Annotated in this window: 50 protein-coding genes and 1 pseudogene (1 of these 51 only partly in view); 28 read left to right on the plus strand and 23 right to left on the minus strand. The window is 74.2% G+C overall.

Annotated features, from left to right (window positions below; translation table 11 throughout):
- The first annotated feature begins 74 nt into the window (after positions 1 to 74).
- The gene (locus OP86_RS00005) at positions 75 to 1,088 is read left to right on the plus strand and encodes a TIGR03842 family LLM class F420-dependent oxidoreductase (protein WP_030254523.1); all 1,014 of its coding nucleotides are present in this window, start codon (positions 75 to 77) and stop codon (positions 1,086 to 1,088) included.
- Between the two features lie 98 nt (positions 1,089 to 1,186).
- Positions 1,187 to 2,746, plus strand: a complete 1,560-nt coding sequence (locus OP86_RS00010) for an NCS1 family nucleobase:cation symporter-1 (RefSeq protein WP_234434729.1) — start codon at positions 1,187 to 1,189, stop codon at positions 2,744 to 2,746.
- 156 nt (positions 2,747 to 2,902) lie between these two features.
- On the opposite strand, the gene OP86_RS00015 is transcribed toward OP86_RS00010, so the two are convergent.
- Positions 2,903 to 4,147: a glycosyltransferase gene (locus OP86_RS00015; RefSeq protein ID WP_030254520.1), complete on the minus strand. Its 1,245-nt coding sequence runs from the start codon at positions 4,145 to 4,147 to the stop codon at positions 2,903 to 2,905.
- Between the two features lie 259 nt (positions 4,148 to 4,406).
- Here OP86_RS00015 and OP86_RS00020 point away from each other — a divergent pair, with 259 nt between their 5' ends.
- On the plus strand, positions 4,407 to 4,673 hold the full coding sequence (locus OP86_RS00020) for a GlsB/YeaQ/YmgE family stress response membrane protein (RefSeq protein ID WP_030056300.1): 267 nt from the start codon (positions 4,407 to 4,409) through the stop codon (positions 4,671 to 4,673).
- Positions 4,674 to 4,829: 156 nt separating this feature from the next.
- The gene (locus OP86_RS00025; protein ID WP_030056301.1) at positions 4,830 to 5,096 is read left to right on the plus strand and encodes a GlsB/YeaQ/YmgE family stress response membrane protein; all 267 of its coding nucleotides are present in this window, start codon (positions 4,830 to 4,832) and stop codon (positions 5,094 to 5,096) included.
- Between the two features lie 43 nt (positions 5,097 to 5,139).
- Here the strand turns inward: OP86_RS00025 and OP86_RS00030 are convergent, their stop codons facing one another.
- From OP86_RS00030 to OP86_RS00050, 5 genes are all read right to left on the minus strand, one after another.
- Complete coding sequence (locus tag OP86_RS00030) at positions 5,140 to 6,060, minus strand: ADP-ribosylglycohydrolase family protein (protein ID WP_030056302.1); 921 nt, start codon at positions 6,058 to 6,060, stop codon at positions 5,140 to 5,142.
- A gap of 177 nt (positions 6,061 to 6,237) precedes the next feature.
- Positions 6,238 to 6,825: a TetR/AcrR family transcriptional regulator gene (locus OP86_RS00035; RefSeq protein ID WP_030056303.1), complete on the minus strand. Its 588-nt coding sequence runs from the start codon at positions 6,823 to 6,825 to the stop codon at positions 6,238 to 6,240.
- A gap of 118 nt (positions 6,826 to 6,943) precedes the next feature.
- Positions 6,944 to 7,957 (minus strand): aldo/keto reductase, encoded by a 1,014-nt coding sequence (locus OP86_RS00040; protein ID WP_030254518.1) that lies wholly within the window; start codon positions 7,955 to 7,957, stop codon positions 6,944 to 6,946.
- A gap of 247 nt (positions 7,958 to 8,204) precedes the next feature.
- Positions 8,205 to 8,507 (minus strand): GNAT family N-acetyltransferase, encoded by a 303-nt coding sequence (locus tag OP86_RS00045; protein WP_030056304.1) that lies wholly within the window; start codon positions 8,505 to 8,507, stop codon positions 8,205 to 8,207.
- 114 nt (positions 8,508 to 8,621) lie between these two features.
- On the minus strand, positions 8,622 to 9,422 hold the full coding sequence (locus OP86_RS00050) for a class I SAM-dependent methyltransferase (RefSeq protein ID WP_078588329.1): 801 nt from the start codon (positions 9,420 to 9,422) through the stop codon (positions 8,622 to 8,624).
- 175 nt (positions 9,423 to 9,597) lie between these two features.
- Between OP86_RS00050 and OP86_RS00055 the strand changes: the two genes are divergently transcribed.
- The 8 genes from OP86_RS00055 (at position 9,598) to paaE (ending at position 18,134) form a co-directional block, all read left to right on the plus strand.
- Complete coding sequence (locus OP86_RS00055; RefSeq protein WP_051829485.1) at positions 9,598 to 10,941, plus strand: sensor histidine kinase; 1,344 nt, start codon at positions 9,598 to 9,600, stop codon at positions 10,939 to 10,941.
- A complete protein-coding gene (locus tag OP86_RS00060) occupies positions 10,938 to 11,597 on the plus strand; it encodes a response regulator (RefSeq protein ID WP_030056307.1) in 660 nt (219 codons plus the stop codon). Before OP86_RS00055 ends, OP86_RS00060 begins: the two co-directional genes overlap by 4 nt.
- Positions 11,598 to 12,306: 709 nt before the next feature.
- A complete protein-coding gene (locus tag OP86_RS00065; protein WP_199815133.1) occupies positions 12,307 to 13,815 on the plus strand; it encodes a M20 family metallopeptidase in 1,509 nt (502 codons plus the stop codon).
- 243 nt (positions 13,816 to 14,058) lie between these two features.
- Positions 14,059 to 15,105: a 1,2-phenylacetyl-CoA epoxidase subunit PaaA gene (gene paaA, locus OP86_RS00070; protein ID WP_418952571.1), complete on the plus strand. Its 1,047-nt coding sequence runs from the start codon at positions 14,059 to 14,061 to the stop codon at positions 15,103 to 15,105.
- On the plus strand, positions 15,102 to 15,395 hold the full coding sequence (gene paaB, locus OP86_RS00075) for a 1,2-phenylacetyl-CoA epoxidase subunit PaaB (RefSeq protein WP_030056311.1): 294 nt from the start codon (positions 15,102 to 15,104) through the stop codon (positions 15,393 to 15,395). Before paaA ends, paaB begins: the two co-directional genes overlap by 4 nt.
- Before the next feature lie 13 nt (positions 15,396 to 15,408).
- Entirely contained in the window at positions 15,409 to 16,320 is a 912-nt protein-coding gene (paaC, locus tag OP86_RS00080) for a 1,2-phenylacetyl-CoA epoxidase subunit PaaC (RefSeq protein ID WP_051829486.1), read from the plus strand.
- Positions 16,321 to 16,376: 56 nt separating this feature from the next.
- Positions 16,377 to 16,967, plus strand: coding sequence for a 1,2-phenylacetyl-CoA epoxidase subunit PaaD (paaD, locus tag OP86_RS00085; protein WP_267883096.1), 591 nt, complete (start codon positions 16,377 to 16,379; stop codon positions 16,965 to 16,967).
- Positions 16,968 to 18,134 carry a 1,2-phenylacetyl-CoA epoxidase subunit PaaE gene (gene paaE, locus OP86_RS00090; RefSeq protein WP_051829487.1) on the plus strand — a complete coding sequence of 389 codons (1,167 nt, stop codon included), beginning with the start codon at positions 16,968 to 16,970 and terminating at the stop codon, positions 18,132 to 18,134.
- Between the two features lie 98 nt (positions 18,135 to 18,232).
- Here the strand turns inward: paaE and OP86_RS00095 are convergent, their stop codons facing one another.
- Entirely contained in the window at positions 18,233 to 19,357 is a 1,125-nt protein-coding gene (locus tag OP86_RS00095) for an NAD(P)-binding domain-containing protein (protein ID WP_030056315.1), read from the minus strand.
- A 41-nt stretch (positions 19,358 to 19,398) separates the two neighbouring features.
- On the minus strand, positions 19,399 to 19,770 hold the full coding sequence (locus tag OP86_RS00100) for a YbjQ family protein (protein WP_030056316.1): 372 nt from the start codon (positions 19,768 to 19,770) through the stop codon (positions 19,399 to 19,401).
- A gap of 124 nt (positions 19,771 to 19,894) precedes the next feature.
- On the opposite strand from OP86_RS00100, the gene OP86_RS33180 reads away from it, so the two are divergent.
- Together OP86_RS33180 and OP86_RS00110 are read left to right on the plus strand one after the other, a co-directional pair.
- Entirely contained in the window at positions 19,895 to 20,824 is a 930-nt protein-coding gene (locus OP86_RS33180) for a hypothetical protein (protein WP_051863555.1), read from the plus strand.
- 107 nt (positions 20,825 to 20,931) lie between these two features.
- Entirely contained in the window at positions 20,932 to 21,756 is an 825-nt protein-coding gene (locus OP86_RS00110; RefSeq protein WP_051829489.1) for an aminoacyl-tRNA hydrolase, read from the plus strand.
- A gap of 134 nt (positions 21,757 to 21,890) precedes the next feature.
- Here OP86_RS00110 and OP86_RS00115 read toward each other — a convergent pair whose 3' ends face one another.
- From OP86_RS00115 to OP86_RS00125, 3 genes are read right to left on the minus strand one after another with little or no spacing between them, the layout of a single operon-like run.
- On the minus strand, positions 21,891 to 22,640 hold the full coding sequence (locus OP86_RS00115) for an ABC transporter permease (protein WP_030254502.1): 750 nt from the start codon (positions 22,638 to 22,640) through the stop codon (positions 21,891 to 21,893).
- Positions 22,641 to 22,669: 29 nt separating this feature from the next.
- Complete coding sequence (locus OP86_RS33185; RefSeq protein WP_030056320.1) at positions 22,670 to 23,416, minus strand: ABC transporter permease; 747 nt, start codon at positions 23,414 to 23,416, stop codon at positions 22,670 to 22,672.
- Positions 23,413 to 24,330, minus strand: coding sequence for an ABC transporter ATP-binding protein (locus tag OP86_RS00125; protein WP_030056321.1), 918 nt, complete (start codon positions 24,328 to 24,330; stop codon positions 23,413 to 23,415). The genes OP86_RS33185 and OP86_RS00125 overlap by 4 nt, the downstream gene beginning before the upstream one ends.
- Positions 24,331 to 24,595: 265 nt before the next feature.
- Here OP86_RS00125 and OP86_RS00130 point away from each other — a divergent pair, with 265 nt between their 5' ends.
- Positions 24,596 to 25,846 carry a sensor histidine kinase gene (locus OP86_RS00130; RefSeq protein ID WP_234434728.1) on the plus strand — a complete coding sequence of 417 codons (1,251 nt, stop codon included), beginning with the start codon at positions 24,596 to 24,598 and terminating at the stop codon, positions 25,844 to 25,846.
- 44 nt (positions 25,847 to 25,890) lie between these two features.
- A complete protein-coding gene (locus tag OP86_RS00135) occupies positions 25,891 to 26,550 on the plus strand; it encodes a response regulator (protein ID WP_030056323.1) in 660 nt (219 codons plus the stop codon).
- Positions 26,551 to 26,647: 97 nt separating this feature from the next.
- Here OP86_RS00135 and OP86_RS00140 read toward each other — a convergent pair whose 3' ends face one another.
- The 3 genes from OP86_RS00140 to modA form a co-directional block, all read right to left on the minus strand.
- The gene (locus OP86_RS00140) at positions 26,648 to 27,724 is read right to left on the minus strand and encodes an ABC transporter ATP-binding protein (RefSeq protein ID WP_030056324.1); all 1,077 of its coding nucleotides are present in this window, start codon (positions 27,722 to 27,724) and stop codon (positions 26,648 to 26,650) included.
- Positions 27,725 to 27,781: 57 nt separating this feature from the next.
- Positions 27,782 to 28,588: an ABC transporter permease gene (locus tag OP86_RS00145; RefSeq protein ID WP_030056325.1), complete on the minus strand. Its 807-nt coding sequence runs from the start codon at positions 28,586 to 28,588 to the stop codon at positions 27,782 to 27,784.
- 125 nt (positions 28,589 to 28,713) lie between these two features.
- Positions 28,714 to 29,574 carry a molybdate ABC transporter substrate-binding protein gene (gene modA / locus OP86_RS00150; RefSeq protein WP_030056326.1) on the minus strand — a complete coding sequence of 287 codons (861 nt, stop codon included), beginning with the start codon at positions 29,572 to 29,574 and terminating at the stop codon, positions 28,714 to 28,716.
- Positions 29,575 to 29,960: 386 nt separating this feature from the next.
- Here modA and OP86_RS00155 point away from each other — a divergent pair, with 386 nt between their 5' ends.
- The 8 genes and pseudogenes from OP86_RS00155 (at position 29,961) to OP86_RS00190 (ending at position 39,255) form a co-directional block, all read left to right on the plus strand.
- Positions 29,961 to 31,028, plus strand: coding sequence for an RNA ligase (ATP) (locus tag OP86_RS00155; protein ID WP_030056327.1), 1,068 nt, complete (start codon positions 29,961 to 29,963; stop codon positions 31,026 to 31,028).
- A 74-nt stretch (positions 31,029 to 31,102) separates the two neighbouring features.
- Positions 31,103 to 32,467, plus strand: coding sequence for a cytochrome P450 (locus OP86_RS00160; protein ID WP_030056328.1), 1,365 nt, complete (start codon positions 31,103 to 31,105; stop codon positions 32,465 to 32,467).
- 377 nt (positions 32,468 to 32,844) lie between these two features.
- Positions 32,845 to 33,699, plus strand: a complete 855-nt coding sequence (locus OP86_RS00165; protein ID WP_078588324.1) for an MHYT domain-containing protein — start codon at positions 32,845 to 32,847, stop codon at positions 33,697 to 33,699.
- Positions 33,689 to 36,559 carry a sensor histidine kinase gene (locus OP86_RS00170; protein WP_106973294.1) on the plus strand — a complete coding sequence of 957 codons (2,871 nt, stop codon included), beginning with the start codon at positions 33,689 to 33,691 and terminating at the stop codon, positions 36,557 to 36,559. Before OP86_RS00165 ends, OP86_RS00170 begins: the two co-directional genes overlap by 11 nt.
- Complete coding sequence (locus OP86_RS00175; RefSeq protein WP_030056332.1) at positions 36,556 to 36,966, plus strand: roadblock/LC7 domain-containing protein; 411 nt, start codon at positions 36,556 to 36,558, stop codon at positions 36,964 to 36,966. The genes OP86_RS00170 and OP86_RS00175 overlap by 4 nt, the downstream gene beginning before the upstream one ends.
- 125 nt (positions 36,967 to 37,091) lie before the next feature.
- Positions 37,092 to 37,436 (plus strand): DUF742 domain-containing protein, encoded by a 345-nt coding sequence (locus tag OP86_RS34410; RefSeq protein ID WP_051829515.1) that lies wholly within the window; start codon positions 37,092 to 37,094, stop codon positions 37,434 to 37,436.
- Positions 37,417 to 38,073, plus strand: a pseudogene (locus OP86_RS00185) (GTP-binding protein); the annotation flags it as partial. The gene OP86_RS34410 and the pseudogene OP86_RS00185, both read left to right, overlap by 20 nt.
- Before the next feature lie 168 nt (positions 38,074 to 38,241).
- On the plus strand, positions 38,242 to 39,255 hold the full coding sequence (locus tag OP86_RS00190) for a hypothetical protein (protein WP_030254482.1): 1,014 nt from the start codon (positions 38,242 to 38,244) through the stop codon (positions 39,253 to 39,255).
- A 155-nt stretch (positions 39,256 to 39,410) separates the two neighbouring features.
- On the opposite strand, the gene OP86_RS00195 is transcribed toward OP86_RS00190, so the two are convergent.
- Positions 39,411 to 40,817 (minus strand): cation:dicarboxylate symporter family transporter, encoded by a 1,407-nt coding sequence (locus tag OP86_RS00195; RefSeq protein WP_051829491.1) that lies wholly within the window; start codon positions 40,815 to 40,817, stop codon positions 39,411 to 39,413.
- Positions 40,818 to 40,971: 154 nt separating this feature from the next.
- Between OP86_RS00195 and OP86_RS00200 the strand changes: the two genes are divergently transcribed.
- From OP86_RS00200 to OP86_RS00215, 4 genes are all read left to right on the plus strand, one after another.
- On the plus strand, positions 40,972 to 42,798 hold the full coding sequence (locus OP86_RS00200; RefSeq protein WP_063832257.1) for a sensor histidine kinase: 1,827 nt from the start codon (positions 40,972 to 40,974) through the stop codon (positions 42,796 to 42,798).
- Positions 42,795 to 43,520: a response regulator gene (locus OP86_RS00205; protein WP_030254473.1), complete on the plus strand. Its 726-nt coding sequence runs from the start codon at positions 42,795 to 42,797 to the stop codon at positions 43,518 to 43,520. The genes OP86_RS00200 and OP86_RS00205 overlap by 4 nt, the downstream gene beginning before the upstream one ends.
- Positions 43,521 to 43,755: 235 nt before the next feature.
- Complete coding sequence (locus tag OP86_RS00210; protein WP_051829516.1) at positions 43,756 to 45,195, plus strand: diaminobutyrate--2-oxoglutarate transaminase; 1,440 nt, start codon at positions 43,756 to 43,758, stop codon at positions 45,193 to 45,195.
- Positions 45,192 to 46,706, plus strand: a complete 1,515-nt coding sequence (locus tag OP86_RS00215) for a pyridoxal phosphate-dependent decarboxylase family protein (RefSeq protein ID WP_234434727.1) — start codon at positions 45,192 to 45,194, stop codon at positions 46,704 to 46,706. The genes OP86_RS00210 and OP86_RS00215 overlap by 4 nt, the downstream gene beginning before the upstream one ends.
- Positions 46,707 to 46,823: 117 nt before the next feature.
- Here OP86_RS00215 and OP86_RS00220 read toward each other — a convergent pair whose 3' ends face one another.
- From OP86_RS00220 to OP86_RS00255, 8 genes are all read right to left on the minus strand, one after another.
- Positions 46,824 to 47,621: an inositol monophosphatase family protein gene (locus tag OP86_RS00220; RefSeq protein WP_030056342.1), complete on the minus strand. Its 798-nt coding sequence runs from the start codon at positions 47,619 to 47,621 to the stop codon at positions 46,824 to 46,826.
- Positions 47,622 to 47,765: 144 nt separating this feature from the next.
- The gene (locus OP86_RS00225; protein ID WP_030254462.1) at positions 47,766 to 48,968 is read right to left on the minus strand and encodes a type III PLP-dependent enzyme; all 1,203 of its coding nucleotides are present in this window, start codon (positions 48,966 to 48,968) and stop codon (positions 47,766 to 47,768) included.
- Positions 48,965 to 50,731, minus strand: coding sequence for an IucA/IucC family protein (locus OP86_RS00230; RefSeq protein WP_078588363.1), 1,767 nt, complete (start codon positions 50,729 to 50,731; stop codon positions 48,965 to 48,967). Before OP86_RS00230 ends, OP86_RS00225 begins: the two co-directional genes overlap by 4 nt.
- A 26-nt stretch (positions 50,732 to 50,757) precedes the next feature.
- On the minus strand, positions 50,758 to 51,981 hold the full coding sequence (locus OP86_RS00235; protein ID WP_030056346.1) for an MFS transporter: 1,224 nt from the start codon (positions 51,979 to 51,981) through the stop codon (positions 50,758 to 50,760).
- Positions 51,978 to 53,783, minus strand: a complete 1,806-nt coding sequence (locus OP86_RS00240) for an IucA/IucC family protein (RefSeq protein WP_051829517.1) — start codon at positions 53,781 to 53,783, stop codon at positions 51,978 to 51,980. The genes OP86_RS00235 and OP86_RS00240 overlap by 4 nt, the downstream gene beginning before the upstream one ends.
- A 68-nt stretch (positions 53,784 to 53,851) precedes the next feature.
- Positions 53,852 to 55,078, minus strand: a complete 1,227-nt coding sequence (locus OP86_RS00245; protein ID WP_030056348.1) for an ATP-grasp domain-containing protein — start codon at positions 55,076 to 55,078, stop codon at positions 53,852 to 53,854.
- Between the two features lie 163 nt (positions 55,079 to 55,241).
- A complete protein-coding gene (locus tag OP86_RS00250; RefSeq protein ID WP_030056349.1) occupies positions 55,242 to 56,240 on the minus strand; it encodes an ABC transporter substrate-binding protein in 999 nt (332 codons plus the stop codon).
- Positions 56,241 to 56,286: 46 nt separating this feature from the next.
- Positions 56,287 to 56,571, minus strand: partial view of an ABC transporter ATP-binding protein gene (locus tag OP86_RS00255; RefSeq protein WP_078588321.1) — the final stretch only. It continues 669 nt past the right edge of the window; the window shows 285 of its 954 coding nt (coding positions 670-954); the start codon falls outside the window, past its right edge; it ends in the stop codon at positions 56,287 to 56,289.

The raw sequence follows: 56,571 nt of genomic DNA on the forward strand, positions 1-56,571 counted from the left end.
CACCCACCGAGATCTACACTAGATCGCTCGTCGGCAGCGTCAGATGTGTATAAGAGACAGTCCCGGAGCCACCCATGGACATCGGCCTCGTCCTGCAGACCGACCCGCCCGCCCGCCTGCTCATCGACCGGATGATCCGCGCCGAGCAGGCCGGGTTCAGCCACGGCTGGACCTTCGACTCCTGCGTCCTGTGGCAGGAGCCCTTCGTCATCTACAGCCGGATCCTCGCCGAGACCGAGCGACTGACCGTCGGCCCGATGGTCACCAACCCCTCCACCCGCACCTGGGAGGTCACCGCCTCCCTGTTCGCCACCCTGAACGACATGTACGGCAACCGCACGGTCTGCGGGATCGGCCGCGGCGACTCCGCGATGCGGGTCGCCGGACGCCACCCCGCGACCCTCGCCCGGCTCTCCCAGGCGATGCACGCCATCAAGGAGTTGGCGGAGGGCCGCACCGTCGAGGTGGACGGCACCGAGATGCACCTGCCGTGGGTCGGCCCGGACACGTCGCTGCCGATCTGGATGGGTGCGTACGGTCCGAAGGCCCTCGCCCTCACCGGACGCCAAGCGGACGGATTCATCCTGCAGTTGGCCGACCCGTACCTCACCGAGTTCATGGTCAAGGCGGTGCGGGCCGCCGCCGTCGAGGCGGGCCGCGACCCCGACTCGGTCACCATCTGCGTGGCCGCCCCCGCCTACGTGACCGCCGACGACTCGCCCGCCGCGCTCGCCCACGCCCGGGAGCAGTGCCGCTGGTTCGGCGGGATGGTCGGCAACCACGTCGCCGACCTGGTCGAGCACTACGGCGAGCACTCCGACCTGGTGCCGGAGGCGCTCACCGACTACATCAAGGGCCGCCAGGGCTACGACTACAGCCACCACGGCCGGGCCGGGAACCCGGACACGACCTTCGTGCCGGACGAGATCGTGGACCGCTTCTGCCTGATCGGCCCGGCCGAGGTGCAGCGCGCCCGGCTGGCCGAACTCCGCTCGCTCGGCGTCGACCAGTTCGCCGTCTACGCCATGCACGACGCGATCGAGACCACCATCGACGCCTACGGAACGGACGTCATCCCCCACCTGTGATCCCGGAGGCCTCCGGCGCGCTCCGGTGAACTCCATTGATCCCGGGCGACCCCGGGCGATCTTCAGGTGATCCCAGTTGCAGCAGACGGGAGTTGCCCTTGCCCGACACCGCGACCATCAGCGGCAGACAGCGGCAGCACCCCGACGGCCGGGTCGAACTCGACCCGGCCGCCGGGGAGTTGCCTCCCAACGGATTCACCAGCGAGGACCTGCGGCCGGTCCCGGTGGCACGACGCACCTGGACCACGTACAACTTCCTCGCGCTCTGGGTCGGCATGGCCCACAACATCCCGTCCTGGACGCTGGCTTCGGGTCTGGTCGCGCTCGGCATGGACTGGAAGCAGGCGGTGCTGACCATCGCGCTCGCCAACGTCGTCGTGCTGGCGCCGATGCTGCTCACCGGGCACGCCGGCACCAAGTACGGCATCCCGTTCCCGGTGTTCGCCCGCGCCGCCTTCGGACTGCGCGGCGCCAACCTGCCCGCGCTGATACGAGCGGCGGTCGCCTGCGCCTGGTTCGGCATCCAGACCTGGATCGGCGGCGAGGGCATCTTCCTGCTGGCGGGCAAGCTGTTCGGCCAGTCCTGGAGCACCGCAGGGGAGTTGGGCGGCTACCCGTGGACCCAGTGGCTCTCGTTCCTGCTGTTCTGGCTGCTGGAGATGGCCATCATCGCCCGGGGGATGGAGGCGCTGCGGCGCTTCGAGAACTGGGCCGCGCCGTTCGTCATCGTCGGTGCGCTCGCACTGCTGGTCTGGATCACCGTCAAGGCGGGCGGGCTGGGCCCGCTGCTCGACCAGCCGTCCAAACTGGGGTGGGGCGGCGGGTTCTGGAAGGTCTTCTTCCCGTCGCTGATGGGCATGATCGGGTTCTGGTCCACCCTGGCGCTCAACATTCCGGACTTCACCCGCTTCGGCGGCAGCCAGCGGGCCCAGATCCGGGGCCAGGCGCTCGGCCTGCCGACGACGATGACGCTCTTCGCCCTCCTGTCCGTGCTGGTCACCTCCGGCTCCCAGGCCGTGTACGGCGAACCGGTGTGGGACCCGATCCGGCTCGCCGCGAAGATGGAGAGCCCGGTCGGCATCCTGTTCGCGCTGCTGACCGTCCTGGTCGCGACGCTGTCGGTGAACATCGCCGCCAACGTCGTCTCGCCAGCCTACGACCTGGCCAACCTGCTGCCCCGGTTCGTCAACTTCCGCACCGGGGCGCTGATCACGGGCGTGGTCGGGATCGCCATCTTCCCGTGGCGGCTGATCGCCGACCCGCACGTCTACATCTTCACCTGGCTGGGCGTGGTCGGCGGCCTGCTCGGCACCGTCGCCGGCGTCCTGATCGCCGACTACTGGCTGCTGCGGGGCACCCGCCTGCAACTGGCCGAGCTCTACCGACCGGGCGGGGCGTACTGGTACACCGGCGGGTGGAACTGGCGGGCCGTCGCGGCACTGCTGGTGGGCGGTCTGCTCGCGGTGGGCGGCTCGTACTCCACCGTCGACGCCCACGGCGCGAAGCAGGGGCCGTTCCCGGCGGACGGCCTGATCCCCTTCCTCAAGCCGCTGGCCGACTACGGCTGGGCGGTCGGCCTGGCGGCGGCTTCGCTGGTGTACGTCGGGCTGGGGGCGGCGGGAGCGGGGCGGCGCCGGAGCGGGGGTGGGCGCGGGTGACGGCGAGCAGGTGACCGGCGGCGGCTCACGGGCTACCGCTGACGGATGACAGCTGACAGATGTTGAAATCTGTCAGCTGTTATCTGTCGGCTGTCATCCGTCAGCTGTCGTCCGTTCGCTGTTCTCTGTTCCCGGTTCGTCGTCCGCCATCGCCGATCACCCCGCCGCGGCGTGCCGTTCGACGGCGGCGAGCACCTTGCTGGTGCCGTCCTCGGTAGCGAGGGTGGCGGCGACGGCCCGGGCGCGGGCGCGGTGGTGCGGGGTGTCCAGGGCGCGGCGGATGGCGGATGCGAGATGGGCCGGGGTGAGGCTGCGGAGGGGGACGGGGCCGGGGGAGACGCCGAGGGCGGCCAGCCGGGCGGACCAGAAGGGGGCGTCCAGTTGGGCGGGGACGGGGATGGTGGGCACCCCGGCGCGGAGGGTGGCGGCGGTGGTGCCCGCGCCCGCGTGGTGGACCACGGCGGCGGTGTGCGGGAACAGCCAGTCGTGCGGGGCGTCGCCGATGGTCAGGACGGTCTCCGAGTCCTCGGCCGCCAGCCCGCTCCAGCCCGACTGCAGGATGACGCGCACCCGGGCGGCACGGGCGGCCGCGAGCACGGCGGCGGTGAGCCGCTCGGGATCGGGGACGACGAGGCTGCCGAAGCCGACGAAGACCGGTGGCGGTCCGGCGGAGAGGAAGTCGAGCAACCGGGCCGGGGGCTGCCAGTCCGGCTGCTCCGGCGGCCACCAGTAGCCCGCCACGTCCAGCCGGGGGTGCCAGTCGGCCGGCCGGGGCACGACCGTCGGGGAGAAGCCGTGCAGGACGGGTTGGGTGCGGCGGGCCCGGGCGATGCCGCGCGGCGGCAGGCCGAGCCGGCGGCGCAGTGCGCGGACGGCGGGCGCGAACAGTCGGTCGGTCGCGGCCTGGACGGCGTGCCCGGCGAGCAGGTTGCCGGGCCGGGAGAGCGACCGGGTGCCGGTGACGGCGGGTGCGAACTCCCGGGTGGGGGCCATGGGTTGGAGGAACAGTCCGAGGGTGGGCAGGCCGGCCGCCTCGGCGGCGACCTGGCCGAGCGCGCTGGTGGTGCTGGTGGTCAGCAGCAGGTCGGTGCCGAGGGCGACGGCCGCCACGATGCCGTCACCGAGTGCGGGCATGAACCTCCGGCCAAGACGCAGGAGTTGGAGGACCTCCCCCGGGCCGCTGCCGGCCCGCAGCAGCCGCCGCCCCTGCTCGGAGGCGAGTTCGGCGCGCGGGTCGACCGGCAGCGGGCGGAACTCCAGCCCGGACGCCCGGACGGACTCCGCGAAGGTCGCGTGCGTGGCGACGGCCACCTGATGGCCGGCCTCCCGGAGGCGGACCCCGAGCCCGGTGAAGGGGGCCACATCGCCCCGGGAGCCGGCGGTGGCGATCAGGATGCGCATGGCCGCAGTATTCCGGCGCGCAGGGCCGGCGGGAAGGACGCCACGCGCGGTCGGGAGGGAGGGCGGTGGCCGGTTTCGGACGCTGTGCCCGGTGGCGTCGGGGTTGCGCGTCTGGCCTGGGTGCCGGTCCAGGGCGCCGGGGCCGGGTGTCGGGACTGGGTGTCGCGGCCGGGGTCGGAACCGGGCGACGGACGGTGGCGTCCTTCCGGGCAGAGCGGACGGGACGGGGCCGTCGCGCCGAGTACGGGAGGGAAGACGGATGGGCATCGTCGCGTGGATCGTGCTGGGCCTGCTGGCGGGAGCGCTGGCCAAGCTGCTGCTGCCGGGGAAGGACCCTGGAGGCCTGATCGTGACCACCCTGATCGGCATCGCCGGCTCCTTCGTCGGCGGCTGGATCGCCTCGCACTTCATGCACCGGTCGATCACGGCGCACTTCTTCGACGGGGCGACCTGGGTGTCGGCGATCGGCGGTGCCCTGGTGCTGCTGATCCTCTACCGGCTGCTGTTCGGCAAGTCGCGCCGTTGACAGGTGGGTTAGCCTGCCGTTCGGCGCCGCTGTTCGGTGGCCGGTTCGTGCCGGTCGTCCCGGGCGCCGGAAACCATGTGGCGCCCTCCGGCGTCCTTGGGACCGGACCCGGTGTTCTCGACGGGGCCGTCACGCCGATGACGCGAGGGGCGACGGATGAGCTGGATGGCGTGGATCGTACTGGGCTTGGTGGCGGGGACCTTGGCCAGGATGGTGCTGCCGGGGAAGGGTGAGCGCGGCCTGATCGGGACCACCCTGATCGGCATCGCCGGCTCCTACGTCGGCACCTGGATCGTCTCGCACTGGATGCACGGGTCGGTGAAGGTGAGCTTCCTCGACCTGACGACCTGGGTGTCGGCGATCGGCGGCGCGGTGGTGCTGCTGTTCCTCTACGGCGTGCTCCAGCGCATCGTCCGGCGCTGACCGGCCGCCTCCTCAGGCCGCCCCCGCCGGCCGCCGCCGGCTGTCACTCCGCGGACGCCGCCGTCCCGGCGGCCCAGTCCGGCAGCTCCTCCCGGGCGGCGAGCCAGGCGGGCGGGACCTCGGTGAGCCCGGTGCGGGCGGCCACCACCCCGGCGGCGATGGCGCAGGTGGTGTCCTTGTCGCCCCAGCCCTCCAGGGTGTGCCAGAGGGCCTCGGGCAGTGAGTCCAGGTGCCCGGCGGCGGACCAGAGGGCGAACGGGACGGTGTCCGGGGCGGAGATCAGCACTCCGGAACCGAGCACGGTGGCGGCCTGCCGGATGCTGGTGTGCTCGGGCAGCCGGGCGGCGATCCGCAGACCGGAGCGGACGTCGCTCACCGGCAGCCGTCCGGCGATCTCGGTCAGCAACTCGGCCCGGCCGGGGGCGCTTTCACCGCGGCTCCGGACGGCGAGCGCGGCCGCGAGGGCGACCGCCACCGCGCCGATCACCGCCTCCGGGTGGAAGTGCGTGGTGAGCGCCTGGAGTTCGGCCTGCCTGGCCACCTCGTCCAGGTCGTTCGCGAACCAGGCCCCCAGCGGGGCGACCCGCATCGCGGCGCCGTTCCCGTACGAGCCCTGGCCCTCGAACTGGCCCGAGGTGATGGCGCGCCAGTCCCCGCCCGCCCCGATCCCGCGCAGCACCCGGTGCATCGACGGGCCGTACTTGCGTCCGTACTCGCGCGCGTACTCCGCGGCGAACTCCTGGGCCAGCGCGTCCTGGTGGACCTCGCCCCGGGCGGTCAGGTGGCGCACCAGCACGAGGGTCATCGCGGTGTCGTCGGTCCAGTGCCAGGGGGCGGGGCGGACCAGGCGCGCGGCGAGGGCACTGGGCGCCTCGTCCACCGGGACCGAGAACCAGCGGTCGCCGAAGGCGTCGCCGAGGGCGAGCCCCTGCAGACTGTCCAGGACCGGGTCGGCCGCGCGCATGTCATCCTCCAGGTGAGATCAACTGTGCACGGCAGTCTGCCGGAGGGGCGGGGCACCGGCCACCGGATTTCGCCCCGGTCGCCGGCGCCCCGCCCACTGCGTCTTCGGCACTGCCTCTTCGGCACGGTGCCTTCGTCACTGCGCCTGGGTCACTGCGTCTTCGTCACTGCGCCTTGGTCACTTGGCCTTCAGGCCGCCGAGGACGAGCTTCCAGACGGCCTCGAAGCGGTCGTCGGTGCCCGGGACGGACCAGGTGGGCGCGTAGGCCGGGTTGTGGAACGGGGCGGTGGCGTCGAAGACGGCGCGGGCGGTGTTGAGGAAGTGGGTGAGCTTGAACTCCTTGCCGTCCACGCCGTCCTGGATGATCTGCGCGATCTGGCCGACCAGCGTGTCGATGTGCGCGTCGACGGTGGCGCTGTTCTCCTCGACCAGCACCATGTAGGTCGCGAACAGCTCCGGGTCGTCGAGCGCCTTCCGCCGCTTGGCCGCGAACAGCGTCGTGAGCCAGCGGTGCAGCCGCTCCGCGGCGTGGCCGCCCTCGGTGGAGATGGCCGCGAGCTCGTGGTGCGCCTGGTCGAGCCAACGCTGGGTGACCGCCTCGCGCAGCGCGGCCTTGCTCGGGAAGTGGCGGTAGACGCTGCTGTGGCTGACGCCGAGGATGCGGGCGACGTCCACGACGGTGGCCTTGGCCGGCCCGAACCGCCGGAGGACGTCCTCCGCCGCGATGAGGATCTGCTCGGCGGTGAGTGTGGTGTCCGTGGTCACGGCGTGGTCCGTCCTTAGGGTCGTTCGGTCGGGTGGTGCTGCCTTCCGGACAGGCAGGCGAGTCGGGCTGCCGGGGCCGCTCGGCGGGAGCGGCCCCGGGGCCGCCCGGCCGGGTTGCTCAGCGCTCGCTGTCCAGGTGGGCCATCTGCGCGGCAGCGTACCGGTCACCTGCGGCGGCGCCGGCGGGGACGGCCGCCTCGATGGCGGCGAGGTCCGCCGCGGTCAGCGTGACGTCCAGGGCGCCGAGGGCCTCGGTCAGGCGCTCCCGGCGGCGGGCGCCGACCAGCGGGACGACGTCCTGCCCGCGCGAGGCCACCCAGGCGATGGCCACCTGGGCGACACTCGCGTCCTTGGCGGCGGCGATCGTGCGCAGCGCCTCGACCAGTGCGAGGTTGTGGGCGAGGTTCTCGCCCTGGAAGCGCGGGCTGCGGCTGCGGAAGTCGGTGCCGGTGAGGGTGCGTTCCTGGTTCCAGTGGCCGCTCAGCAGGCCGCGGGAGAGCACGCCGTACGCGGTGATGCCGATGCCGAGTTCGCGGGCGGTGGGGAGGACGCTGGCCTCGATCGAGCGGGTGAGCAGGGAGTACTCGATCTGCAGGTCGCTGATCGGGTGGACGGCGGCGGCGCGGCGCAAGGTGTCGGCGCCGACCTCGGAGAGGCCGATGTGACGGACGTAGCCGCCCTTCACCAGGTCGGCGATGGCCCCGACGGTCTCCTCGATCGGGACCTTCGGGTCGAGGCGGGCCGGGCGGTAGATGTCGACGTGGTCGGTGCGCAGGCGGCGCAGGGTGTAGGTGAGCGCCGTCTTGGTGGCGGCGGGGCTCGCGTCGTAGCCGAGCCACTGGCCGTCCGGGCCGCGCTGGGCTCCGAACTTCACGCTGATCTGCACGTTCTCGCGGTCGCGGCCGCGCAGCGCCTCGTGGATGAGCAGTTCGTTGTGGCCCATGCCGTAGAAGTCGCCGGTGTCAAGCAGGGTGATCCCCGCGTCGAGGGCGGCGTGGATGGTGGCGATGCTCTCGGCCTCGTCGGCCGGGCCGTACATGTCGGACATGCCCATGCAGCCGAGGCCGAGGGCCGAGGTGACGGGGCCGGCGGCGCCGAGGCGGCGCTGGGCGGGGCGGGTGGTCGAGGACATGGGGACTCCAAGGACCGGGGGGGGCGCGGCGCCGGGGGTGCCGGCGGGGCGCGGGCAGGGTGGCCCGGGTGTCACTATGGCACGACAGCGAACAGATTTCAAAATCTGTTCGCTGTCGTCTGTTATCTGAAAGTTGAAATCTGTCGATTGTCATCTGTTAGGGCCGCTGGCGGCGCGCCGGGTGGCGCGCTGGGCGGCTGGTCGGGCAACTGGTCGGGCGGTGCGCAGGGCAGCCGGCCGACGGCCGTCAGTCGGCGACCCGGCTGCGGTTCTCGTACGCGAGGTCCGTGTACTCGGGGTGCCTGAGCATCCAGCCCTTGATGAACGGGCAGGTCGCCAGGACGGGCAGGTCACGGGCGCGGGCGTCGTCCAGGGCGGCGCGGGCGAGCGCGCTGCCGATGCCCTGCCCCTCGAAGGCGGGCTCGACCACGGTGTGCGGGTAGACCACCAGGTGGTCGCTGCGCAGGTATTCGGCGAAGCCCGCCAACCGGCCGTCCACCCGGGCCTCGAAACGGCTCTGGTCTTCCACGTCGCGTACCGAGAGGGTCATCACAGGTCCTCACTGCTGGAGAGTCGGGGCCGGGACCGGCCCCGGTCCATCATCGGGCGGCCGGGGCCGTCCCGCCCAGCGGCTCGGCCGCGCCGCCCGGCCCCGGCGTTCCGGTCACGCCGTCGCCCGTTCCTCGTGCGGTGTGAGCTCCCTGCGCGGGGCCCAGTCCTCGTGGCCGCCCGGGGAGCGCAGCAGGTAGGCCCGGGCGGGCGGCAGGTTGCGCCACACCGTGCGCTCGCCCAGCCCGTACGCCGCCTCGAACCGCCGCAACAGCCGCACCACCTCCCGGTGTCGGGCACCCCGCCGGGGCCCCGAGGTGAGGGTACGGGCCGCCGTCGTGCCGAGGTACCCGAAGTAGGTCAGCTCGCCGCCGGGGGCCAGCAGCCGCAGGTACAGGTCGAGGATGTCGCGGACCTGCGCGGGCGTGAAGTTGGTGAACGGCAGCCCGGACACGATCACGTCGTACCGCTCCCCGGGCTCCCCGGGTTCCTGGGGATCTCCGGGTTCCTCGGGCTCTTCGGACAGCCGCTCGACCCGGCAGGCCGACAGTCGCAGCCCGACGCCCGGGCGGCGCGCGGCCAGGACCGGGTCCTCCCGCAGCCGCTCGGCGAACCGCGGATTCGCCTCCACGACGTGCAACCTGTCGCCAGGGCGCAGCACTTGGGCGAGACGCCGGGTCACCACGCCGGTGCCGGCGCCGACCTCCAGCACCGAGATCGGACGGTCCGGGCGGCTGGTGACCGGCACCACCAGGGCGTTCACCAGAGCGGTGCCGCTCGGAGCCAGCGCGCCGGTGTCCCGGAACGTGCGCAGGGCCTCGGCGAGGAACAGCAGGTGGTCCCCGCCGCCCTGGGATGGTGAACTGTCCTGCGGTGTACGGGAGTCGGGGCGGTGGCGGAGCTGTTCGTTCGTCATGCCGTCGACGCTAGGCAGCCCGGGAGCGCCGCGAATCGGCCGGTCAGCGGCGCCGAGCCCCGACGAAAGTCGAGGGTGCGGGTACCCGGAAGACAGAGGCGCGCCGGAACCGGCCGCCCCTAGCATCGAGCCCGACAGATCGAACGACAGGCGGAGCGAGGGGAGGAGGAGCCCGATGCGCACCACCCCGATGCCCAGGATCCCGATGCGCAGGATCCCGCTCGACTGGTACGGCCCCGACCACCGGCCCTGGACCGACACCTTGCTGCTGCTGGGCCTGCTCGGCCTCACCGCCGAGGAGGCCCTGTACCAGTGGCTGCACTCCGACGGTCCGTTGCGCGTGCCGCGGACGGTGGCGGCCGCGCTCGCCTCGCTCTCGCTGCTGTTCGCACGCCGCTACCCCGTCGCCTCCGCCGTGCTGCCGGTGCTCACCGGCGGGCTGCTCAACCGGGCCTTCCCCGGCCTGTTCAGCGTCTTCCACCTCGCCCACCTCGGCCGGACCGGCGCGGCCGTCGCGGGCGGCGCGGTCATCGCGGTGGTCAGCGCGACCGGCGCGGAGACGCTGGTCGGCTGGGCCGGTACCACCGGATCCCAACTCCTCGTCCAGGCCGCCACCCTGTCCTTCGGCCTGTGGCTGCACGGCAGACGGGTCCTGATCCGCACCCTGCACCAACAGGTCGACGCGCTGCGCCGTGAGCGCGAACTGCGCGCCGATCAGGCCAGGGCCGCCGAACGCGGCCGAATCGCACGGGAGATGCACGACGTGCTGGCCCACCGACTCAGCCTGCTGGTGCTGCACGCCGGGGTGCTGCGCGACCAGGCCCGGGCCGGTACCGTCGCCGCCGACCAGGAACGCCTCACCCACCGCCTCGAACTGCTGCGCACCACCGCCGCCCGCTCGCTCGACGACCTGCGGGACGTCCTGGGAGCGCTGCGCGCCGACCCACCGGCCGAAGGCGCCCGAGCCGCCGGGGCCGAGCCCCCGGTGCCCGCCGGGGCCGCCCGGGTCCCGGCGCCCGCCCTGCGCGACCTCACCGAACTCGTCGGCGAGGCCACCCAGGCCGGTCAGCAGATCGAACTGGCCCTCGCCGGAGACTCGGAGACCGTCCCGACCACCCACCGGCTGGCCGTGCACCGCCTGGTTCAGGAGGCGTTGACCAACGCCCGCAAGTACGCGCCCGCCGCGCCCGTCACCGTCCGGGTCGGCTACGGGGCACCGGAGACCACCGTCGAGGTGCGCAACGGCCCGGGCGCGGCGCCGCCGGACGAGCCGGTCAGCGGTGGCGGGTACGGTCTGGTGGGGCTGCGCGAGAGGGTCACCGCGCTCGGCGGTCACCTCGACGCGGGCCCGGACGGCAGCGGCGGCTTCCGGCTCTCCGCCCGGTTACCCGCGTCCGAGCGCGTGCCGCTGCCGGTTCCGGAACCCGGACCGGTTCCGGAACCGGTGCCTGCACCCGTCCCGGAGCCGGCGCTCGTCCGTACCGACAGACCGCCCCCACGGCCGAAGGACGCCACATGATCCGAACGATGGTGGTCGACGACGACGCACTGGTCCGCCTCGGCCTGGTCGACCTGCTCGCCCAGGACCCGGCGCTCACCGTGGTCGCCGAGGCGGCCGACGGGCTGCAGGCCGTCGAACTCGCCGGGAGCCGGCGGATCGACGTCGTGCTGATGGACATCCGGATGCCCCGGCTCGACGGCATCGCCGCGACCCGGCGCCTGCGCGAACTGCCGGACGCCCCGAGGGTCATCGCGCTCACCACCTTCGACCTGGACGAGTACGTGTACCAGGCGCTCGCCGCCGGGGCCGACGGCTTTCTGCTCAAGGACACCCCGCCCGCCGAGATCGCCCGGGCCGTGCACGTCGTCGCGGGCGGCCAGGGGATGCTGCACCCGGCGGCGGCGCGACGCCTGATCGACCGGTACCACCGGGTCGGTGCTCCCCGGTCGGTCGCCGCCCGCGGCCGGGTCGCCGGGCTCACCCCGCGCGAGACCGACGTCCTGCGCGAACTCGCCGACGGGCTCTCCAACGCCGAGATCGCGGGCGTGCTGGGGATGCGCGAGAGCACGGTCAAGGCGCACGTCAGCCGGATCCTGACCGCGCTCGGCGTCGGCAACCGGGTCCAGGCCGCATTGCTGGCGCGCGATGCGGGGTTGGTCGGGGACGGCGGCTGAGAGCCGCGGTTCCGTCCGTCCTACCCGGTGGCGGTGCACGGCAGTACACGGCGGTGCACGTCGGGGCTCGTCGGGGCATCCCACCGGCCCGTGTCCACGCGGGTGTTCCCCGGAGGCTCCCCCGGAGTCAGGCCGGGCCGAGGGCCGGACTTCCCTGAGCCGTCGCGTGCTCCCGGTTCGTACCGCGTGCTGAGCCGATGTCACCCATCCGGCGTGGAATTGCCGTGCCTTGGCGGTTTGCGCTGCCGAACTGGGGCGGTGGGTCCATGGTGGAGATGGGCGCGATCCGGCGACCGCGCCCGCGCGCCGATCCAGGCCCGCGTGCCGTGCGCCCGTCGCCGTTCCCCGACGGGTGTCCGAGGTCGGGTCCGGTACCGGCACGTTGGGAGCAGGGCCACCTCGCAGGAAACCGAACGGTTCTTCTAGGCTCACATCTCGGCTTCCCTGCGGTGGTTCGGCCACCGCGCCCACCGCAAGGAGGCCGCCGTCCACGGGGCTCCGGGCGGACCGGGGCCACCGGATCGAGCGAGGAGGACGCAATGCCAAGCATGCCGCCCAGCCGTTCCACCACACTTGGGCCAGACGGGCCGCAGGGGCGGGCCGCCGGTCATCCCGGCCGACCTGTGCGGTCCGGCCGGGCCTGGTACCCGGGCGGGAGCGGGCGGCCGGTCCGGCCGCTGAATACCGGCGGCGGCCGCGGAGGCGAGCGTTGAGTCCCCAGATCGTCGGGTCGCCCGCCGCACCGGGTGCCGCCGCAGAACCCGACCGGGCCCAGGTCTCCGTCCCGGCCGCCACTGACGGCGAGGCCCTCGCCACAGCCGCCACCACCGCCACCACCGCCACCACCGCCACCACCGCCACTGCCGCTGCCGCTGCCGCTGCGAACGCTGCCGCTGCGAACGCCATCGTGGCGAAGAGTCCCACCCTGAAGACGTCCACCGTGCAGACGTCCACTGCGAAGACGCCCAACGTGCAGACGTCCACCGCGAAGGCGCTCACGGCGAGAGCGACGGCTGCCCCCGCCGCGAACGCACCGGTCACCGCGGCGCTGACCGGTCTGCCGCAGGCGCTCAGTGCCCGCGCCCGTACCCTCGCCGGCGCCGTCCGACGCCGCTGCGCCGACCTGGCCCGGATCGAGTCGCCCAGCGGCGACGCCTCCCGACTCGACGCCCTCGCCGAGGAGTTGGCCGCCGGCTTCCGGGCCACCGGCGCCACTGCCCGTCGCGAACCCGGTCCGGCGGGAGACCACCTCGTCCTGGAGTGGGAGGGGCGGGACGAGTCCCTGCCGCACCTGCTGATCGTCGGCCACCATGACACCGTCTGGCCGGTCGGCACCCTGGCGGACTGGCCGGTCACCGAGGAGGACGGCCGGCTCACCGGCCCCGGCGTGGTCGACATGAAGGGTGGACTCGCCATCCTGGAGGGCGCGTTGGCGCTGCTCGCCGACCTGGGGGAGCGGCCGCACCGGAGCGTTCGCCTGGTCGTGGTCTCCGACGAGGAGGTCGGCAGCCCGGACGGGCGGCGCCTGGTCGAGCGCCAACTGCGCGGCGCCGTCGCCGTACTGGGCCTCGAACCGCCGCACCCCGACGGCCGGTTGAAGACCGCGCGGCGCGGCAGCACCCGGGTCCGGCTCACCGTGACCGGGCGCGAGGCGCACGCGGGCAACGACGCCCACGACGGGGTGTCGGCGGTCGACGAGCTGGTGGACCAGCTGGTCCTCGTCCGCGGCCTGGCCGGCCAGCCGGGCACCGAGCTCAACGCCGGCCGGATCAGCGGCGGTTCGCGCGCCAACGTGGTCGCGGGCCGAGCCGAGGCCGAACTCGGCCTGCGGTTCTCCACCGCCGAGGCGCAGCGCCGTACGCTCGACCACCTGGCCCGGCTCACCGCGCTGCGCCCGGGTGCCAGGGTGCGGACGGAGGTGCTGTCCAGCCGTCCGGCATGGCCCGAGCGGACCGGCAATCCGCTGCTGCGGCACGTGCGTTCGCTCGCTGCGGTGCTCGGGCAGCCGCTGGACGGTGCCCCGGCGGGCGGGGCGGGGGACACCAACCTGCCGGGCTCCCGTGGGCTTCCGACCCTGGACGGCTTCGGCGCCGTGGGTGCCGGCGCCCACGCCCGGCACGAGCACATCCGGCTGGACCAGATCGGCCCCCGGGTCGCCCTGCTGGCCGCGCTTCTCGCCGTACCGCTGCCGCGGCTGCGTGACCGCGCGGAGGGGTGAGGGGCGAGAGGGCGACGGGCGGCAGCCGGCGGATGACACGAGCCGGATGACATCCGCCGGATGACGGCAAACGGGTAACAGATGACAGCTGACAGATTTCGAAATCTGTCAGCTGTCATCTGTTACCCGTCTCCGCGCCTTGCCATCCCTCCGCCCCGCCGCGCAGAATGGTACCGACCGAACGGTCAGTCGGTTGAATGATCGGCCGGGCCGGACACGGCAGTGACACGAGAGGTGACCGTGGTGACAGCAGAGGTGGCCGAGGCGGTCCCCGCGCAGACGCCGGAGGACCGGTTCGAGGCGGTCGTCGCCGCCGAGCAGCGGATCGAGCCCAGGGACTGGATGCCCGACGCCTACCGGGCCACCCTGATCCGCCAGATCGCCCAGCACGCCCACTCCGAGATCATCGGCATGCAGCCCGAGGGCAACTGGCTCACCCGGGCCCCGTCGCTGCGCCGCAAGGCCATCCTGCTCGCCAAGGCCCAGGACGAGGCCGGCCACGGCCTCTACCTCTACGCCGCCGCCGAGACCCTGGGCATCGACCGCGCCGAGCTCACCGAGAAGCTGATCTCCGGCCGCCAGAAGTACTCCTCGATCTTCAACTACCCGACCCTCACCTTCGCCGACGTCGGCGTGATCGGCTGGCTGGTGGACGGCGCGGCGATCTGCAACCAGGTCCCGCTCTGCCGCTGCAGCTACGGCCCGTACGCCCGCGCGATGGTGCGGATCTGCAAGGAGGAGTCCTTCCACCAGCGCCAGGGCTACGAGCTCCTGATGACGCTGATGCGCGGCACCGAGGCCCAGCGCCGGATGGTCCAGGACGCCGTGGACCGCTGGTGGTGGCCGTCGCTGATGATGTTCGGCCCCTCGGACGCCGAGTCGCCGAACTCCGCCCGTTCGATGGCCTGGCGGATCAAGCGGCACAGCAACGACGAGCTGCGCCGGCGCTTCGTCGACATGACCGTCCCGCAGGCCGAGCACCTGGGCGTCACGCTCCCCGACCCCGAACTGCGCTGGAACGAGGAGCGCGGTGGCTGGGACTTCGGCGAGCCGGACTGGTCCGAGCTGAACCGGGTCATCCGCGGCCAGGGCCCCTGCAACACCCAGCGGATCGAACGCCGCCGCGCCGCCCACGAGGACGGCGCCTGGGTCCGCGAGGCGGCCGTCGCCTACGCGGCCAAGCGCGCCGCCGAGCAGCACGCCGTCGCCGCCGGGCAGCAGACCGAAACCGCCGGGCAGCAGGCCGACGCCGTCGAGCAGCACGCCACCGAACAGGAGAACGGAAAGTGACCGAGTCCAAGGCCGGATGGCCGCTGTACGAGGTGTTCGTGCGCCCCCGGCGCGGGCTGAACCACGTCCACGTCGGCTCGCTGCACGCGGCCGACGACCGGATGGCCCTGCTCGCCGCCCGCGACCTCTACACCCGCCGCAACGAGGGCGTCAGCCTCTGGGTGGTCCGCTCGGACGCGATCACCGCCTCCACCCCGGACGAGCGCGACCCCTTCTTCGAGCCCAGCGGCGACAAGGTCTACCGCCACCCGACCTTCTACGACATCCCCGAGGATGTCCCGCACATCTGACGGGGGAACCGCCATGCACGACCACACCGCCACCGCCGGCGCCGACCAGGACGACCACGTCTACCTCAGCCTCGCCGAGGCCACCCCCGGCCCCGAGGGCGAGGGCCGCTGGGCGTACGGGACGGGCTTCGCCGACCCGCTGCTCGGCGTGGACACCGCCCTGCCCGCCGGTCTGGACGGCGCCGACCTCGCCGCCTACTGCCTGATGCTGGGCGACGACGCCCTGGTCCTCGCCCAGCGGCTGATCGAGTGGTGCACCCGGGCGCCGGAGCTGGAGGAGGAGGTCGCGCTGGCCAACCTCGGCCTCGACCTGCTCGGCCAGTCCCGCCTGCTGCTCACCCGGGCCGGCCAGGCGGACGGCTCCGGCCGTACCGAGGACGACCTGGCGTACTGGCGCGAGGACCACGAGTTCCGCAACGTCCGGCTGGTGGAGACGCCGAACGGCGACTTCGCCCACACGATCGCCCGGCTGCTGCTGTTCGCCACCGCGCGCGGCGCCCTGTACGAGGCGCTGAGCGCGCACCCCGACCCGGTGCTGGCGTCGGTCGCCGCCCGGGGCGTCAAGGAGCTGGCGTACCACCGCGAGTACGCCACCGCGTGGACGCTGCGCCTCGGCGACGGCACCCCGTACTCCGCCGAGCGGATGCAGGCCGGGCTGGACGCCGTCTGGCCGCTGCTGGAGGAGCTGTTCACGGCGCACCCGGTGGAGCTGCGGGTGGGCGTCGACCCGGCGACCCTGCGCGAGCCGGTGCTGAAGTCGCTCGCCGCCGTCCTCGCCGAGGCCGGGCTGGCCGTGCCGGACGTACCGCCGCTGGCCACCGTCCTCGGCCGGGCCGGGCGGGACGGCGTGCACACCGAGGCCCTGGGCCCGCTGCTCGCCGAACTCCAGGTGGTGGCCCGCGCACACCCGGGGGCGACGTGGTGACGGGCGATGTGGCGGAGACCGGCACGGTGGCGACCGGCGTAGTGGCGACTGGCACGGTGGCGGGCGACACGGCCGCGGAGCCGGTCGGCCCGACCACCCGCGACCTGGCCTGGGCGGTCGCCGCGGCCGTCCCGGACCCGGAGCTGCCCATGCTCACCCTGGCCGACCTGGGCGTGCTGTCCGGGGTCGACGTGGACGGCGGCAGCGGGGCGGTCACCGCCTGGCTGACCCCGACCTACTCGGGTTGCCCGGCCGTCGCCGAGATGGCCGCCGACGTGGACCGCCGGCTACGCGCGGCCGGGTACCCGGACGTCCGGGTGCGGCTGCGGCTGGACCCGCCGTGGTCCACCGACCTGATCACCGAGTCGGGCCGCCGCAAGCTCGCCGAGGCCGGCATCGCCCCGCCGCGCCCGACCTCCGCCGTCGGGTCGGCCGGACCGGTCCCGCTCATCCTCGGCCCGACCCGCGCCGAGCCCGGGTCGCACGCCGGGGCTGCCGCCCGCCCCGGGGCAGCGCCCCCCGTGCCCTGCCCGCAGTGCGGTGCCACGGAGACGGAGGAACTGTCCCGCTTCGGTTCCACCGCCTGCAAGGCGCTCTGGCGCTGCCGCGCCTGCCGGGAGCCCTTCGAACGCGTCAAGGAGATCTGAATGCCCGCCGCTTCCGCCGCCGACACCCAGGGCACCGGCATCCGCCCCGCCCGCCGCCCCACCTTCCACCGGCTGCGGATCGACCGGGTGGAGCGGCTCTGCGAGGACGCCGTGGCGGTGACCTTCGCGGTGCCGGACGGGCTGGCGGAGGAGTACGCCTTCCGCCCCGGGCAGACCCTGACGCTGCGCAAGCTGGTGGACGGTGCCGACGAGCGCCGCTCGTACTCGATCTGCGCCCCCGTCGGCGGCCCGCTGCGGATCGCCGTCCGGGAGGTGCCCGGCGGGCTGTTCTCGCGCTGGCTGGTCCGCGAGGCCCGGCCCGGCGAGGAGGTGGAGGTCCTGACGCCCTCGGGCCTGTTCACCCCCGAACTCGGCGTCGTGGCCGACCACGTGCTGCTCGCGGCCGGCTCCGGCATCACCCCGATGCTGTCGATCGCCGGCTCCGTGCTGGCCGCCGACCGCCGCTCCACCGTGACCCTGCTCTACGGCAACCGCCGCAGCGACACCGTGATGTTCGCGGACGAGCTGGCGGACCTCAAGGACCGCTACCTCGGCCGCTTCCAGCTGGTCCACGTGCTCTCCCGGGAGACCAGGGACGCCGAACTGCTCAGCGGTCGCCTGGACCCGGAGCGGGTGCGGGCGCTGCTGGCGGCGCTGGTGGACGTCGAGAGCGTCGGGCACTGGTGGCTGTGCGGCCCGTTCGGAATGGTCGCCGGGGCGAAGGAGCTCCTGGCCGAGCTGGACGTCCCGGGCGAGCGCGTGCACCAGGAGCTGTTCCACGCCGAGGACGAGCCGCTCCCGGAGCGCGACGAGGACTGGGACCGGACGGACCGCGACGCCGCGTCGGACGGCGACGCCGCGTCGGACGGCGACGCCGCATCGCACGGCGCGCGCAGCGAGGTCACCGTCGTCCTCGACGGCCGCGGCAGCACCCTCTCCCTGCCGTGCGACCGCTCGATCCTGGACGGCGCCCAGCGCTCCCGCCCCGATCTGCCGTTCGCCTGCAAGGGCGGGGTCTGCGGCACCTGCCGTGCCCTGGTCACCGAGGGCGAGGTGGAGATGCGCCGCAACTTCGCGCTGGAGGAGAAGGAGCTGGCCGCCGGCTACGTCCTCACCTGCCAGGCCCGGCCGCTCACCGACCGGGTGACCGTCGACTACGACCGCTGAGCCGCCCCGGCCGTGACCGCCCTCGCCGCCGCCCCGCTCCCGGACCGGCCCAGCCGCCTGGGACCTGCGGCTTGCCCGGGCGGTTGGCCCGGAGGGGATTACGGCATCGCGGGGACGGGCGCCGTCGCCGGGGCCCCGAGGAGCTTGACCAGGTTGTTGACGGCCGCACGCCCGGCCCGGTTGGCGCCGACGGTGCTGGCGGAGGGGCCGTAGCCGACCAGGTGGACGCGCGGATCGGCGGTGGCCCGGGTGCCGGTGAGCGCGATGCCGCCGCCGGGGGAGCGCAGGCCGAGCGGGGCGAGGTGGCCGACCTCGGGCCGGAAGCCGGTGGCCCACACGATCGCGTCCACCGCCAGCTCCTCGTCGCCCCAGGCGACCCCGTGCTCGGTGAGGCGGTCGAACATCGGCCGGCGGTGCAGCGCGCCCAACTCCTCGGCGCGCCGGTAGGCGACGGACGGGCCGAGCCCGGTCACGCTCACCACGCTTCGCACCGGCAGGCCCTGCCGGACCCGCTCCTCGACCTTGGCGACCACCGCGCGCCCGTACTCGGGGGTGAACGGTCCGTCGTGGTAGACGGGTTCGGAGCGGGTGACCCAGACCGTCCGGCCGACCGCCGCCACCTCCGACAGCACCTGGATCGCCGAGGCGCCGCCGCCCACCACCACGACGCGCTTGCCGGCGAACTCCTCGGGGCCGCGGTAGTCGGCGTAGTGCAGCTGGCGGCCGGCGTAGTGGCCCGGGTAGTGCGGGAGGAACGGGCGGGTCCAGGTGCCGGTGGCGTTGATCAGCGCGCGGGTGGACCAGGTGCCGCGGTCGGTCTCGACCAGCAGCCGGGAGTCCGGGTGCTCGGACTCGGCGCGTACGGCGCGGACCGCGACGGGGCGTACGACCGGGAGCGCGTGCCGGGCCTCGTACGCCGCGAAGTACCCCGGCACCACCTCGCGGGCGGGGGCCTCGGGGTCGGCCGGCGGGAGTTCGGCGTCCGGGAGGTCGTGGAAGCCGTGCACGGTGGCCATCCGCAGCGACGGGGAGCGGTGCGCCCAGGCGCCGCCGGGCGCGGGAGCGGCGTCGAGCACGACGAAGCCGCCGTCGGCGTCCTCCCGGTAGGGGGCGAAGCCGCGGCGGCGCAGGTGGTAGGCGGCGGACAGGCCCGCCTGCCCGGCGCCCACCACCAGGACGTCCACGCGCTGCGGCGCGCTGTTCGTTGCACCGTAAACAGTCACGCCGATGAAACATCTGGGGCCAGGTGACTGTTCCCCGTCGTTCAGGCGATCGGGGAGATCACCGCGGCGGTGCCGTAGGCGCAGACCTCGGTGCCGACGTCGGCCGCCTCCGTCACGTCGAAGCGCATCATCAGGACGGCGTTGCCGCCGCGCGCCTTGGTCTGCTCGACCAGCCGCTGCATCGCCTCGTTGCGGCTCTCGACCAGGGTCTTCGTCAGACCGCGCAGCTCGCCGCCGATCAGCGACTTCAGACCGGCACCGATCTGGCTGCCGATGTGGCGGCTGCGGACGGTCAGCCCGAAGACCTCGCCGATCACGTGGTCGACCCGGAAACCGGGGATGTCATTGGTGGTCACGACCAGGACGTCGGCGTTCGGGCCCTGCCCGCCGCCGTACTCGTTGATGTCAGCCATGGGGCTCATCCTGCCAATGTCGTGCGTCCGAGTGACCGAGGCCGGGCCGGGCGATGGCCGAGAAGGCGCCCGGAAGCTGGTCCGGACCGGTGATCGGGCGGCCGAAAAGCCGTACCGTAGCCCCATGGGCGAGCGAAGCGATCATCCACAGGGGCCGGGCGCGGCGGAGGACTCCGGTGCGCAGGAGATCGAGGCGACGGTGGTGCTGGGCCTGCGGATCAGTGACTGGCCGGCCCTGCGCGCGGCCGCGATCAGGGCCGTAGAGGAAATGGACTTCGAGGGCATCGACCCGGCAGGTCAGCGCCGCGAACTGCTGCGCGAGGTCGCCGAGGACGCCAACGCGGCGCTCGGCGCGCTGCTGCACCCGGACCGGCTGGTGGCCGCGATCCCCGGCGTCGAGGCGATCGGCGGCACCCTGGAGATCAGCGTCACGGAGGACTTCACACCGGACTTCGCCGACCTGTTCCCGCTGGAGTCCGAGGACGAGGACGGCGGCGCGGGCGCGGACTGGACGCTCACCCCGCGCACCGCCTGCCTCCTCCACGCCCAGCTGCTCGGCCTCGCCGACGCCGCCTACGACGACCTCGACGAGCACGGGGACGAGCCGGTCGTCGACGGCGAGGACACGGACTGGACGGTCTTCGCCCGGCTGCCCCAGCGCACCTGGCGGATGCACCGGGGCTGGCGCCGCACGATGGCCCGGGCCTTCGACGACCTGGCCGACGACCTCGCGCTCGGCGAGTGGCCGCTGCCGCGCTGCCTGGCCGAGGAGATCGCGCTGCGGATGGCCCTGGTGGACGCCCGGGTGCTGCTCGGCGCGCAGCCCGAGTCGGTGGCGGACATGATGGGCGACCTTCCGGCCGACCTCTACGACTACGACTGGGACGGCTGCCACGACGAGCTGTTCGGGGTCTTCGGGCCGGACGAGGGCGATCCGGAGCTGGCCGCGGAGCAGCGGACGGAGATGCTGCTGGCGGCCACCCACCCCGAGGGCTGGTTCCTGATGTACGAGGATGCGGAGGAGCGGGACCCGCAGCGCGGCTACCGGCGCTGACCGGGCGTCGGGGCGTCGGGGCGTCGGGGCGTCCGCGGGGCGTCGGGGTGCTGCGGCCGGACGGGCCCCGTCGGTGGCGGGCGGGGCGGGGCTGGCATGCTGGACGGGTGACTTCTCCGTTCGATGACCCGGCTTCCGTCTCCCCGGCTTCCGCTTCTCCGGCTTCCGCCTCTCCGTCCGACGTTGCTCCCGGCTCCGGCACCGGTTCCGACTCCGACTCCGATGCCGGTTCCGGTTCCGGCGCCGTCGTCTCCCCGGCCGCCGAGGAGCGCGACGCGCGACCGCAGTACGTGCTGCCGCTGGTCGTCCGGGTGGAGCGGGCCACCCCGCCCGGGCGGACGGACGCGCTGGAGACGTCGGCGCGGGCGGTGCTGACCCTGCTGGCCGACCCGCGGGTGACCGAGGCGGACGGCGAGTGGGCGGAGCGGGTCGCGGCCTGGGAGGACGCCCGGATCCGCAAGGTGGTCCGCCGGGCCCGGGGCGGGGAGTGGCGCCGGGCGGGCGAGCTGCCGGGGGTCACGGTGCAGGGGCGGGAGGCGGAGGTGCGGGTGTTCCCGCCGATTCCGCTGGACGGCTGGCCGAAGGAGCTCGCCAAGCTGCAGGTCTCCGGGACGGACCTGGAGGAGACGGCCGAGGCCGGCGCGCCCGAGCCGGGGGTGCCGGTGCTGTGGCTCAATCCGGAGCTGGAGATGAGCGCGGGCAAGACGATGGCGCAGACCGGGCACGCCGCCCAGCTGGCGTGGTGGCGGCTGGAGGAGGCGGAGCGCAAGGAGTGGGCCGAGTCCGGCTTCGCGCTGGCCGTGCGGACGGCCTCGCCGGAGGCGTGGGAGGAGCTCGTCCGCAGCGGACTGCCGGTGGTCCAGGACGCGGGCTTCACGGAGATCGCGCCGGGCAGCTGCACGGTGATCGCGGAGCACCCGGCGCTGCGGTGACCGGCGCAGGGGACGAGTGACGGCTGACAGGTAACAGGTAACGGATAACAGATGACAGCGGACAGATTTTGAAATCTGTCCGCTGTCATCTGTTGCCCGTCATCCGTCAGTCGTCATCTGTTGCTCGTCATCGGCTACCCACCCGAAACCTCGTACCGTCGCAGCGCCCGCAAGCCGCCGCAGACCGCGAGCGCCGCCCAAGCCGCCATGATCAGCAGTCCGGTCCAGTGCCCGTAGTGGACGCCAGGCTCGGGCTGGGTGCGCATCGCGTACAGCCCGGCCCGGTCGGGCAGGAACTGGCCGGCCTCGCGGACGCCGGGGATGGCGGACAGCAAGGTGGTGCCGAGGAAGAGCATCGGGGTCAGCAGGCCGAGCGCGGCGGTGAGGTTGCCCAGCATCGCGGTCAGTCCGAGGCAGAGCAGCACCAGCATCGGGTGGTACAGCACGCCGGCCAGGAAGCTGCGGGTCAGGCCCGGGGTGGACGGGTCGAGGCCGACGGTGGCGCCGACGGTCAGGAACGACCCCGCCGTGGAGGCCAGCCCGAGCAGCAGGCCCAGCCCGGCGCCGAGCGCGAGCTTGGCGCCGTACAGCCGGCCGCGGCGCGGGACGGCGGTGAGCGAGCCGCCGATCATGCGGGTGTTGAACTCCTGCCCGATGAGCAGGATTCCGATGCAGGCCACGGCGACGTGGCCGAAGTTGAGCCCGTAGTAGATCCCGCCGGTCGGGTCCTCGCCGGGGGTGTGGTCCTTCGTCCCGTAGGCGGCGTTGACGGCCGCGGTGACGCCGACGGTCAGTGCCAGAGCGACCAGTGGGGTCGCCCACTGCGAGGGCAGCGTGGTGAACTTGACCCGCTCGGCGCGCAGGGCGGCAGCCGTCCCGCTCATCGTCTCTCCCAACTTTCGTTCTTGCACGATTACTTGGTGCGCTGGACGGCGCGCAGGCCGCCGTACGCCGCCAGGGCCGTCCAGAGCACCAGGATGAGCAGCCCGGTCCAGTGGCCGTAGTCGACCTGCGGGTCGTCGACGTACCGCAGTGCGTACTGGCCGGCCCGGTCGGGCAGGAACTGGACCACCCGGCGGACCCCGGGTACGCCGCTGAGCAGCGGCGAGAGCAGGAAGACCGTCGGGACCAGCAGTCCCATGGCGGCGGTGAGGTTGCCCAGCAGGGCGGTCGCCCCGAGGCAGAGCACCACCAGCAGCACCTGGTAGAGCACGCCGGCGATGACGCTGCGGGCGAGGGCCGGTCCGTCCCAGGCGCCGGGGACGTTGGCCGCGTACCCGGCGAGGGCGCCCGCCGTGCCGAGGCCGCCGACCAGCAGTCCGACCAGCGCGCCCATCGCCAGCTTGGCGCCGTACAGCCGGCTGCGCAGCGGCACGGCGGTGAGCGACACGTCGATCATGCGGGTGTTGAACTCCTGGCCGATCAGCAGGATGCCGAAGCACACCAGCGCGGCCTGGCCGAAGTTGAGCCCGTAGAAGACGCCGACGCTGGGGTCGTCGATGAGATTGTGATCCGCGCCCTTCAGGATCGCGCCGGTGAGGGTGGTGACCCCGGCGGTGAGCAGGAGCGCGAGCAGCGGGGTGATCCAGAGCGAGCGGAGGGTGGTGAGCTTGATCAGTTCGGCGCGAAGGGCGTTGACGGTGGGGGTCGGGGTGCTCATGCGGTGGCCTCCGCCCGGTACTCGACGCTGTCGGCGGTCATCCGCATGAACGCGTCCTCCAGCGAGTCCTGTTGCACGGCGATCTCGTACAGCACCACGCCGTTGGCGGCGGCGAGCGCGGCGATCCGCTCGGGCTCGGCGCCGCTCACCTCCCAGGCGCCGCCGTCGACTTCGGTGGCGTCGAGGCCGTGGCCGGTGCCGCGGAGCAGGGCGGCGAGTTTGGTCGGGTCGACGGCCCGGACCCGGACCCGGGTGCGGCCGTGGCGGTCGATGAACTCGGAGGTGGCGGCGTCGGCGAGCAGCCGGCCGCGCCCGATCACCACCAAGTGGTCGGCGGTGAGGGACATTTCGGTCATCAGGTGGGAGGAGACCAGCACCGCCCGTCCCTCGGCGGCCAGTTCGCGCAGCAGGGTGCGGATCCACCGGATGCCCTCCGGGTCCAGGCCGTTCACCGGCTCGTCCAGCATCAGGACCGGAGGGTCTCCGAGCAGCGCGGCGGCCACCCCGAGGCGCTGGCGCATGCCGAGCGAGAACTTGCGGATCCGGCGCCCGGCCGCTTCGGTGAGGCCGACCTGGGCGAGCACCTCGTCGACCCGGCGCGCCGGCAGTCCGTTGCTCGCGGCGAGCCAGCGCAGATGGCCGTGCGCCGTGCGCCCGCCGTGCAGGGCCTGGGCGTCCAGCAGCGCGCCGACCTGGCGTAGCGGGTCGGCGAGTTCGGTGTACGGGCGGCCGCCGACCAGGGCGCGTCCGGCGGTCGGGCGGTCGAGGCCGAGGACCAGGCGCATGGTGGTGCTCTTGCCGGCGCCGTTCGGGCCGAGGAAGCCGGTGACCACGCCGGGTCGGACCTCGAAGGACAGGTCGTCGACGGCGCGCCGGTCGTCGTACTCCTTGGTCAGGCCCTGGATCTCGATCACGGTCGCCTTCCCCTCATCTCGTCGGTCGGTGGACTGCGTTGACGGCTCCATTCGACCGGAGGGGCCCGCTCCGGCGGATCCCGCCGGGGCGGGGAAGCGCCTCCCTCCCGGGAGGGAGACCGCCGGCGACCGGCGCGGGATCCCGGGAGCCGCGCCGGCCTGGCAGGATGGCCCAATGCCCAAGATCACGGCGCGCAGGAACGCGGCGCGCAGGAATACGGTGCCCGGAGCCGCGGTGCCCGGAGCTGCGTTGTCCGGGGCCGCGTTGTCCGGACCCGCCGGTGCCGCCGCACCCGGTGCGGTGCTGTCCAGGTTGTTCGCGCCGCTGGTGGCCGGTGTCACGTACGCGCGACTGCTGCACCTGATCGTCGGGTGGATCTTCGTGGGCGTGTTGGTGATGATCTACCCCGGGACGTACGGGCTCGGCCTCGGCGAGATCCTGTCGGAGAGCATCGTGCTGGACTCCGTGCTGCTGGCGCTGGTCGCCCTGATCCCCGCGGCGCGGCGGGCCGAGGGCGTGCAGGCGCGGCTGCTGCTGGTGCCCGACCGCGAGGAGGACATCGCCACCGAGCCCTCCCGGACCTGGGCCGACCGGCGGCGGACGGCCGGCTGGCTGATCGGGCGGGTCGCGCTCGGTTCGGTCGTCGGGTTCGCGACGGCCCTCGGTCTCAACTCCGGCATCGGGCTGCTGGTCGGTCCGGACGGGCTGCGGTACCTCCCGTTCGCCCCGCCGGCCGCGTTCGCCTTCGGCTGGTTCCTGGTCTACGCCGGACGACTCCAACTCGCCATGGCCGTACGGCTGCTGGGCCCGTCCCCGGCGGAGCGGCTGGCGGAGGCGGAGCTGCGGGCCGAACGGCTGCTGGAGCGCAACCGGTTGGCCCGCGAGCTGCACGATTCGATCGGCCACGCGCTGACGGTGACGGTCCTTCAGGCCGGGGCGGCCCGCGAGGTCGGGGACCCGGCCTTCCTCGCCAAGGCGCTCGAAGTCATCGAGGAGACCGGGCGGCAGGCCATGGACGACCTCGAACGCACCCTCGTCCTGCTGCGCGACACCCCGGCCGGGGCGAACGGCGTGGCCACCGAACAGCCCGGCATCGACCAGCTGCCCGCGCTGTTCGACACCGTCCGCGCGGCCGGCAGCCCGGTCGAGGCGCGGATCGAGGTGCCCGCCGGCGCGCTGCCCGGGGTGCTCTCCCGCGAGTCGTACCGGATCGTCCAGGAGGGTGTCACCAACGCGCTCAAGTACGCGCCCGGCGAGCCCGTCGAGGTCCGGATCGCCGTACGGGCGGGGCAGTTGGAGCTGTGTTGCGCCAACCGGCTGCCCGGCGGCGGGGTTCGGCCCCCGGCGGGCGGGACGCGGCCGGCGTCGGGCGGCGCGCGCAAGGGCGGCAAGGGCCTGCGCGGCATCCGCGAACGCGCCACGCTGCTCGGCGGGGAGGCGGCGGCGGGGGCGGCGGATGACGGGAGCGGGGAGTGGGTGCTGAACGTGCGGCTGCCCCTACGCTTGGGCTCGTGACGAACGATCTTGTGGTGGACGGTCCGACCAGGGGCGCGACGGGCATGACGGACATCCTGCTCGCCGACGACGAGGAGCTGGTCCGGGCCGGCCTGCGAGCTGTCCTGGAGGCGCAGGGGGACCTGCGGGTGGTCGGCGAGGCGGCCGACGGTGCGGAGGCGGTCGCCCGGGCACGCGAGCTGCGACCGGACGTCGTGCTGATGGACGTCCGGATGCCGGTGATGGACGGACTGGCGGCCACCCGCGAGCTGCTGCGCCCCGGCGCCCCGGGGGAGCGCCCGCCACGGATCCTGGTCGTCACCACCTTCGAGAACGACGACTACGTCTACCAGGCGCTGCGCGCGGGTGCCGACGGCTTCCTGCTCAAGCGCTCCCGCCCGGCCGAGATCGCCCACGCGGTACGGCTGGCGGCGGCGGGCGAGTCGCTGCTGTTCCCGGCCGCGATCCGCCGCCTGGCGGCCGGGCACGGCAACCCGACCGCCCGCGCGGCCATGGACCGGGCGGCGCTGACCGAACGCGAGGCGGAGGTGCTGCGGCTGGTCGCCCGCGGCCTCAGCAACGGGGAGATCGCCGAGCAACTGTTCCTCGGCGTGCAGACGGTGAAGACGCACGTCAGCAGCGTGCTGGCGAAGCTGGGTGCGCGGGACCGCACCCAGGCGGTGATCGCCGCATACGAGTCGGGGTTCGTCGAGCCTTCGGAGTAGGCCCTGACGAGGATGTGGGCGGCCGGGCGGTCGGGTGGTCGGCGGATGGACGGTCGGGCGGTCGGACCGTCGGGTGGTCGGGCGGTTGGGCGGGGAGTCAGGCCGGGTAGGCGTGGGTCTGGGTGGCCTTGACCGAGGCCCAGACCGCGACGCCGGGCGCCAGCTCCAGCTCCGCGACGGCCGCCGGGGTGAGGTCGACGGCCATCGGCAGGTCGCCGGACAAATCGGCGCGGACCCGGTCGCCGTGCAGGTCCAGGCCGGTGACCTCGGCCTTCCACAGGTTGCGCGCGCTGGACTGCGGGCGCTCCCGGTAGAGGGTCACGGCGGAGGGCGGGAAGGCGACGAACGCCGGCCCGTCCAACTCCTCGGTGGTGGCCAGGACGGTGCCGTCCGGGAGCGTGACCTGCGTGCCCTCGGCCCGGCCCTGGTACAGGTTCAGCCCGACCAGGCGGGCGATGTAGTCGGTGCGCGGCCGCCGGGCGACCTCCGCCGGGCTGCCGGACTGCACCTCGATCCCGTGCTCGATCACGACCAGCCGGTCGGCCAGCACCATCGCGTCCAGCGGGTCGTGCGTCACCAGCACCGCCACCGCCTCGAACTCGGCCAGGTGGCGGCGCAGTTGGGCCCGTACGTCGAGCCGGGTGCGGGCGTCCAGCGCGGCCAGCGGCTCGTCCAGCAGGAGCAGCCGGGGGCGGACGGCGAGCGCCCGGGCCAGTGCCACCCGCTGCGCCTGGCCGCCGGAGAGCCGGCCGGGGCGGACCGCGGCGTGGTCGGCCAGGCCCATCCGCTCCAGCCAGGTGGCCGCCTCGGCCCGGGCGGCGCGCTTGGGGTGGCCCTGGCACCGCGGGCCGAAGGCGACGTTGTCGAGCGCGCTGAGGTGCGGGAACAGCAGGTAGTCCTGGAACACCACGCCGACCGGCCGCTCCTCGGCGGGGGTGTGCACGCGCTGCTCCGGGGCTTCCAGGAGGCGGCCGTCCAGGCGCAGGTGGCCCCCGGTGAGCGGCAGCAGCCCGGCGAGGGCGCGCAGAGCGGTGGACTTGCCGGCGCCGTTGGGGCCGAGCAGGGCGACCACCTCGCCGGGGGCGGCGGTGAGGGCGAGGTCGAGGGTGAACGCGGGGCGGTCGACCCGCAGTCGGGCGTCGAGGGCCTGGCCGGTGGTGTTCTCGGTGCTCATCGGGTCGGCGTCCAGGTGTCCGAGGGGGTGCCGGAGGAGAGGGTGCTGGGGGGGTGGTCACGGGGTGGACAGCCAGCGGTCGCGCAGGCCGACCAGCATCGCGACGGAGACCACCAGCAGTACCAGCGACAGCGCGATCGCGGCCTGCGGGTCGGACTCCATGGCCAGGTAGACGGCCAGCGGCATGGTCTGGGTACGGCCGGGGAAGTTACCCGCGAAGGTGATCGTCGCGCCGAACTCGCCGAGCGCTCGGGCCCAGGCGAGGACGGCCCCGGCGGCGATCCCCGGGGCGATCATCGGCAGGGTGACCCGCCGGAACGCGGTCAGCCGGGAGGCGCCCAGGGTCGCCGCCGCCTCCTCGAAGCGGGGGTCGGCGGCCCGCAGCGCGCCCTCGACGCTGATCACCAGGAACGGCATCGCCACGAAGGTCTCGGCGATCACCACGCCGGTGGTGGTGAACGGCAGGGTGATGCCGAAGGCCGAGTCCAGCCAGGAGCCGACGATGCCGCGCCGACCGAGCACCAGCAGCAGCGCCACACCGCCGACCACCGGCGGCAGGACCAGCGGCAGGGTGACCAGCGCCCGGATCACCCGTCGCCCCGGCAGCTCCGTCCGGGCGAGCAGCCAGGCCAGCGGGACGCCGAGGACCAGCGACACCGCGGTGGCCGCCGTCGCGCTGATCAGCGACAGGCGCAGCGCGTCCCAGACGGCGGTGCTGGTGAGCTGCTCGGACAGGCCGCTCCAGGGCGCCCGGATCAGCAGGCCGACCAGCGGCAGGATCAGGAACGCCAGCCCGAGCAGCGCCGGGAGCAGCAGGGTGACCGGGACGCGGTGCGCCCGCGGGCGGGGCCGGCGGCGCGGCAGGACCCTCGTGGGTCCCGCCGCCCCGTCGGTCGGGCGGTCGGCTGCGCGGTCGGTCGGGCGGTCGGCTGCGCGGTCGGTCGGGCGGTCGGCTGCGCGGTCGTCGTCGGAGCCGGTGGTGCGGTCGCTCACGGGGCCTGGAAGCCCGCCGCGGTCAGCACCTGCGTGGCCTCGGGCGACTCGACGTACGCGACGAAGGCGGCGGCGCCGTCCTTGTTCGGCGCCTTGGCGAGCGCGGCGATCGGGTAGTCGTTCACGGCCTTGGCGGCCTCGGGGAAGTCCACACCGTCGATCTTCGCAGCATCGGCCTGCACATCGGTCTTGTACACCAGAGAGGCGTCGACCTCGCCGAGTTCGACCTTGGTGAGCGCGCCCTTGACGTCCTGCTCCAGGGTGACCGGGGTGAGGTCGAGGCCGGCGGCCTTGAGCGCGGTCTGGGCGGCGGCGCCGCACGGCACCTCCTTCGCGCACAGCGCGACCTTCACCCCGGAGGCGGTGAGGTCCTTGAGGCCCGCGATGTGCTTGGGGTTGCCCTTGGGGACGGCGATGGTGAGCGTGTTCCTGACGAAGGTCGCCGGCTGGCCGCTCGCGCCGCCCGCGTCCGTCACGGTCTTCATGGTGGCCGGGCTGGCGGCGGCGAACACGTCCGCCGGGGCACCGGAGTTGATGCTGGTCGCGAGGCTGGAGCTGCCGCCGAAGTTGAAGGTGACCTTGGCACCCGGGTTGGCGGCCTCGAACTTCTTGCCGAGCTCGGTGAAGGTCTCCTTGAGCGAGGCGGCGGCGAAGACGGTGATCGTGCCACCGACCTTCGGGACGCCGCTGCCGCCTGCGGGGGCGGAGGCGTTCGGGGAGGCGGGCGCGTTCGAGGCCGTGGAACCGGAGGACTTGCCGCCGTCGCTGCCACAGGCGGTGACCCCGAGGCTGAGGGCGAGGGCCGCAGCGGCGGCGACGGCGAATCTGCGGGTGGTGCCGGTGGTTCGGGTGCTCATCGGTGCTTCCCCTCCGGGGTGCGCGCCGGAAGGGGCGCGGGAGCTTGCCGCAGGTGCGGGCATTACGGCGATCATAGTGCCGCAAATGCGAGCGATAAATCCTCTGTCGCTTCGCACAGGCGGGGGCTGCCATGGGCCTCGGGCCTGCTGTGGGATGGCTCAAACGGGCCTGGAGGGGCGGCCGAAGCTGCGGCTACGGCGAATCTGCGGGTGGTGGGGCGCGGGTCGTGGGGGGCGCGGGCCGTGGCGGGGCGCGGGCCGTGGGGGGCGTGCGGAAAATGCTTCGCGCCGGGGACGGCCGAGCGGCCAGAGTGGGGCCCGTCCGTACACCCGGCCGGGCCGCGCAGGTGCGCCGCCACGGCCGAGCCAAGGGGAGGAGTCCGCCCATGTCCACGCTGCGCGTCACCGCCGAGAAGCTGACCGTCCTGGAGCACCCGAACGCCGATGCTCTGGAGCTCGCCCAGGTCGGCCTCTACCGGGCGGTGGTCGCGAAAGGCGTGTACCGGACCGGAGACCACGCCGTCTACATCCCCGAACAGTCCGTCCTCCCCGAGGAGTTGATCGAGGAGCTGGGCCTGACCGGCAAGCTGGCCGGCTCCCGGGCGAACCGGGTGAAGGCGGTACGGCTGCGCGGCGAGCTGTCCCAGGGCATCGTCTGCCGGCCCGCCGCGCTCGCCGACACCGACCTGGCCGCCGCGGCCGACCACGGCGTGGACTTCGCGGAACTGCTCGGGGTGGTCAAGTGGCAGCCGCCGGTGCCGACGTCGATGAGCGGCGTCGCCGTCAGCGCCCCGGACCTGCTGCCCTGGGTCGACATCGAGAACCTCAAGCGCTACCCCGACGTCTTCGAGCCGGGCGAGCCCGTCGTGCTGACCGAGAAGCTGCACGGCAGTTGCTGCCTCGTGACGTACACCGCCGCCACGGGCGAGGTACAGGTGTCGTCCAAGGGGATCGGCGCGCAGGGGCTGGCGCTGGTCGAGGACGAGCGCAACCTGTACTGGCGGGCGGTGCGCGCGTACGACATGCCGGCGGTGGCGGCCCGGCTGGCGGAGCGCCTCGGCGCCGAGCGGATCGGCATCTTCGGCGAGGTCTTCGGCGAGGGCGTGCAGGACCTGAGCTACGGTGCCTCCGCGCGCACCGAGCGGCCCGGCTACGCGGCGTTCGACGTGTCGGCCGTCGTGGACGGGCGGCTGAGCTGGCTGTCCGCGGCCGAACTGCTGGACGGCGAACTGCCGTTGGTGCCCGAACTGTGGCGCGGGCCGTTCGACCCGGAGACCGTGCTGGGGCACGCCAAGGGCAAGGAGGCCCTCTCCGGGCGCGAACTCCACCTGCGCGAGGGCGTGGTGGTGCGGCCGGTGACCGAGCGCTGGAGCCCGGTGCTCGGCGGGCGGGCGATCGCCAAGGTGGTCAGCGACGCCTACCTGACGCGCAAGGGCGGCACCGAGTACGAGTAGGACGAACTGCTTCCGACGATGACTACCCGTCAGTAGAGTTGGCGGTGCGCATCCCTGTGCAGAAGGAGTCGTCCATGGCCACCGAAACCGCGATACCCGGACCGGCCGGCAATCCGCTGGTCGGATCGCTGTTCGACCTCACTCGCCGCCCACTGCGCACCTACCTCGCGGCCCGTCGCGACCACGGGGACGTGGTGCGGTTCCAGGCCGGCCCGCCCGGACTGCGGGCCGACTTCTACGCGGTGTTCTCCCCGGAGGGCGTCCAGCAGGTGCTGGGCGGCGAGGCGGCCAACTTCCGTAAGGAGAACGCCTTCTACGACGAGCTGCGGACCAGCGTCGGCAACGGGCTGCTGACCAGCCAGGACGACGACTACCAGCGCCAGCGCCGGCTGGTCCAGCCGCTGTTCACCCGCCGCCGGGTGGACGGCTACGCGGCCGCGATCGCCCAGGAGGTGGACTCGCTCGCCGAGCGCTGGCGGGCGGTGCCGGGCGGGGTGGTGGACGCGGCGGAGGAGATGTCGCGGTTCGCGCTGCGGACGGTCGCGCGGATCCTCTTCGGCGCGGACGTCGAGGAGGCGGTGGCGGTGGTCAACCGCAGCTTCCCGGTGCTCGGCGAGTACATCAAGGAGCGCGGGTTCTCCCCGGTCCGCATCCCGCGCACCTGGCCGACCCCGGGCAACCGGCGCGGCCTGGAGGCGCAGCGGGCGCTGTACGAGGTCTGCGACCGGATCATCGCCGACCGGGCCACGCGCGGGGGCGGCGACGAGGACGCGGACGACCTGCTCACGCTCCTCGGGCGGGCCCGCGGGGAGAACGGCGAGCGGCTGGATCCGGCCGAACTCCGGGACCAGGTCCTGGTGTTCCTGCTCGCCGGGCACGAGACCACGGCGACCTCGCTGTCCTTCGCGCTCCACCTGCTGGCCAAGCACCCCGGGCACCGGAAACTCGCCCGGGAGGAGGCGCGGACCGTCCTGGCCGGGCGGGCGCCGACCGCGGCGGACCTGGAGGCGCTGCCGTACCTCACCCGGGTGCTGAAGGAGGCGATGCGGCTCTACCCGGCGGCGTCGCTGGTCGGCCGACGGGCGGTCGCCGAGACGGTCATCGACGGGTACGTCATCCCGGCGGGTGCGCAGGTCGTGGTGGCGCCGCTGGTCACCCACCGGCACCCCGACCACTGGGCGGAACCGGAGCGCTTCGACCCGGACCGCTTCCTGCCGGAGGAGGAGAAGGCCCGGCACCGCTACGCCTGGTTCCCGTTCGGGGGCGGGCCGCGGGCGTGCATCGGGCAGCACTTCTCGATGCTGGAAGCGGTGCTGACCCTCGGGGTGCTGCTGCGGGACTTCGACGTGGAGGCGGTGGACGGGCGGGTGGCGCTCGCCCAGGGGATCACGCTGCGGGCGGCGAGCCCGATGCGGATCCGGGTGACGGCTGACAGCTGACAGCTGACAGCTGAGAGCTGACAGCTGACAGGTTTCAGCGTTCAGAGTTCAGCGGACAGATGACAGATTTCAAACTCTGTCGTCTGTCCGCTGTTCGTTGTGCGCTGCCTGCTGCCTGCTGCCTGCTGCCTGCTGCCTGCCGCCTGCCGTCCGGGCACAGGACCGGGTCATTCGAACACATCGCCCCGCGCCCGCGGGCAGCTTTTCAGATCTTCGGGTAACAGTTTCCGGCCCCTCGATAGCGTCCCACGCACCCCAGGCCGGAAGCGCACATGTAGCTGGCATATGACAGAGCCGCTCACATGGAGTCCGCCCGGCCCGGGGAGCCCGGGCGCACCGCGTACCGCCCCGGGCCCGACCGGTCGACCGGAGGTCCCATGGGCACCCTCAACCAACTCGGCCTCGGCTGGCTGACCCCGGCCCTCTCCTACCTGATGGCCTGCGCCGGGGCTGCCCTGGGGCTGCGCTGCACGCTGCGCGGTCTGGTCGTGAGCGGCGCCACCCGGCGGAACTGGCTGGTCACCGCCGCCGCCGCCGCGATCGGCTCCGGCATCTGGACCATGCACTTCGTCGCCATGTTCGGCTTCACCGTCGACGGCACCGAGCTGCGCTACGACGTGCCGCTGACCGTCCTCAGCCTCGTGGTCGCGGTCCTGGTCACCGGCCTCGGCCTGACGGTGGTCTGCTACGGCCGGCACCGCGGCCTCGCTCTGCTGGCGGGCGGCGTCACCACCGGCCTCGGCGTCGCCGCGATGCACTACCTGGGCATGGCCGCCGTACGGATGCACGGCGGTCTGCGCTACGACGCCGGGACGGTCGTGCTGTCCGTGCTGGTCGCGGTCGGTGCCGCCACCGCCGCGCTCTGGGCCGCCGTCACCGTCCGCAACGTGTACGCGGCCGCGGCTGTGGCGATGGCCATGGGCCTGGCCGTCAGCTGCATGCACTACACGGGCATGGCCGCCGTCCACGTCCGGCTGGAGCCCGCCAGGACCGGGCTCGACGGAGCCGGTCCGATGGAGTTCGTCTTCCCGCTCGCGGTCGGCCTCGGCTCCTTCCTCTTCCTCGCCTCGGCCTTCGTCGCGCTCTCCCCGGCCGCCCAGGAACGGGCCGGCTACCGGGAGGCGGGTGAGCTGTCCGTCGAGGAGTTCCCCATCCCGCCCGTACGCCCCGGGCCCGGCCCTGCGGACTCCGACGTCCCTACCTCCGAAATGCCCCTCACCCATGCGAGATGACCGCGATGCCGCCCCCGGCAGCCGCCGGGGTGCCCATGCCGGCCCGCCCACCCGTCCACCGCGTCCCGGCCCCTGGCTGCGCGGGCTGCACGGTTCTCGCGGGCTCCGCGGGCTGCGCCCCCGGACGGTCCGGGCCCGGATCATCGCGCTGCTGATGGTGCCGGTCGTCTCGGTCATCGCCCTGTGGGGTTTCGCCACCGTGACCGCCGCCCAGGACGTCTGGGGCCTGCTGCGCCAGCGCGATGCCCAGCGCACCGTGCTCACCCCCGTCGCCGAGACGGTGGCCGGGCTGCAGGCGGAGCGCGCTGCCGCCGGACAGCTGCTGGCCACCCCGTCGACCGCCCCCACCGCCGCCCGGGAGAGCGCCCTGCGGGAGGCCGTCGCCACCACCGACCGGGCCGTCACCCCGCTGTTCCCCGACCCCAGGCACCCCGACCAGGGCTACAACCGCGCCGACGCCCAGGGCCTCGGCGGCGACGCCGCGACTCGCCTGGACGCCCTCGCTGCCGCCCTCGCCGCCCTGCCCGAGCTGCGCGGCCGCGCCCTGGCCAGGAGCGTCGGCTGGCCCGAGGCGTACGCCGCGTACGGCGAGGCGGTGGACCGGGCGCTCGCCGCGGCCGGCGCCGTCACCTCGCTGGAGGAGCCCGGCGTGGCCGCCGACGCCCGGACCCTGTCCGAACTGGCCCGCTCCCGCGAGCTGTTGGCCCGCGAGGACGCGCTGCTGCGCGCCGCCCAGCTCTCCGGGGCGCTCGGCGACGAGCAGCTGCGCGAGTTCTCCGGCGCGGCCTTCGCCCGGCGCGCGTTCGAGCAGGGCTCCGCCGCCGACCTTCGCCCCGCGGACCGGGAGGCGCTGCTCGTCGTCACCGGCGGTCAGGACCACCGCGAGTTGGCGGGGTACGAGGAGAAGGTCCGTACGGCCCCGGACGGACGGTCCGCCGTCGCAGCGGTGCCGGCGGACCGGTGGGCTCTGGTCGCCGGGAACGTGGCGAGCGGCCTGCGGGCCGTCGGGGACCGGGCCGGGAGGATCGCCGCCGAGCGCCGAAACCCCTACGCCCTGGGGTTGTTCACCCCGGCCGGGGCGGCGGTGCTGCTCGGCCTGCTGGGCGTGGTGGCCTCGCTGGTGATCTCGGTGCAGATCGGGCGCGGCCTGGTCACCGAGCTGATCGGCCTGCGCAACTCCGCACTTGAGCTGGCCGGTCGCAAACTCCCGGACACCATCCGGAAGTTGCGTGCGGGGGAGGAGGTGGACATCGAGGCCGAGGCGCCGCGGCCGGTGGAGCGCGGCGACGAGATCGGTCAGGTCCACCGGGCACTGGGCACCGTCCAGCGGGCGGCCGTCACGGCGGCGGTCGAACGGGCCGAGGTGCTGTCCGGGGTCTCCGGGGTGTTCGTCAACCTCGCGCGCCGCAGCCAGGTGCTGGTACACCGCCAACTCACCCTGCTGGACGCGATGGAGCGCCGCACCGAGGACCCGTCCGAGCTGGCCGACCTGTTCCGGCTCGACCACCTCACCACCCGGATGCGCCGTCACGCCGAGGGCCTGATCATCCTCTCCGGTGCTGCCCCCGGCCGGGCCTGGCGCAAGCCCGTCCCGCTGGTGGATGTGGTGCGCTCGGCGGTCTCGGAGGTCGAGGAGTACGCCCGGGTCGAGGTGCACCCGCTGCCGCGCGCTGCCGTCGCCGGGCGCGCCGTCGCGGACCTCACGCACCTGGTGGCCGAACTGGTCGAGAACGCCACCGGGTTCTCCCCGCCGCACACCCGGGTGCGTATCCGGGGCGAACGGGTCGGCAACGGTTACGCGTTGGAGATCGAGGACTGCGGCCTCGGCATGGGCCCGGAGGCGCTGGCCGCCGCCAACCGCCGGATCGCCGCCGCCGATCAGGCCGGCCTCTTCGACAGCGACCGGCTCGGCCTGTTCGTGGTCAGCCGGCTCGCCCGGCGGCAGGACGTCAGGGTCTCGCTGGTGACCTCCGCGTACGGCGGCACCACCGCCGTGGTCCTGCTGCCCACCTCGCTGCTGGCCGACGGGGTGGCGGATGACTCGCAGCAACGGTTCGATCCCGTACCGGAGTTGGACGTCGAGCCACCCGAACTGGTCGAGCCGCCCGAACCGTCCGAGTCGGCCGGCGGGGGATCGGTTCAACGGTCCCGTCCGGAGCGGGAGTTCGCCCCCGAGGGCGAGGGGCACCGGTGGGACGGGGAGAGTGATGGACTTCCGGCGGCGGGTGGGCCGCCGCCGGATGGTGGGGCGCTGCTGCCGTTCAACGTCCGGGAGAGCGATCCCGGGCCGGCCCGCCGTACCCCGCTCCGGGCCTCCGGTGCCCGGGCGGACGGCCCGGCTGCGGACGGGGGCCCGGGTGCCGCCCGCCGTCCGCAGTCCGGGCCGCCTAAGCCGTACCGCACGGGCCGGGAGGCGGTGCCGGGCCCCGCACCGGACACCGCACCGGACCTCGCATCGGACACCGCACCGGATCAGGCACCGGATCCGGACTCCGGGTGGATGCCCGGTGGCAGCCAACTCGACGGCAGCCCGGAGGAGTTGCCGCGTCGGACCCGTCAGGCGAGCCTCGTGCCGCAACTGCGCGAGGCCCCGGGCCGACCGGCCCCCGGATCCGGTACGGGCGGCCCCGCGAGCCGTAGCCCCGAGGAGGCGCGTGCGGCGATGGCTGCCTTCCAGCAGGGGTGGGCGCGCGGTCTCGGCCTCCGCCGCGAGGGAGGCCTCGACCGCGAGGGAGGCCTCCACCCCGGCGGGAGCCCGTACGCGAGGACCGGGTGGCACGGGCGACCGGCCGACCACCCGCAGCCGCCGCAACCGCACCACTCCCCGTCCTCGCCCCGACCTGAAGGAGAGCGTCCGTGATCGGCACCACCCACCGCGCGGGGGAGCTGAACTGGCTCCTCGACGAGCTGGTCCAGCGCGCCCCCGAGGTCCGCTTCGCCGTGATGCTCTCCGCCGACGGCCTGGCCATGGGCACCTCCGCTGGTCTGGCACGCGAGGACGGTGACCACCTGGCGGCCGTCGCCTCCGGTTTCCACAGCCTGGCCAAGGGCGCCGGGCGGCACTTCGACGCGGGCGAAGTCCGCCAGACCATGGTCGAGTTGGAGGGTGGCTACCTGCTGGTCGCGGCGGCCGGGGAGGGTACCTGCCTGGCCGTGTTCGCCACCGCCCGGGGCGACCTCGGACTGATCGCCTACGAGATGGCCCGACTCGTCCGCCGGGTCGGGGAACACCTGAATGCCCCACCGCGGGCAGTGGACGGCTGGTGAGCCCGGTGCCCCATCCGTCCCGGGAACGGCCCCCGGAAGGCCCACGGGCAGAGTCCGGTCGGCTACCCCGCAACCCGCTCGCCGCCGCCCAGCGGGCGCGCTGGTACGACGACGAGGCCGGCCCGCTGGTCCGTCCGTACACCATGACCCGGGGGCGCACCGGGGCCGGTGAGCGGTTCGACCTGATCGCCGTGGTCGTCTGCGACCTGCCCGATCCGGCACTCGCCCCGGACGCGCCCGAGCCGCCGGTCGGCCCGGAACAGGCCCGCATCCTCACGCTGTGCCGGGGCACCCCGCTGTCCGTGGCCGAGCTCGCCGCCGACCTCGACCTGCCGGTGGGCGTCGTACGGGTGCTGCTCGGCGACCTGCTGGCGGCCGGGCTCATCCGGGTCAGCCGTCCCGTCCCGCCCGCCCTGCTCCCCGACGAGCGCATCCTCCAGGAGGTCATCCATGGACTCCGCGCACTCTGACCACCTGTCCCACCTGCCCTACGCGTCCCATCCGTCCGCTCCGTTCGACTCCTCCGGGACCGTCGCGGCGGAGGACCCCGACGGCGGTGTGCTCGCGCTCAAGATCCTGGTGGCGGGCGGTTTCGGGGTCGGCAAGACGACGTTGGTCGGCGCGGTCAGCGAGATCCGCCCGCTGCGCACGGAGGAGCGGCTGACCGAGGCCGGGCGCGGGGTGGACGACCTCGACGGCGTGGGGCGCAAGACCACCACCACGGTGGCGATGGACTTCGGCCGGATCACCATCCGCGAGGGCCTGGCGGTCTACCTCTTCGGCACCCCGGGGCAGGACCGGTTCTGGTTCCTCTGGGACGAGTTGGCGCAGGGCGCGCTCGGTGCCGTGGTGCTCGCCGACACCCGTCGTCTGACCGGCTGCTTCCCGGCCGTCGACTTCTTCGAGCATCGGGGCATCCCGTTCGTGGTCGCGGTGAACCGCTTCGCCGGGACTCGGGAGTTCGGGCCGGAGGAGGTCGCCCGCGCTCTGGACCTCGACGCCGGTACGCCCGTGCTGCTCTGCGACGCGCGGCGCCGGTCGTCGGGCAAGGAGGTGCTGATCAACCTGGTCGAACACGCGGGCCGGGTGCACGCCGCCCGGCTGCTCGCGGGGCCGGCGCCGCGCCCACGGGCGGCTGCGCGCCGTCCTCGAACGCGAGCGTCAGCGGGGCTCGGCGTATCGCCTGAGGGGAGCTGTCGGGAGGCGGGCGGCTCCGACGCACCGAGCTGACGGCAAGTCAGCTGATGCGCCGCCCCGGCCCGTACGCTGCGAATCGTGATCGCGTACGAGGACCGCCGCCTGCGTGCCCTGGCCGAGGACGGCCGCTGGCACGAGCTGCTCGCCGCCTACCGGCAGGGCCGGGCGGCCGCCGTGGCCGAGGCGGGGGAGGAGACCGCGGCGGCCCTGACCGCGCCGCTCGGTCACCTGATCGCCTATGCGGCGCCGCCCGAGCTGGCCGTCCGGCTGTTCGACCGGGACGGCGGCGAGGGGACGGTCGCGGGGGTGGCCGACCATGACGCCGGTCCGCTCTGGGAGGTCCTGGCGACCCGGCACTCCTGGCTGCGGCTGGCCCCGCTGCTCGGCCCCGCCCCGGTGCGCCGCCTGGTCGCGCACACCCGGGTGCTGCTCGGCGAGGACCTGTCGTACGGGGCCGAGCCAGACCCCGAGGGCGTGCCGCTGCGGCTGGAGCCGTGGGAGGCGGCGGGCTGGGAGGAGGCGGCGCGGGTGCGCGAGTACCTGCCCGGCGGGGGCGCGCGCGCTGCGCTGCTGACCCTGCCGGCCAGCCGGGAGGGCCTGGGCGAGGTGGAGCTGCCGGCGCCGGTGGTGCGGACGGACGGGCGGCCCGACGGGCAGCGGGTCGCCCGGGCGCTGGACGAGCTGGGCGCGCTCGCTCCCTGGGCGCAGGTGGTCTGTGTCCGCGGCCAGGCCCCGTTGGCGGCCGCCCTGCTGGCGCGGGGCCGACGGGTGGTCGGCGGGTACCTGCCGTTCGCGCTCGCCTACCCGGCGCTGGTGCGCGCCGCCGCCGTGGGCCGGACGCAGGGCTGTGCGCACGGGCGGTTGCGGCTGTGGCGGGCGCTGGCCGCGATGGCCGGGGCGGACGGGCGGGACGGGTTGAGCGGGTCGGACGGGTCGGACGGGTTGGAGCTGGGCGAGGTGAACGCGCTGGTGGACCGGATGCGGTGCTTCACCTGGCACGAGCCGGCCGCCGGGCTGCACCACCTGCACCTCGCGCTGGAGGACCCGGCGAGCGGGGTGGCCTGGGCGGTCAGCGGCTCCCAGGAGCTGTGACGGCCGGAGTCGTGACGGCCTGGGCTGTGACGGTCGAGGGGCCCCGCGAGGTGGCTGGCGGGCCGGGGAACGGAAGAACCCCCGGCCCGGCGCCGTTTCCGGGGGTTGGTGGTGGCGCCGGGTCGGGGGAGTTCGGGGGAGGCCCGTACCGTCGCTCAGGCGGCGGCGGGCGCGGCTGCCTGAGTCGGGACGGCCTCGGGCGCGCCCTCGGATGAGCCCTCGGCCACCTGGCCGCCGGCTCCGTGGCCGTCGACCAGGGTCAGCTCGTCGAACGGCACCTCGCCGGCCAGTACCTGGCGGGCGCGTCCGGCGTCGAGTTCGCCGGTCCAGTGCCCGATCAGGACGGTCGCGACGGCGTTGCCCGCGAAGTTGGTGAGTGCCCGGGCCTCGGACATGAAGCGGTCGATGCCGACGATCAGGCCGACGCCGTCCACCAGTGCGGGCTTGTGCGACTGCAGGCCGCCGGCGAGGGTGGCCAGGCCGGCGCCGGTGACCCCGGCCGCGCCCTTGCTCGCGATCACCATGAACACCAGCAGCGAGAGCTGCTCGCCGATCGACATCGGCTTGTCCATCGCCTCGGAGATGAAGATCGACGCCATGGTGAGGTAGATCGCGGTGCCGTCGAGGTTGAAGCTGTAGCCGGTCGGCACGGTGATGCCGACGACCGGGCGGCTGACGCCCAGGTGCTCCATCTTGGCGATCAGCCGGGGCAGCGCGCTCTCGGAGGAGGAGGTGGAGAGGATCAGCAGGAACTCGCGGCCGAGGTACTTCAGCAGCGCGAACACGTTGATCCCGGTGACCAGGCGCAGCAGCGTGCCCAGCACCACGACGACGAACAGCGCGCAGGTCAGGTAGAAGCCGATCATGATGACCGCGAGGCTCTTCAGTGCCGCCGTGCCGGTGGCACCGACCACGGCCGCCATCGCCCCGAAGGCGCCGATCGGCGCGACCCACATGATCATCGCCATGACCCGGAAGACCAGCTTCTGCACGTGCTCGATCCCGCGCAGCACCGGGGCGCCGACCGGGCCCATCGCCTGCAGGGCGAAGCCGGTGAGCAGCGCGACCAGCAGGGTCTGCAGCACCTTGCCCTGGGTGAGGGCGGAGAACATGGTGTCGGGGATCATCCCGAGCAGGAAGTCGGCGGTGGACTGGGCGCCGCCGGCGGCCGCCTGGGCGTGGCCGGACTTGGCGAGCGCGGCGGTCAGGTGCAGGCCGCCGCCGGGCTCCAGCAGGTTGCCGACGACCAGGCCGATGGCCAGTGCGACGGTCGACATGGCGAGGAAGTAGCCGATGGCGAGGCCGCCGACCTTGCCGACCTTCGCCGCCTTGGTCACCGAGCCGATGCCCAGCACGATGGTGCAGAAGATCACGGGGCTGATCATCATCTTGATCAGGTTGACGAACCCGGTACCGACCGGCTTGAGCTCCACGGCGAAGCCGGGAGCGGCCAGTCCGACCACCACGCCCGCGACCACCGCGGCGATCACGGCGAGGTAGAGGTAGTGGGTCCGGTCCTTGCGTCTGGGTCCCCCCGCCGTTGCGGCTCCAGCGATCGACATCTGCGGCTCCTTCGCCCTGCAGTCCTGGCGGCCCCGGGTGGTGGGCCGCTTCGAACTATCGGCCCGAGAGTGACGGAGGTCACGTTTGCGTTCATAGAGTTCACGATCGGTGCACCCGGGTCGGTCGTACGGACCGTGGTGCACACTGGCTGACATGTCCGAGCGCACCGCCCCCACCCGCTCGCGCCGCCGGTGGCCTCCCCTGCAGCACCGCCTGGTCCGCAGCCTGGCCGGGCAGCTGTTCGTCGTCCAGGTGGTGATCGTCGCCGCGGTCGTCGCGGGCGGCGCGGTGCTCGCCTACCTCTTCACGGCCGACCGCGCCGAGGACGCGGCCCGGCGCGAGGTCACCGCGGTCGCCCACGCCGTCGCGGATTCGCCGTCCGTCCGGGCCGCCGTCGCCGGGCCGGACCCGACCGCGGTGCTCCAGCCGTACGTCGAGCAGGTGCGGGCGGACACCAGGGTCTCCCCGGCGCGGGCGGACACCGGGGTCTCCTTCATCACCGTCATGGACACCGACGGCGTGCGCTGGACCCACCCGCTGCCCGAGCAGATCGGCAAGCGCTACCTCGGGCACATCGACTGGGCGCTCGCCGGGCAGACCCGCAGCGAGACGTACACCGGCACGCTCGGCCCGTCCGTCCGGGTGGTCACACCGGTGTGGGACGACCGGCACCGGGTCGTCGCGCTGGTCAGTGCGGGCATCACGGTCGAGTCGATCTCCGCGCAGCTGAGCAGCCCGCTGCTGGCCCTGGTCGGGGTGGCGGTGGCCGCGCTCGCGCTCGGCGGCGCCGGCACCTACCTCGCCAACTCCCGGCTGCGGCGGCACACTCACGGCATGGGACCGGACGAGCTCAGCCACCTCCACGAGTACCACCAAGCCACGCTGCACTCGGTGCGCGAGGGGCTGATCCTGCTCGACCGCTCGTACCGGGTGGTGCTGTGCAACGACGCCGCCCGCGAACTGCTCGGCCTGGCAGGGGACGTGGACGGACGGGCGGTGGCGGACCTGGGCCTGCCGGAGGCGCTGGTGGCGGCCGTACTGGGCCGGGAACCGGTCCGGGACGAGGTGCACCTGACCGCCGAGCGGGTCGTGGTGCTCAACACCTCCACCATCGGCACCGGTCTCGGCCGGGTCGTCACCCTCCGGGACCACACCGAACTGCAGTCTCTCAGCGGAGAGTTGGACTCCGTACGCGGCTTCACCGAGGCACTCGGCGCGCAGGCGCACGAGGCCGCCAACCGGCTGCACGCGGTCGTCTCGCTGATCGAACTCGGCCGCCACGAGCAGGCGGTGGAGTTCGCCACCGCCGAACTCGAACTCGCCCAGCAGCTCACCGACCGGGTGGTCGCGGCGGTCAGCGAGCCGGTGCTGGCCGCGCTGCTGCTCGGCAAGGCGGCCCAAGCCGCCGAACGGGGCGTGGAGTTGAGCCTCACCGAGGACAGCCGGATCGACGACGGGGTGCTGCCGCCCGGGCTCTCCGCGCGGGACCTGATCACCGTGCTCGGCAACCTGATCGACAACGCCGTGGACGCCGCCATCGCCGGGGCCGCACAGAGCCCCGTCCCACCGGAGGTCACCGTCACGGCGCGGATCGACGGCTGCGGGGGCGCCGACGGTGGTGACCGCGCCGGTGGCGGTAGTGCTGGCGGCGAAGGTGCGGACGGGGACTGCCTGCTGCTGCGGGTCGCCGACACCGGCGCGGGCATCGACCCGGCCGCCGTCGAGGACGTGTTCCGCCGCGGCTGGAGCACCAAGCAGGACGGCCGCGGGCACGGCCTCGGGCTGGCGCTGGTCGCCCAGGCCGCCCGGCGCAACGGCGGCACCGTCGAGGTCGGGCGGGAGCGCGGCGCGGTGCTCACGGTCCGGCTGCCGCTGGCCGGCCGACCGGGCGCGGCGGGGGAGCCGGGCGGGCGTGAGTCACGGGAGCCGAGGGAGTCGGGGGAGCCGGGCGGGCGCGAGCAGGAAGGGGCGCTGGCATGACCCCGCGCGACAGAACCGGGGCGGCCGGGATCTCCGTCCTGGTCGTCGAGGACGACCCGGTCGCGGCCGCCGCCCACACCCTGTACGTGGAGCGCGAACCCGGCTTCCACGCCGCCGGGACGGTCCACAGCTGCGCCGACGCGCTGCGCTTCCTGGACCGCGCCCGCACCGCCGGGGCTCCCGTCGACCTCACCCTGCTCGACCTCTACCTCCCGGACGGCCACGGGCTGCAGCTGTGCCGCACGCTGCGCGCCGCGGGCCACAGCACCGACGTCATCGCGGTGACCTCGGCCCGCGACCTCACCATGGTCCGGCAGGCGGTCTCGGCGGGCGTCGTGCAGTACCTGCTGAAACCGTTCAGCGCCGCCGCCCTGCACGACCGGCTGGAGCGCTACGCCCGCTACCGCGACAGCCTCGGGCGGACCGGCGAGGCGACCGGCCAGGACGAGGTCGACCAGGCGTTCGCCCTGCTCCGCACGCCCGAGCGCACCACCCTGCCCAAGGGGCTGAGCGCGCCCACCCTGGACACCGTCGCCTCGGTGCTGAGGGACGCCGCGACCGGACTCTCGGCGGCCGCCGCGGGCACCGCCGCCGGGGTCTCGCGGATCACCGCGCGGCGTTACCTGGAGCACCTGGTGGACACCGGGCGGGCGGTGCGGGAGCCGCAGTACGGGAACGTGGGGCGGCCGGAGCTCTGCTACCGGTGGAAGGTGGGGTCCTGACCGAGGGGGCCGGGCGGGGCCGGGCAGACCCGGGCGGCCCGGGCAGATTCGGGCGGGCCCGGGGAGGTCTCGGAAGCCCGTGGCGGTGAGGGCGTGACCTTTCGGCGCGGCGGTCGTTGGAGAAGCCGGGGGACGTTCACTCGCTCGGGTGGTTCTGAGGGCCCCGCGGGCATCCCGCCAGGTCAGGGGCGATAAAGTTAGGCTTACCTAACTTCTTCTGGGGGTTGTCGTGTCGATCGCTGCCGTACCCGCCCAGGCCGCCTCCGGAGCCCCGGCCCCGGCCCCGGTTGCCGGTGAGGCCATCCTGCGTCGTCAGCGCGTCCGCGAATCCGCCGCCAGAACGTACGCCCGCTCCTTCCCGATCGTCCCGGTCCGGGCCAACGGCATGACCGTCGAGGGCGCCGACGGGCGGCGCTACCTCGACTGCCTCTCCGGCGCCGGCACGCTCGCGCTCGGCCACAACCACCCGGTGGTGCTGGAGGCCATCCGCCGCACCCTCGACAGCGGCGCCCCGCTGCACCTGCTCGACCTCGCCACCGCCGAGAAGGACGACTTCACCAGCGCACTGTTCGAGAGCCTGCCCGCCGAGTTCGCCGCCCGCGCCCGGGTGCACTTCTGCGGACCGGCCGGCACCGACGCCGTCGAGGCCGCACTCAAGCTGATGCAGACCGCCACCGGCCGCTCCGGCGCGCTCGCCTTCACCGGCGGGTACCACGGCATGACCGCCGGCGCCCTCGCGCTCACCGGCAACGTCGCCGTCAAGGAACCGCTGCCCAGCGGCGGCGAGGTCGTCCGGCTGCCCTACCCGTACGGCTACCGCTGCCCGTTCGGCGTCGGCGGCCAGGCCGGCACCGAACTCGCCGCGACCTACGTCGAGCGGCTGCTGGACGACCCGTCGGGCGGCGTGGTGCCGCCCGCCGCGATGGTCCTGGAGGCCGTCCAGGGCGAGGGCGGCGTGGTGCCCGCCCCCGACGGCTGGCTGCGCGAGATGCGCCGGATCACCGCCGAACGCGGCATCCCGCTGATCGTGGACGAGGTGCAGACCGGCGTCGGCCGCACCGGAGCGATGTGGGCGGTCGAGCACAGCGGCATCGTTCCGGACGCGATGGTGCTCTCCAAGGCCATCGGCGGCAGCCTGCCGCTCGCTGTCGTCGTCTACCGCGAGGACTACGACGGCTGGCGGCCCGGCGCCCACACCGGCACCTTCCGCGGCAACACCCTCGCCATGGCCGCCGGGGCCGCCACGCTGCGCTACGTCGCGGCGCACGGGCTCGCCGAACGCGCGGCCGCGGTCGGCGAGCGGATGGCGGCCCGGCTGCGCGCCCTCGCCGGCGAGCTGCCGGTGATCGGCGACGTGCGCGGGCGGGGCCTGATGCTCGGGGTCGAACTGGTCGACCCGACCGCCGAGGCCGACTCGTGCGGCGCCCACCCGGCGGACCCCGCCCTCGCCGTACGGGTCCGGGAGGCGTGCCTGGAACGCGGGCTGATCGTCGAACTCGGCGGACGCCACGACGCGGTCCTGCGGCTGCTCCCGCCGCTCACCATCACGGACGAGCAGGTGGCGGCGGTGCTGGAGCGGCTGGCGGAGGCGATCGTGGCCGCGGCTGGGGCTGCTGCCGGGGCTGCCGGGGGTGCTGTCGGGGTCGCTGCCGGTGCGGGCGGGGCTGAGCGGTGAGCGGGCTCGGGCCCGGCCCGATCGGGCTACCGGGCGGCGAGGTCGCGGCGGACGCGCTGGCCGGCGGCGCGGGCGGGCCCGGTGCGCTCGGGCCGCTGCTGGCCACCGTCCTGGACGCCCTCGACGCGGGCATCGCCATGCGCTCCGGTCCGCTGCCGGCGGGCAGCCCGGCCGAGATCACCGCACTCGTCGGCGACGCCCTGGCCACCGTCGACGGGCGCGGCGCGCTCGCCCGGCTCACCGAACTCCTCGCCTACGGGGCCGCCGACCCCGCTGACCCGGCCTGCGCCGCACACTTGCACTGCCCGCCGCTCGCCGTCGCCGCCGCGGCCGACCTCGCCGTCAGTGCCCTCAACCCGTCCCAGGACTCCTGGGACCAGGCCCCCGCGGCCACCGCACTGGAAACCGCACTGCTCGCCGAACTCGCCGAGCTGGTCGGCTACGACCCGCAGCGCTCCGCCGGGGTCCTCACCTCCGGCGGCACCGAGTCCAACCTGATGGGGCTCATGCTGGCGCGCGACCAGAAACTCGACGGCATCGTGGAGTTGGACGGGATCCCGGTCGGCGTCCGCCCCTGCATCATCGCCTCCGAGGCCGCGCACTTCTCCGTCCAGCGCGCTGCCGCGCTGCTCGGGCTCGGCGAGCGGGCCGTCCTCCCCGTCCCGGTCGACCGGCAACTCCGGATGCGGGAAAGCGACTTGGAGCGAGCACTGGCCGAGGCCAGCTGGGCCGGCCGGAACCCGATCGCCGTGGTCGCCACCGCCGGCACCACCGACACCGGCGCGATCGACCCGCTGCCCATGGCCGCCGACCTCGCCGGCCGGTACGGCGCCTGGCTGCACGTGGACGCCGCGTACGGCGGCGGGGCCCTGCTCTCCGACCGGCTCGCCCCGCTGCTCGACGGCATCGCGCGCGCCGACTCGGTCTCCCTCGACTGGCACAAACTCGGCTGGCAACCGGCCGCCGCCGGAGTCTTCCTGGTCCGCCGCGCCGAAACGTACGTCTCGCTCGCCCGCCGTGCCGAATACCTCAACCCGGTCGACGACGAGCAGGCCGGCTACCCCAGCCTGCTCGGCCGCTCCCTGCGCACCACCCGCCGCGCTGACGCCTTCAAACTCGCCGTCACCCTGCGCACCCTCGGCCGCGACGGCCTCGGCCGCCTCGTCGACGCCTGCCACGACCTCGCCCACGTCGCCGCCGACGCCGTCCGCGCCGACCCCTCGCTCGAACTCCACGCCGACCCCGTCCTCACCACCCTCCTCTTCCGCTACCGCCCGCCGGGCTTCACGGACGAGGCGGCGCTGGACGAGGTGAACGGGCGGCTGCGGCGGTTGCTGCTGCGGAGCGGCCGGGCGGTGGTGGGGCGGACGGAGCTTCCGGGGGCCGGACCGGGGCGGGTGCGGTTGAAGCTCACGCTGCTCAATCCGCACACGACGGCGGCGGAGGTCGGTGCGCTGTTGCAGGAGGTGGTCGGCGCGGGGCGCAAGGTGGCGGGGGAGCGAGCGGGGTAGCGGTCCGCGGTGTGCCGGTGACTGGGCGGTCGGGCTCGGGGCGGGGGCCGGAGCGGGCCGGGCCGGGCCGGGGTGGGGCCGGGCGCGGCGGTCCGGGTCCGGGCGGTCCGGGCCGGGTCAGCTGCCGAGGAGGACCTTGCGGGTGAGGTCCCAGGTGTCGGGGTCGGCGGCGACCAGGAGGCCGTCCTCGCAGCCCGGGGCCTCGGGGCGGTACGGGGTGCCGTCCAGGCGGGAGGAGACGCCGCCGGCCTCGGTCACGAGGAGGGAGCCGGGGGCGTGGTCCCAGGGGAGGGTGCGCCAGTAGAGGATGAAGTCGAAGCGGCCCTCGATGAGGTCCGGGTACTCGATCCCGGCGGCGTGCCGGCCGGGGGAGACCTCGCCGAAGGCCGAGACGTTCGCCTGCAGCCGGCTGCGGTGCTCGGGGTCGAGGTAGCGGCTCTTCACCGAGCCGCGCAGCTTCGCGGCGTCCCGCGGCGCCGGTGGGCGGGTGAGGCGCACGCCGTCGCGCCAGGCGCCGGAGCCCAGTTCGGCGCAGTAGGCGGTGGCGGTGGCGGGCTGCCAGATCCAGGAGGCGACGGTCCGGCCGGTGCGGACGAGGGAGCACATCACGGCGTACTCAGGGCGGCCGGCGACGAAGTTCGCGGTGCCGTCGACCGGGTCGACCAGCCAGACGGCGGGCTCGTCGTGGAGGGCCTGGGCGAGCGAGGGGTCGGCGGCGACGGCCTCCTCGCCGACCACGGGGACGGGCAGCAGCTCGTGCAGGCGGCGGGCGATGATGGCCTCGGCCTCCCGGTCGGCGATCGTCACGATCTCGCCGGGTGCCTTCTCCATCACCTCGCCGGCGGCCAGCGCACGGAAACGCGGCTCCACCGCCTCGGCCGACGCCTCGGCGAGTATCTCCGCCACCTTGTCCATCAGCACGTTCGCGCTCCCTTCGCTGCCTACCACTCTCCCATGAGCGCGCGGAGGGGGTTGCGGTGGACGGGGCGGCGAACAGATGACAGATGACAGATGTTGAAATCTGTCATCTGTCATCTGTCATCTGTCGGCTGTTCGTCGTCACTCCCCCAGGTAGTGGAAGCCGGGGCGAGGGTGCATCAGGAACTCGTGGTGCGAGATGTTCCACGCGTACGCGCCCGCCATGGCGAACAGCACGCGGTCCGCCGCCCGCAGCCCGTCCGCGCCGTCGGTCGCCCGGGCGAGGACGTCCTTCGGGGTGCACAGCTGCCCGGCCAGGGTGGCGCGGCCGGTGGTGACGGCGGGGCGCGCCCACGGGTACGGCCAGGCGTCCACCGGGAGCACCGCGAACGGCTGGGAGTGCCCGCGGGTCGCCGGGGTGCGCAGGTGGTGGGTGCCGCCGCGGACCACCGCGAAGTCCTCGCCGTGGCTCTGCTTCACGTCCAGCACCTCGGTCGCGTACCAGCCGCAGTAGGCGGTCAGTGCCCGGCCCGGCTCGATCCGCAGGGTGAGCCCGGGGTGGGCGTCGAGCAGCTTGGCCAGGCCCTCGCCGAAGGCCGTCCAGTCGAAGCGCTCCGCCGGGTCCTCGTAGTCCACGGCCATCCCGCCGCCGATGTTGACCTCCGCCAACGGGAAGCCGTGCCGCTCGGCGAGCGCCACCGACCAGGCGACGATCTGGCCGGCCACCGACAGCTGCTCCGCCGCCGGGAGCCCGCTCGCCAGGTGGGCGTGCACGCCGCGCAGCCGCAGCTGCCGCCCCAGCGGGCCGGCGCCGGTGAGGAGCCGGACGCACTCCTCGGCCTGTTCCGGGTCCAGGCCGAACGGGGTAGGGCGGCCGCCCATGGCGAGCGGCACCGCGTCGAGCGCGTCCGTGGTGACCGCCAGGTTGACCCGCAGCAGGACGTCCACGACCGTGTCCGGCCGGTCCGCGAGCACGGCGGCGAGCCGGTGCAGCTCCTGCTCGCTCTCGATGTGCCAGCGGTGCACCCCGGCGGCCACCGCGGCCTCGATCTCGGCCGGGGTCTTGCCCGGCCCGCCGAAGGCCAGCGGGGCGTCCGGCACGGCGGCCCGCACGTGCGCCAACTCCCCGCCGCTGGAGACCTCGTAGCCGTCGACGGCGTCGCGCAGCGCGGTGAGCAGCGGCGCCTCCGGGTTGGCCTTGGCGGCGTAGTACAGCTCGACCCGCTCGGGCAGCGCGGCCCGTACGGCGGCGGCGTGCCCGCGCAGCGCGGCCAGGTCGTAGACGTAGGCGGGCAGTTCGTCGGGCGCGAGGGCGGCGACGTGGCGGCGGACGGTCTCGGTCATCGGGCGATGCTCCCGGCAGGACGGCGGACGGGCAGACGGGCGGGCATGCGGGCGGCCTCGGCGAGGACGGAGCCGGCCAGCGGGGAGGGCAGTCGGACGTAACCGGCCTCGCGGTCGGCCTTGCGCTCCCAGCGGGTCAGCAGGTTGGCCTTGGCGGGCAGCGGAACGCCGGCGAGCAGGGCGCGCAGCCGGGGCGGGCAGCCGTGGGCGCCGGCGTACTCCTCCAGGGTGTCCCGGACGGCCTGCCAGAGCGCGCACTCCAGCTCGGGGTGGCGGTCGGCGAGGGCGGCGAGCAGTTCGGAGACGTGGTTGACCAGCAGGCAGTAGACCACCCGGTCCCAGCCGCGCTCGGCGTCGTACGTCATCGGGCCGGCCACCTCGGGCGGGAGCGCGGCGAGGATGCGGGTGTTCTGCTCGGGGACGAGCTTGGTGCCCTCCAGGTCGCGGAAGAGCACCTGGACGGGGTGTCCGGCGGCGTCCACGCCGATGAGCACGTTCTGCAGGTGCGGCTCCAGCACCACGCCGTGGTCGAAGTAGGCGGCGAGGACGGGCGGGAGGAGCAGGCGCAGGTAGGCGCGCCACCAGTCGAGTGCCGCCGTGCCGTCCGAACTGCCCTCCAGCAGGCGGGAGATGTGTGCGGAGCTGGTCGGGTGTTCGTCGGCGACGGCGGCCGCGAGCAGCGGGGTGACGCCGGGCCGCAGCACGCCGCCGAAGCCCTCGCGGACGATCAGGCCGAAGCCCTCGTACAGTGCCCGGTCGGGGTGGCCGTCGGCGCCGGGCAGGGCGAGGGTGCGGAAGGCGGGCTCGCGCAGCATCGCGGCGTCGGGGAAGCGCCGGGCGAGGTCGGCGAGCGCCGGGGCGAGCAGCCGGGTGAGCGCGACGGCGCCGGTCAGCTCGTAAGCGGCGTTCTTGCGCAGGCAGTTGGTGATCCGCACGTTGAGGCTGAACTTGAGGAAGGCGTCGGCGCCGTGCAGGGTGCGGACCGAGGCGGTGGCGGTGAACCGCTCGCCGCGCGGGCCGAGGTCGAGCACGTCGCCCCGGGCCATGGCGTCGCGCAACAGCGGGTGGTCGCCGATGAGTTGGTACTGCCAGGGGTGGGCCGGCAGCAGCCGGTAGCCGTCCGGTACGTCACCGAGCCCGTCCAGCAGGGCGCTCACGCCCTCGTCCAGCGACTCCTCGGCCAGCAGCTCGGCGCGCACGGCGAGGTGGCGCAGCGGGAAGGCCGCGCGGGACTCCGGGGCGTACCGGCGCCAGTCGCCCCGGGCGGCGGAGCGGGACTTGGGGGCGGGGTGGAAGCGGTGCCCGAACAGCAGGGCCTGCTCGGACTCCAGGTAGCGGTCGGGCTCGGCCTCCGGGCGGTCGTCCAGGCCCTGGCGGACGCCGTGGTGGCTGGACGCCACCTGGTCGAGGAACTCCTCGTTCACCGTGCCGGTGCGCAGTTCGAGTTCGTCCTGGACGTAATCGGCCAGCTCGTGCCAGCCCAACTCGGCCCATTCGCCGTTCCGTTCGACCTCCACCGGCCCGGAGAAGCGGTGCGCGCCGAGCAGCGAGGTGCGGCGCAGGGCGACCCGCAGCAGGGCGCCGCGGCGGGGCAGGCGCAGCAGCAGGCGGCCGTCGTCGGCGGCGGTCTGGTGCTCGGGCGCGGAGACCTCGCGGAGCAGGCAGTTCAGCAGCGTGTGGGCCACCGCCTCGTCGGCGGTGGGGAGTTCGGGGCTCATCGGCTCAGGGCTCATCGACTCGGGGTTCGTCGGCTGGGCGGACATCGGCTCGGCGGTCAACGGCTCGGCGGTCATCGGCGACTCCAGCGCTGGCGGAGGGACGGGAGGGTGAGTGCGGTGGCCGCGACGGCGGCCAGCAGGGCGGCGGCGGTTCCGGCCACCACGGGAGCGGCGGCGCCGAACCGTCCGTTGGCCAGCGCTGCGACGGCGCCGGCGGCGACGGCGCCACCCTTGGAGACGAGTTCGAGGGTGCCGAACATCCGGCCGGGCGGGCGCCCCTGGGCGGCCCCGGCGGCGAGCACGGCGAGGCAGACGAGGCCCAGCGTGAGCCCGGCCCCGAGCAGCAGCCGCACCGCGATGAACACGGGCAGCGAGTACGCCACGGCGTGCCCGGCCAGGCCGAGCGCGACGAAGCCGAAGCCGAGCGCGATGCCGGTGTGCGGGCGGGCGTGGAACGCCGTGTGGGTGCGGGCGGCGAGTACCAGGTAGACGAGGTGCGGGAGCGCGAAGAGCACGCCGGTGGTGGTGCCGTCCACGCCGGGCAGGCGCTGCTGGGCGAGGGCGATGAGGTACGGGAAGGAGATGACGGTGGCGAAGACGAAGACGAACTCGAAGGCGTAGAGGGGCAGGAGCGGTGTCGTGGCGGCCTTCCCGGGGGCCCGGCCGGCGGTGGCCCCCGGGGCCTCGGCGCGCTCGGGTTCGGGCAGCAGCGAGAGGAACACCGCTGCCGCGAGCGGGAGTACGGCCATCACCAGGTACTGGCGGTGCGGGTCGATCCACGGGGAGAGCGCCCCGACCAGGACCGGCGCGGCCACCAGGGCCGCCCGTGCGCTGCCCTGCATCAGGGTGAGCGCGCGGGAGAGCCGGGGGCCGTCGAGCGCGGCGGCCAGATAGCCGTTGGTGGCGGCGAAGGTGCCGCCGAGGAAGCCCTGGAGGACCAGCGCGAGGGTGAAGGCGGGCAGGCTGTCGGCGGCTCCGGCCAGCAGGAAGGAGACGGTGAGCCCGAGTTGGGCGCGCAGCAGCAGCCGCTTGCGGCCGAAGCGGTCGGCCAGTCGGCCCCACAGCGGGGCGCCGAGCGCGCTGAACACCGTCGGGACGATGTAGAGCACGCCCGCCCACCGGGCCTGCGGGTCGCCGAGTGCGGGCAGGATCGCGGTCAGGTACGGCGGGAGGCCGAGCGCGGCGAAGGAGGCGACGAAGTAGCAGGCCGCGACGGCGTGCACCTGGCGTCGGCCGAGCCCGTCGGCGTGCGTGGCCGGAGGCTGGGTCTGCTGCGGCAGGGCCTCGACGGTCATCGGGTGGTCCCGTCCGGTCGGCGGTTGTCGGGCTGGTCGCCGGGCAGGTGGTCGCTCGGGTGGGCGCGCAGGTAGTTGGGGCCGCTGGTGTAGTGCTTGTTGATGTCGGCGGCGCCCGAACGCTGCTTGCTCAGCAGCGTCCCGGCGGTGACCATGGCCTTGACCGGTAGCCGTTCGGCGTCCAGCAGGGCCGCGCGCAGCGGCTCGCCGACCGGCCCGAGGCGTTCCACGGCCTCGGCCGTGCGCTTGCGCAACAGCGCGAGGAGGTCCGGGAGTTCGCCCCGGCCGTGGCCGGCGAGGCCGAACGCGAGGGAGCCGGTGCACAGGTGGCCGGTGATGGTGGCGAAGAGGTCGGTGAGCGCCCGGTCGTCCTCGCCGAAGATCCGGGCGTCGTCGAACTCGGCCTGGTCGGGGGCGAGTTCGCCGAGTGCGGCGGTCATCCGGGCGGTGTGTACGCGCGGGCCGTCGTCGTCCTTGTAGAGCAGCCGCAGGCCGTCCCGGTCGAGCACCAGCGAGGTGTTCTGCTGGTGCGACTCCAGGGCGATGCCGTAGTCGAACAGCGTGGTCTGCCAGTCCAGCAGCAGCTCCAGCAGGGCGTCGTAGCAGGCCGCTACGGAACCGCCGTGGTAGCGGTCGGCGAGGTGGTCGATGACCAGCCGGCCGCCGGGCGCGGGGGCCAGCAGTGCGGCCAGCGGGACGGTCGACGACCGCTCCAGCCCGGCCGGGTAGCGGCGCAGCAGGACGGCCAGCAGCTCGTGGCCGGCGTGCGCCCAGGTCTGCTCGTCGGCGTGCAGGATCCGGCCGGCGAGGCGCGGCTCGCGTTCCAGGACGGCCTCGATCAGTCGCTGGCCGGCGGCGCCGTCGAGCAGCGTGCCGGGCTTGATGGTGCGGCGGTTGAGGCGGCCCAGGGTGGCGGTGGCGAGCGGGAGCTTGAGGTGGCAGGCGGGGTCGTCGGCGACAGCGACGGTCCGCATGGACAGGGTCGGGACGACGGTCAGGTACGGCCGTTCGGCGAGCACCGCGCGGCCGGCCAGGCCGGTGGCCGCCAGCGCCTCGTCCAGCGGGGCGCCGACGGTGAGCGGGTGGACCGGCAGGGTGGCCCAGTCCTCACCGGGGCACTGGTCCGCGAGGCCGAGCCAGGCCGGGGTGGGCCACCAGCTCGGCAGCGGCTGCTCGCCGTGCACGGTCAGTGCGTCGGTCGGGACGGCCAGCCAGCGCAGTTCGAAGGCCGGGTGGAACTCCGGTGCGTAGGAGCGCAGTTGGGCATCGGTGAGGCCGGAGCGGCCGCGTGCGGTCGGGTAGACCGGGTGATCGAGGTAGGCGGCCAGGGTGTCGTGGCCGAGGGAGGCGGCCAGGCCGGTCCAGTCGGCCGGGTCGGTGCCGTACAGGTCGCCGAGCCGCTCGTGGACCCCCGGCCGGGAGCGCTCGTGCAGCTCCATGGTGGCGAGGGTCTGGCGGCACTCCTCGGTGAAGGCCGTCCAGCCGGGCCGGTCCTCGGCCGCAGCCAGTTCGGCGAGGGCCGCCACGACGGTGTCCGGGCCGGTGAACCGGCGCCCGTCGAGCTCCAGCAGCGGCAGCCGGGCGGCGTACTCGCACTGGAAGCCCTCCTGCCGTACGGGCAGGGCGAGTTGCGCCTCGGGGACGGTCAGCCAGGGGCCGTCCGGACGGTCCTCGACCGTGCCGCGGGTGCGCAGGCCGAGGACGTCCTCGCGCACCAGGGCGGAGAGCACGCGCAGGGTGAGCTGCTCGGCGGGGGTCGGGGCCGGGGTCGGGGTCGCGGTCACGCTCGGGGCTACGGTCAGGGTCGGGGCGGTGGCGAGGGCCTCGGCGGCTGCCGGCTGCCCTTCGACGGTCGTTGCGGGCCGGTCGGTCACGGGGTGATCTCCCAGCGGTTCGCGGCGAGGAAGCGGGCGACGGCGGCGTCCACCGCGTCCTGGTCTGCGCCGACGGCCCAGATGACGCCCAGGTAGTCGCGGTTGGTGCGGTAGTGCTCGTGGCGCTCGCCGACCGGGCGCAGCGGGCGGTAGGCGAGCCGGACGCCGTCGCGTTCCTCGTCGTACGGGCCGGGGGCGGCGGTGAGGACGCCGGCGCGGTCGGCGCAGACGACCTCGTTGCGGGCCCGGCGGGGGGTGGCGGCGCACCGCTGCGCCAGGTCGGCGGGCAGCTCGCGGCCCAGGTGGACGCCGAGGATGAGGTCGAACAGGGGTATGCCGAGGATCTCGGCCAGCATCAGGTCGCACTGGTCGCCGATGGCACGGTAGTTGACCTCGATGATGCGGGCTCGGCCGTCCGGCTGGACGACGAACTCGGTGTGGCAGGCGCCGAGTCCGACCCCGAGCGTGTCGAGCTGGGCGAGCACCTGGTCGACCACCGGCTGCGGGTGCGCCGGGACGAAGGTGAGCACCTCCTCGATGAAGTCCGGAGGCGGGGAGAGCCGGGTGCGGAAGCCGCCGAGCACGTGCCGGCGGTGGCCGTCGCCGAGGGTCTCCAGGGTGTGCAGCTGCCCGGCCAGGAACTCCTCGACCACCAGGGTGGCACCGGCTCTGCGGTGCTGGATCTCCTTGCAGCGCTGGGCGAGTTCGGCGGCGTCGGCGACCAGGGTGACGTCCTCGCTGGCCACCCCCTCGCGCGGCTTGACGACGCAGGGGAACGGTGGGTCCAGCTCGGCCGGGTCCTGGCCGGGGGCCAACTCGGCGGACCAGACGGCGTCCTGGCCGCTCAGTGCGAGGTGGCGGCGCAGCTGGCCCTTGTCCTTGGCGCGCAGTGCGGCCTTCCAGTCCTTGGCCGGCAGGCCGAAGTACTCGGCGGCCAGGGCGGTCTGGGTCTGTAGGTGGTCGCTGTTGCTGAACACCGCGTCGGGCGCGTGACCGGGGGAGGCCAGGCTGTGGCGGGAGATCAGGCTGACGACGGCGCGGAAGTCGCGGACGTCGCACTCCAGGACCTCGGGCGTGGCGAACGGGAGCGCGGCGTATGCCCGCCGGTGGGGTTCGGCGCAGTCGGTGAGGACGGTGACGTCGAGCCCGAGCCGGGCGGCGGCGGGCAGGAAGCCGGCGGTGACCGAGTCGGTGGGGTTCAGGGCGAGCAGGTAGAGCCGCATGGAGGGTCCTCGGAGGAAGAGCGGAGGAGGGCGGGCGAACGGATGACAGCGGACAACTTTCGAAATCTGTTATCTGTTATCCGTCAGCTGTTATCTGTCAGTCGTCAGTTGTCAGCTGCTGTCTGTCGGCTGTCATCCGTTCGCCGCGGGTCTGCGGGACGGGCTACTTGGGTGCGTCCACACCCGCGGCCTTGGCGATGTCGACGAGCATGGCGTCGGCGGCCTGGACACCGATGCCGGACATCCAGGTCTCGTCCGGGACGTTGAACACCTTGCCGTTCTTGACGGCGTTCAGGCCCTGCCAGACCGGGGTCTGCTGGACCTCGCTCTCCTTGGTCTTGGTCGGGTCGTCGGCGGTGGTGACGAACACCAGGTCGGCGTCGGCCTGGTTGATCTGCTCGGCGCTGACCTCGACGATGTTCTGGTCCACGTCCTGCGAGGCCGGGCGGGCCAGGCCGACGTCCTTGAGGACCACGCCGCTGTAGGAGGACTTGGCGTACAGGCGGGTCGGGCCGGCCACGAAGCGGACCACCGACGCGGTCGGCATGGTCCCGTTGTTCTTGGCCTTGATCTCCTCGCCGAGCCTCTTCGCCCGCGCCTCGTAGTCCGCGAGCGCCTTCTTCGCTTCGTCCTCCTTGCCGAGCGCCTGGGCGTAGAGCGCCAGGTTCTCCTTCCACGGGAACCCGGTGGTCTCGGCCAGCACGGTCGGGGCGATCGCGTTCAGCTGCGAGTACACCTTGGCGTGCCGGACCTTGGAGGAGAGGATCAGGTCAGGCTTGAGGGAGGCGATCAGCTCAAGGTTCGGCTCGTTCATCGGGCCGACGTCCTTGGTGTCCTTGATCTTGTCCTTGAGGTAGTTCGGGAACCCGCCCTCGGTCTTCATGTGCGGGGACACCGCGCCGACGGGCGTGATGCCCAGCAGCGTGACGTCGTCCAGCTCGCCGCTGTCCAGGACCACGACGCGCTTGGGCTGGCTCTTGAGCTCGGCGGTGCCGGCGGCGTGCTTGACGCTGCGCGGGAACCCTGCGGCGGTTCCGGCCGAGGCGGCGGAGGACGCGGAGTCGCCGCCCGACTTGGCGCCGTCCCCGTTGCTGCCGCAGGCGGCGAGCAGGGTGGTCGAGAGGGCGACGGCGAGGACGGCGACGGGGAGTCGGCGGTTCATCGGGGTTCCTTGGATCGGGTTGAACAGGGGGACGGGAAAGGGGAGTTCAGACGGTGCTGGGCGCCGCATCGGGCGCGGCGGCGGTCGCGGTCGCGGCGGCCGGGGCGGATCCCCGCACCCGGGCCCGTGGCACCACCAGCGGCGTGCCGGTCTCCGGATCGGGTACGACCCGGCACGGCACCTGGAACACGGCCTCCACCAGCTCGGCCGTCAGCACCTGCGCCGGCGGACCGGCGGCCGCGAGCCGTCCGTCCTTCAGCACCACCAGGTGGTCGGCGTACCGGGCGGCCTGCCCGAGGTCGTGCAGCACCATGACGACGGTGCGCCCGGC

It is taken from the genome of Streptomyces novaecaesareae (assembly GCF_000716875.1).
In the GTDB taxonomy this organism is placed as follows: domain Bacteria; phylum Actinomycetota; class Actinomycetes; order Streptomycetales; family Streptomycetaceae; genus Kitasatospora; species Kitasatospora novaecaesareae.

Bases quoted from the DNA above. Each gene is read 5' to 3' on its own strand.
- OP86_RS00220 (WP_030056342.1), bottom strand. From the start codon at position 47,621: ATGGACAAGGTGGCGGAGATACTCGCCGAGGCGTCGGCCGAGGCGGTG.
- OP86_RS00195 (WP_051829491.1), bottom strand. From the start codon at position 40,817: ATGTCGATCGCTGGAGCCGCAACGGCGGGGGGACCCAGACGCAAGGAC.
- OP86_RS00040 (WP_030254518.1), bottom strand. From the start codon at position 7,957: ATGTCCTCGACCACCCGCCCCGCCCAGCGCCGCCTCGGCGCCGCCGGC.
- OP86_RS00060 (WP_030056307.1), top strand. From the start codon at position 10,938: ATGATCCGAACGATGGTGGTCGACGACGACGCACTGGTCCGCCTCGGC.
- OP86_RS00015 (WP_030254520.1), bottom strand. From the start codon at position 4,147: ATGCGCATCCTGATCGCCACCGCCGGCTCCCGGGGCGATGTGGCCCCC.
- OP86_RS00030 (WP_030056302.1), bottom strand. From the start codon at position 6,060: ATGCGCGCGGCCGACCCGGTCCTGGACAGTCTGCAGGGGCTCGCCCTC.
- OP86_RS00205 (WP_030254473.1), top strand. From the start codon at position 42,795: ATGACCCCGCGCGACAGAACCGGGGCGGCCGGGATCTCCGTCCTGGTC.
- OP86_RS00225 (WP_030254462.1), bottom strand. From the start codon at position 48,968: ATGACCGAGACCGTCCGCCGCCACGTCGCCGCCCTCGCGCCCGACGAA.
- OP86_RS33180 (WP_051863555.1), top strand. From the start codon at position 19,895: ATGGGCGAGCGAAGCGATCATCCACAGGGGCCGGGCGCGGCGGAGGAC.
- OP86_RS00235 (WP_030056346.1), bottom strand. From the start codon at position 51,981: ATGACCGTCGAGGCCCTGCCGCAGCAGACCCAGCCTCCGGCCACGCAC.
- OP86_RS00230 (WP_078588363.1), bottom strand. From the start codon at position 50,731: ATGTCCGCCCAGCCGACGAACCCCGAGTCGATGAGCCCTGAGCCGATG.
- OP86_RS00170 (WP_106973294.1), top strand. From the start codon at position 33,689: ATGCGAGATGACCGCGATGCCGCCCCCGGCAGCCGCCGGGGTGCCCAT.
- OP86_RS00245 (WP_030056348.1), bottom strand. From the start codon at position 55,078: ATGCGGCTCTACCTGCTCGCCCTGAACCCCACCGACTCGGTCACCGCC.
- OP86_RS00055 (WP_051829485.1), top strand. From the start codon at position 9,598: ATGCGCACCACCCCGATGCCCAGGATCCCGATGCGCAGGATCCCGCTC.
- OP86_RS00200 (WP_063832257.1), top strand. From the start codon at position 40,972: ATGTCCGAGCGCACCGCCCCCACCCGCTCGCGCCGCCGGTGGCCTCCC.
- OP86_RS00160 (WP_030056328.1), top strand. From the start codon at position 31,103: ATGGCCACCGAAACCGCGATACCCGGACCGGCCGGCAATCCGCTGGTC.
- OP86_RS00135 (WP_030056323.1), top strand. From the start codon at position 25,891: ATGACGGACATCCTGCTCGCCGACGACGAGGAGCTGGTCCGGGCCGGC.
- OP86_RS00140 (WP_030056324.1), bottom strand. From the start codon at position 27,724: ATGAGCACCGAGAACACCACCGGCCAGGCCCTCGACGCCCGACTGCGG.
- paaC (WP_051829486.1), top strand. From the start codon at position 15,409: ATGCACGACCACACCGCCACCGCCGGCGCCGACCAGGACGACCACGTC.
- OP86_RS00020 (WP_030056300.1), top strand. From the start codon at position 4,407: ATGGGCATCGTCGCGTGGATCGTGCTGGGCCTGCTGGCGGGAGCGCTG.
- OP86_RS00050 (WP_078588329.1), bottom strand. From the start codon at position 9,422: ATGACGAACGAACAGCTCCGCCACCGCCCCGACTCCCGTACACCGCAG.
- modA (WP_030056326.1), bottom strand. From the start codon at position 29,574: ATGAGCACCCGAACCACCGGCACCACCCGCAGATTCGCCGTCGCCGCC.
- OP86_RS00115 (WP_030254502.1), bottom strand. From the start codon at position 22,640: ATGAGCGGGACGGCTGCCGCCCTGCGCGCCGAGCGGGTCAAGTTCACC.
- paaE (WP_051829487.1), top strand. From the start codon at position 16,968: ATGCCCGCCGCTTCCGCCGCCGACACCCAGGGCACCGGCATCCGCCCC.
- OP86_RS00025 (WP_030056301.1), top strand. From the start codon at position 4,830: ATGAGCTGGATGGCGTGGATCGTACTGGGCTTGGTGGCGGGGACCTTG.
- OP86_RS00005 (WP_030254523.1), top strand. From the start codon at position 75: ATGGACATCGGCCTCGTCCTGCAGACCGACCCGCCCGCCCGCCTGCTC.
- OP86_RS00165 (WP_078588324.1), top strand. From the start codon at position 32,845: ATGGGCACCCTCAACCAACTCGGCCTCGGCTGGCTGACCCCGGCCCTC.
- OP86_RS00045 (WP_030056304.1), bottom strand. From the start codon at position 8,507: ATGACCCTCTCGGTACGCGACGTGGAAGACCAGAGCCGTTTCGAGGCC.
- OP86_RS00100 (WP_030056316.1), bottom strand. From the start codon at position 19,770: ATGGCTGACATCAACGAGTACGGCGGCGGGCAGGGCCCGAACGCCGAC.
- OP86_RS33185 (WP_030056320.1), bottom strand. From the start codon at position 23,416: ATGAGCACCCCGACCCCCACCGTCAACGCCCTTCGCGCCGAACTGATC.
- OP86_RS00250 (WP_030056349.1), bottom strand. From the start codon at position 56,240: ATGAACCGCCGACTCCCCGTCGCCGTCCTCGCCGTCGCCCTCTCGACC.
- OP86_RS00155 (WP_030056327.1), top strand. From the start codon at position 29,961: ATGTCCACGCTGCGCGTCACCGCCGAGAAGCTGACCGTCCTGGAGCAC.